The sequence below is a fragment of the Chryseosolibacter indicum genome, from assembly GCF_018598585.1.
Lineage (GTDB): Bacteria > Bacteroidota > Bacteroidia > Cytophagales > Cyclobacteriaceae > Chryseosolibacter > Chryseosolibacter indicus.
This window is the reverse complement of the sequence record NZ_JAHESD010000032.1, coordinates 1-57,671: the sequence shown is the minus strand read 5'-3', so window position 1 is coordinate 57,671 and position 57,671 is coordinate 1. Positions and strand designations below refer to the sequence as shown.

Below are 57,671 nucleotides of genomic sequence, written 5' to 3'. Positions count from 1 at the left end.
CAGGGGTTATTAACAATGAAAGAGAACGGCGCTAAAACTATTGCACAGGATGAAAAGACAAGTGTGGTTTTTGGAATGCCCAAAGAAGCAATAAAACTAGGGGCCGCAGATTACATTTTATCTCTCCATGAAATGCCTCAAAAGGTGTTAGCCTTTTACTAGTATTGCCAATCTTCAAAGGAATATTGTTGTTCAACTGTAGAATTCTTCAACAACTCGATAAGGCTGTTTACATCGGTTTTTTTAGTTGAAACCCAATTCATTCAATGAAACTTTTTTAATGTATTTCTGCAGGTCTCTTTCAGTTACCGCGCTGATTCTCGTTACTTTTCGTTCTTCTATATTGTAATATTCTTCGATAAAGAAACCATCCCACGAGTATAATTTCACTTTGTAGTTAAAAAATGAAATTACTGTAACATAATCGGCATACCTTTTCAGAATAGTGCCTTTTGTTTTAAAGCTTAATTTGTCAAACACCTCCATAATCTTCCCTGTTTTGTGAAAGCAATTAATATTATTATGCCAGGCTTTTTGCGGAAGCATCCATAAGAAGATTTGCCGGTGGCATTATTTTTAAATATTAAAAGAAAAAGAAATAGGATGAATATAGTAGGGCCGATAATATTAGTAGATGATGACCATGACGATCACGAGATTATTAAATCAATTTGTGAGAACTTGGGCGTATGCCAATATTTAAAGTTTTTTGACAATGGGTTTGATCTGGTTAGTTATTTGAAAACTTCAGGTGAAACACCTTTTTTAATACTATGTGACATTAATATGCCACATATAAATGGCATGGCCCTACGTAAATTAATTAGCGAAGATGCATTTCTTAAAAGGAAAAGTATTCCGTTTATTTTCTTTTCTACTGCGGCCACTCCTGATCAAGTAAAGGAAGCATATGAAGATTTAACAGTGCAAGGTTTTTTTATTAAAGGAAATACTTTTCAGGATACAGAAAGAAGATTTAAAAATATACTCCAATACTGGAGTGATTGTAAGCATCCCAATTCGATTCAAAATTAGATCACGTAAATACCAGCCTCTCTTTCGAAAGAGAAAGATTATTATTTGAAAGAATTCTCTTCAGGATATTCTGAAGATCTTCAAATCGGTGGGGCTTACGTATAAACCCATATGCTCCCAACTCAAATGAACGGTTTATATCTTTCTCATAATTGGAGGTAGTGTAGATTATAACGGGAATGGTTCTTAATACCGATACCTTTTTAATCTCTTCAAGGAATTGAAATCCGGTCATTCCTGGCATGTTCAAATCCAGAAAAATGTAATCTGGAAAGAATAGGAGATTATTGTTAATCAGCTCAAGGGCATCTGCTCCGTCTTTTGCAGTTTCGTACTCAACGGGAATATCAAGTGAGTCAAGGGCCGATGTAAAGACCATTTTGTCATCTTCATCGTCATCTACTACAACAATATTCATGTAATGCGATAATTGTTTTAAATTCTCTTATTTTAATTAATTTATTCCAATCCGCCCTCCTGAACAAATTGTAATTCTATCAAATTGAAATAAGCTCACGTTTTCTTTTACTATCCTTGATCAGAGAATATCATAACATAAAAGTTACCTTCATAAAAACTCATACCAACAGTTCGCATTGGAGGTTAAGTTAGGGATGTGGAATGCAATTTTTTGCCGTAAGGTTCGAAATCAAAGCAAACCTTCCTGTTATGATCTTATATGCTTCACCGAAGACTAGGAAAAACAACAATGTAAACTATCTTGCAGCCCATATCTGTAAACAAGCGGTTTAAGATCTAAATATGCACGGTATTTCACCTTCGTATAGTACCAGTCCCGAGGAAAGGATTGAAAGGCTTAACTATGCCCTCAACGCAGCTGAAATAGGAACATGGAATTTTTATCCCATTGAAAACCTGGTAGAGTGGGATGAACGTTGCAGGGAATTGTACGGCTTCCCGCCAGAAAAGCAAATCAGTTATGAACAGGTTATTGAATACATCCATGCCGATGACCGGGAAAAAGTACGCATAGCAGTAGTGAAAGCCCTTGAGGTAAGCTCAGGAGGTTTATATGATGTTCAGTTTAGAACAACCGGAGCGAAGGATAAAAGGCTAAGATGGCTCCATTGCAAGGGTAAAGCATATTTTAATAACGAAGGGGTACCTTACCGACTTTCTGGAATTGCCCAGGATATTACCTCAACTGTTATCGAAAAGGAAAGAAGTGCCCTTTCCGAAAAGATTGCACAGGTAGCATTGGAAAACACCAATTCCGGATATTTTCTAACTTACCTCGGCACCGATATTATAGAATTATCCCCTGCCAGTGCAAGAATATTTACAGGCACGCCACGAAGTGATCTTAAACGTACCGATCTTGTTAATCGTATTCATCCCGACGATATTCCTATACGAGCGAAGGCGTATGAAGAAGCTGAAAAAACAGGAAGGCTTCATTACGAGGCACGTGCAATTTGGGACGATGGCTCAGTTCATTGGTTCCGCGCCCTGGGGGCATATCTGAACGATGCTTCAGGGAAACCCTATTTACTCACAGGAACTTTATTTGATATTACAATTGAACACCAGCGTAGGAAAGCTCTAGAGGATGTTGAAGATTTATTGGCTATTGCTTTCAACAGTGCCTTTATAGGGATGGCTTTCTGCGACCAGGAAGGAAGCTTTTTAAAAGTTAACGCTGCCTATGCACAACTTCTCGGGTATTCAGAGCAAGAATTAAGCGGTCTCAATTTCAACGATATTACTCATCCTGATGATAGAAGCAGGAGTAATGAAGTTTTCCAGGAATTGGTATCAGGGAAACGCCAAAGCTTGAATTTAATTAAGCGGTACGTTCAGAAAGACGGAGCAATTCGTTGGGTTCAGATTAATGTTACTCCTATTAAATCTGAAGCGTATACCGAACTTCGGCTTCTTGCTATAGTTAACGATATAAGCGCTGAAATGCAAAATGAACGGGCTTTGGCAGAAAGTCAGGCTATGTTCAAGAATGTTGCAAACAGTGCCCCAACAGGCTTATGGCTATCAGATGAAAGTGGTAGCTTGTCTTACGTTAATGAAACATTGATAGAGTGGTCTGGCGTACCATACGATTCTCTTCTTAATAAAGGCTGGCTGGATGTAATTATTGAAGAGGACCGTGAGAATAGCTACAAGGTTTTTTCTGATGCTGTGACGCGAAGAGAGCATTATGACGTCATGTTCAGAATGAGAAAAGTTAATGGCGAGGTTATCTGGTGTCGGGCTGCAGGCGATCCTTACTACAATTCAGATGGAAGTTATGCCGGGCATGCAGGTTATTGCATGGACATCAACGAGCTTATAACGGTTACTAACAAAATAAAGGCAGGCGAAGCACAATTCCGGAATATGATCGAGCAGGCCCCCATGGCTATCAGCTTGCTCACCGGAAGAGACATGATTATTGAAGTGGGTAACGACAAAATATTTGAAATCTGGGGTAAAGAGCCTTCAATTACAGGGAAGAAACTTGTCGATGCGTTGCCAGAAATAAAAGAGCAAGGTTTTATTGAGTTGCTGGAACAGGTATATGATAACGGGAAGCCAATCTTTGGCAATGGAACCCTGGCCAAACTGATGCGAAAAGGTAAGCTGGAAGAAGCTTACTTTGATTTCACCTATACCCCAATGCGCGACGGCGAAAAGGTAACAGGTGTTATGGTAATGGCAACAGAGGTAACTCAGCAGGTTAATGCACGAAAGGCGTTAGAGATAAGTGAGGCGCGTTTCAGAAGTCTTATAGAAGAGGCACCCTTTGCAACAGCCTTATATGTTGGTAGAGACTTAATCATAGAAACGGCAAATGATGAAATGATTAAGGTTTGGGGTAAAGATAGTAGTGTCATAGGAATGCGTCTTGAAGACGCATTGCCTGAACTTGAGGGCCAACCATTTCTTCAAATACTTGATAACGTCTATACCACGGGCGAAGCATATCATGCCACTGGCGAAAAGGTTGATCTGGTTGTAAACGGAAAGCTAGATACCTTTTATTTTAACTTTACTTACAAGCCCTTAAGGGATAAGCAGGGCCATGTTTACGCCATCTTAAATATGGCTGTGAATGTAACAGAACAGGTTATTTCAAGACAGAAACTTGAAGAGAGCGAACTGTTTTCACGCAGTATTATTGAAAACTCCCCTGTTGCCAAACTTGTATTGGTAGGTGAGGAAATGGTAATTACAACTGTCAATAAAAACATGTTGCAGATGTTAGGCCGCGAGGCATCTGTAATAGGGAAAAATTTCTTTGATGTTCTCCCTGAATTGGCGACTACACCATTAGCTGAACATTTAAGCAATGTATATAAGACCGGAGAAACATATGTACACCCGGAAGAGAAATTGGAGTTAATAAAATATGGTGTACCTTATACGGGTTATTACAACTACATATATAAGGCGTTGTATAATACTTCAAAGAAAATATATGGTATAATCATTACAGCTACTGAAGTTACAGACCAGGTTCTTGCAAGAGAAAGAATTGTTGAGGCAGAAGCAATACTAAGAGGTGCGCTCGAGCTTGCAGAACTTGCAACCTGGAGTATTGATATTCAAAAAAGCACCATGATGTTGTCAGAACGCTTCCAACAATGGATGGGTTATAATAATACTACCGTAACCATAGAGGAAGGATTGTCACCTGTACCTGATGATTACAGGCAACAGGTAAGTGACGCCATAAACGAGGCAGTTAAACCAGGATCGAAAGGAATATACCAGATAGAGCATCCGATAGTTAATAAACTAAACGGTCAGGTAAGAATAATTACTGTTCAAGGGCAGGTGTTTTACGATGAATCGGGTAAACCTCTTGTCCTTCGCGGTACTGCCCAGGATATAACAAAGCAAAGAAGGCTACAGCACGAACTCGAACGTTTGGTACAACTTCGCACGGAAGAACTGGCAGCAAGTAATGAAGAACTGCAGTCTACCAACGAGGAACTGGCTACTACAAACGAAGAGTTAGCGGAAGCGAATGAGAACCTGATCCATTCAAATCAGGAATTAGAGCAGTATGCTTATGTAGCCAGTCATGACTTGCAAGAACCTCTCAGGAAAATCAGAACATTTTCCGATTTGCTTGTAAAGCAGGAACTTCCTGATAGAAGCAGAAAGTGGATTGATAAGATTAATCAGTCAGCCGAACGTATGTCTTTGCTGATTCAGAGTTTGCTCGAGTTCTCCAGACTGCTCAAGTCTGATAAGCTCATGAATACAGTTGATCTGAATACTGTATTGCTAAACGTTATCAATGATTTTGAATTGGTTATTGAAGAGAAACACGCTGTAGTTAATGTAAAAGAACTTCCTGTTATATATGGAATAGAATTGCAAATGAATCAACTATTCCAGAACCTGTTAAGCAATGCGTTAAAATTCTCTGACAAAGAGGTGTCGCCTGTTATTACGGTAGCTTGTGCGTCCATTACTTATGAAGAAGCCAGGAAACATTTGGGAAGGGCAGCAAGTTATTCCAGCTATTATCATATCACTTTTGCTGATAACGGGATTGGGTTTGAAGAGAAATATGCAGAACATGTCTTTGAAATCTTCAAACGACTTCATTCAAGAGATGTCTATCCTGGTTCGGGTATAGGCCTCGCGCTTTGTAAACGTATTGTTACAAACCACAATGGCAACATATTCGTTGAGTCAGTGGTAGGAAAGGGTACAACCTTTCACATCATTCTACCCGACAATTTAGAGCAGTACTAACTATGACAGAGCTACTGATAGGAAAATACATCAGTTCAAATGCTTTGTCATATTCCAGTATGTGAGAATAATTTTTAAAGTCTCATTCAATTGACGTAATGAATTTCCCTTTTCAAAGAATCCCTGGATGCTAAGATCACAAACCTGTGCTATAAACGGAGAAGGAGAGGTGGAGATAAAGACAAATGGAATGCATTTCTTTTTTAAAATCTCACATTGGTCAATTTTCCTTTTAAAGGTTATTCCATCCATTTTCGGCATGTTAATGTCAGACAGAATAAGAAAGGGATCGGTTGCTGTTTGGTAAAGAAAGTCCAGAGCCTCTTCACCATTTTTAAAAACTTTAATGTCGTTCTGGATTCCCAATTCTTTCAGGGTTAAAAGAATTAACTCCTGATCGTCCGCGTCATCTTCAACCAGCACTAGTGGGCCTTCCTTTCGCATATTGTTTACGTAGTTCACTGCTAGTACGAACTGTTTGTGGTACCTTGAAGTTCCTTGATAAAATGAAATAAGTTATATTTTATTGCATCCGATTGTTTCAGTAAGCGCATCAAGCGATCTATTCTATTGTTCAAGCGCATGGTTGCCTCACACTAACCAACAGGAAGGTAGATATCAAATTTTGCTCCTTCACCTGGCATCCCATGAGCAACAATAGCACCTTCATGGTTTTCCATTATCTTTTTACAGATTGCCAGGCCTATACCTGTTCCTGCATACTCATCCTTATGATGTAAGCGGTAGAAGATGTCAAACAGGCGCTGGCTGTAAGCAGGGTCAAAACCAATTCCATTGTCTTGTAGTGATATTTTAAAATAGTCAACGTTATGAATAAGCGCGACGTCTTTTTCATCACTACCTCTAAGGGTGGTAAAGCTAACGGAGACTACCGGCAATACATTTGGCTTGGTAAACTTCAGTGAGTTTGCAATCAGATTTGTAAACAATTGATTCATCTGGTGAGGGATGGCTCGAACGTTACCGGGCAATGAAATAAGTTGTAATCTTGCTTTTTTATCACTGAACTCTTCGTGTAAATTCTCCAGCACCTCATTCAGCGTCGCCTGCAAGTCTACGATCTGAAAGTAACCCTCCTTGTTTTCCATGAGAGAATAAGTAAGGATGTCATCTACAAGGTTCTGCATCCGCTCCGCAGATTTTTGAATCCGTTCAATCGAGTTTCTTAATTGATTAGATAATGAATCAATTTCTTCATTCATTATCTTGTCAGTAAACAACCTGATCTTTCTCAAAGGCTCTTTTAAGTCATGAGACGTAATCCAGTTGATATTAGAAAGCTCCTGATTTGCTTTCTGAAGTCTTTCATTTAATAACCGGTGTCTTTGTTCCTCCTGGCGTACGTGAATGAGATGAAAGTAGTTTTGAAGTGTTGTAGCAAAACGCGATGCTGCATTTACTTCAGAAGGCCTCCATTCATGACTCTGATACCGAACCTTCTCCTTCCATAAAGCAAACGACGAACGCGGTGCCAGTTCATTTGTTGCTTTTCGCAGAACAGCCTCATTGGGGTTACCGGCCCAGTTAACCGTTCGTTCTACTTCTTCCCTAAACCAGATAATACAGCTTTCCTTTACTTTTCCTAACGCGTGAAAGAGAATGCCACTGGCGTAACGACTAATACTTTTGGCATCCGGATAACGTGTATGAAGAGCAGAAGTAGCGAATTGTACGCTACTTATGTTCTTATCTATCCATTCAATTAATGCAAGTGTTTTCTCAGAAGGTGGAACTATGCCTTGCTCAAACAGTTTACCATTATATAGAATCACAGCTCCTGAAGCATTAGCAACAGCAAGAAGGGAATTGAACTGCTCAAATTTCAATGCAAATTCTTCATCTATATTGATCTTATTAAGCAATTGCTGAAGGTGTGCTTCAACAACAATGTTAACATTATATTCTTCAGCAACCTGTCTTACTTTTATTTGTGAAGCAAGAAATTTACTTTGTAATAAGGCGGAGACACGTTTTTCATAAGGGAGCTTTTTGGGTGAGTAGTGATGGCAGGCAATTAATCCCCATAGTCTTTCATCCTGTAATAGAGATATTGTTAAAGTTGCATGAACACCCATATTTTTAAGATACTGGATATGGATAGGCGAAACACTTCGCAAACCAACATCGCTTAAATCAACATCAGAAGCTGAGCTGTTATTAAAAGTAACAATAGGTACAGGGTTGTAATTCACATCCGGTATCATACGAACGAGGTTGCGAACGTAAAGGACTCTTGCCTGTGCTGGAATATCTGTATGCGGATAGTGAAGTCCGAGAAACGGTTCAAGGTCATCGCGCTTACTTTCGGCATAGACTTCACCATTATATTCTCTGTCAAAGCGATAGATCATAACCCTGTCATATCCTGTCAGCTGCTGTATATGGTATGCTACCCGTTGGCAGAGATCTCTCAGATTTGTAGCCCGTTCTGCTGCGGTCATGAAGTTAAAAGAACGTTCAAACAACTGATGTCTCTCTTCATCGGCATCAACACTAGGCTCAATTTCCAGCAAGACAAGGTTATCTATATAACGGTAAATAATGTCATATTTCTTCTCATGTATCAAAAATGAACACGGATAAGATTGCAAGGGGTTGTTGTTAAAACAGGTTAATAAAGTTTGCCATTCGTGGCCTAACACACTTTCCAGTGATTTATTTAACATCTTCTCTGGTGTAAGCCGAAAAATATCAGCAGTGTTAGCGCTACAATACCTTATTATATAATCATTAGTATCGGCAACCAGCAATACACCATGAGGCTGAATGCTTCCTGGGATGTGGATAGGCTCGCTTTCACAAGTTGTTATATGGGTTACGTCTTTGTTTACAATATCTTTTAGAGTCATGTGCTACTGCGGATGATGCCCGTTCAACGGGGACGTGCATTTTATTAATTTATTTCCAACATTTATTATGGATTGTACCAAAAATTCTTTGCTGCCTGCATGTGATATATATAACAGCATTTTAAACAGTTTGTTTATTTTTTGTTGCAAAACCAATGCTTGGAAAATGCAGTAATTGAAAGTATTAACCGGCAATTAAGCGACTTTTTTCCTTGGTTTTAATGGCAATCTTCTGTCGATACCAATTTGCATCCTACACCATTCCCATCTTCAGCTATCCGTCATACTAAAACACTGTTGCTGTTAGCTTATTTTTTATAACTTACTAGCATTACCAAAACTATATGGATAGATACATTAAATATTTTCTCATCTTACTGATTGCGTTTCTGGCAGCCAATTGTAGTATTCATCAACCTGAAGAAGAGCCTAAAAAGCGTTATACCATAGGCCAGTTTATGGATATTGTTCAGATAAACGGAGGCGCATTCTCTCCGGATGAATCGAAGATACTGATAAGCTCGAAAGAGACAGGCATTTTTAATGCTTTTGAAATCGACCTTAAGTCGGGAGAAAAAAAACAACTTACCACCTCGAAGGATAATGCGATCTTCGGGCAATCGTATTTTCCCGGAGATGATAGAATAGTTTATACCAGTGATAAGGGAGGAAACGAGATCACGCATATCTATGTGAGAAATAACAACGGCTCTACCGTTGACCTTGTCCAGGATTCTACAGCTAAAGCGCAATTCTATGGTTGGAGTTACGACAAGAAAAATATGTATTACACTTCCAACAGCCGGGATAAACGTTATTTCGATTTGTTGAAGGTTCAGGTCGAGGGGGCTCCCAAAGAAGGAAACCTTTATCCTGCCACTACCATGTATCAGAATACTGAAGGACTTGATCCGGCAGCAATCTCAAATGACGGACGTTATATAGCACTTACCAAGTCCATCACAACAAATAATTCGGATATGTACCTGCTCGATACCCAGAGCAAGCAGACAAAGCACTTGTCAAAGCACCAGGGTAATGCACAGTACGCCCCGCAGTACTTTAGTCTTGATGGAAAAAAATTATTCTACCTTACTGACGAGGGAAGTGAGTTCATGTATCTCTCAAGCTATGATGTAACAACAGGTGAGAAGAAGAAAGTTGAAGAAGCGCCGTGGGATATTATGTATGCTTACCTCTCCCGCAATGGAAAATACAGGGTTGTTGCAATAAATAATGATGCACGTACTGAAATTAAAATTTACGATGAATCCGATGGAGGTAAACAAGTTAAGGTAGAAGGGTTACCAGAAGGAGACATCACAGGTGTTAACATATCTGACAGCGAAAAGCTGATGTCATTTTATGTTTCAAGTTCCAAATCACCTGCTAATCTTTTTGTTTACAACTTCGATACTAAAGACGTAAGGCAACTGACCAATACCATGTCATCAGAAATAGATGAGAATGACCTGGTAGCTGGTGAGGTTATCAGATACAAGTCGTTCGATGGAATGGAGATTCCTGCTTTGCTCTATAAGCCAAAGGGGCTGAAAGATGGAGAAAAAGTTCCTGCTATGTTATATATACACGGTGGCCCTGGCGGACAAACAAGGTTAAACTATTCACCTGTCATTCAGCACCTGGTAAATCATGACTATGTAATACTGGCTGTTAACAACCGTGGCAGCTCAGGTTATGGTAAAACATTCTTTGCTGCAGACGATCGCAAGCATGGCGATGCAGACCTGAAGGACTGTATTGAATCGAAAAAGTTTCTTTCAAACCTGGGTTATGTTGATGCCGAAAAGATCGGAATTATGGGGGGAAGCTATGGTGGATACATGGTAATGGCCGCATTGGCTTTTGCGCCCGATGAGTTTAATGTAGGTGTTAATATATTTGGTGTTACCAATTGGCTGCGCACTTTAAAGAGCATTCCACCATGGTGGGCTTCTTTCCGCGAGGCATTGTATACAGAGCTTGGCGACCCTGTAAAGGATTCTGTTGCACTTTATAATAAGTCTCCGCTGTTCCATGCAAAAAAGATTACCAAACCTTTTATCGTATTACAGGGAAGTAACGATCCGCGCGTGCTGCAGGTGGAGTCTGATGAAATTGTGGCTGCGGCAAAAGCAAATGGAGTACCTGTAGAATATGTGGTGTTTCCAGATGAGGGCCACGGCTTCCTGAAGAAGGAAAATAACATTAAGACTTCTCAGACAATTCTCAAGTTTCTCGACATGCATTTGAAAGGTTTACCAGAAGATAAGGCAGGGGAGAAACCTGTAGCTATAAAATAATTTATACTTCTGTAATACTATCAATTAAAATGAAAGTCCCTCTTCGTTACGGAGAGGGACTTTTTATTTCAAGTACTTTGTGTGATCAGAGCGTGGCTATGTCTATGACAAAACGGTAACGAACGTCTCCTTTATTCATGCGCTCATAAGCCTTGTGAATATCTTTCATGTTGATCATCTCAATATCAGAAACAATGTCATGGGCCGCGCAGAAGTCCAGCATCTCCTGTGTCTCCGGCAAGCCTCCAATCATAGAGCCTACAATGCTTTTGCGCCCTGGGATAAGACTAAATGCTGCGAGTTGATAAGGGGTAGGAGGAGCACCAACACAAATATGAACACCATCAGTTTTGAGTAGTGCAATATACATGTTTATGTCATGAGGTGCAGATACAGTGTCAATGATAAAGTCAAAGTATCCATATACAGACTTTAGCTGTTTCTCATCTTTCGTAACCACAAACTTATGTGCACCTAATTTTTTAGCATCGTTCTCTTTAGTAGCAGATGTGCTCAGTACGGTAACCTCGGCCCCAAATGCTACACCAAACTTAACTGCCATGTGTCCTAAACCTCCCAGACCCAACACTGCCAGTTTATGTCCTTTGCCTACTTTCCAATGTCTTAACGGGGAGTAGGTTGTAATGCCAGCACACAGCAAAGGTGCGGTGGCAGCGAGATCAAGTTTGTCAGGAATGCGCAATACAAAATCTTCATGCACCACAATTTTATCTGAGTACCCACCATACGTCGGTGTTTTTTTGTCTTGCTCTATGCCATTGTAAGTTTGAGAATGTCCATTGAGGCAATATTGCTCAAGGCCTTGTTTGCAGTTTTCGCATGTACGGCAGGAATCTACAAGGCAGCCGGTACCTACCAGGTCACCCACTTTAAAGCGCGTTACTTGCGATCCCACCTGGCTCACCTTTCCGATAATTTCATGACCAGGTACCATGGGGAAAATGCCAGGGCCCCAATCGTCATTGATTTGGTGTAAATCAGAATGACATACGCCGCAATACAAAATGTCAAACTTTACGTCTTTATGGCCAACCTCGCGCCTTTCAAAATTCCAGGGGACCAGCTGCGTTTTAGGCTGCAAGGCCGCATATGCTTTTGCTTTTATCATTGGTTCTATAAATTAGGTTTACAGTATATTTATTTCTTTCGCGCTAAACTTATTAATTGTATTGAAAGAGACAAGGGAGTATTGTTAGTTTATCTTAAAGGAGGGGGCAACTAATTAGCGAGGTATTGTACCACCAAATCATTAAGAATAAGGTTCGCGCTGCTTTCAAAAATATAGGTAAAGGATTAGATCACTTTTTGCCCCGATTTAGATCACTATAGTTTCGGGTGTTAAACCTCGTTATAAAAATTCCTTATTCTGTGCTGATCAAGGCTTTTTTAATCAGTAAAATGTCTCTTATTCGTCCAGTACCTATACAGTTAGAAGGAGGTCATTTGCAATGGTGAGACGGAGATAAGTAGGACAATTATTTCTTACTGATCTTACAGGTTATGCTATTACGACTTAGGTATAGAAGAAAAATTGACAGCTAAACATAAGGCACCTGCTTGCACGAATCAAACTTCTGGTGAGGTGCTTTGCGATTCCATAAACTTATTTAATGATATAGCTTTATTTACTGGAGTAAATAATAAGGCATTACTATTCAACAACTACAGGTATTCATTGAACATGTAGAGTAAGTATACTCATGTAAGTAGAAGTACGCTCCTGGCTCTGAAGTACACGCAACGCCTCTCGTCACTTAAAATATTTTTTATATTTTTTTATAATGCATTATAGCATTTTCATTTTCTTCATTTTATAATTGCAGCGCAGGACAAAGTTTTTTAGAGAGGGTCTTTTCTTTTCCTGCGTTAAACCCCGATAGTTGTTCGGGGTTTTTCTTTTACCCATTTTCAATTCTTCAAGAGAGGAAAATTTACTGATGAAAACATTTTAATATGAAATTAATCCCGTTTTAATTTCATACTTATCTTCTAAAAGTTAGTTCTCTATCATCTGTCTCATCTTTTCCTCAATAATTATAACATAGTTTCAAAAATTTCTACAAACCGGTTTAGTTCCCACTCTGCTATACTTCAATGTTTCTATCAATAACAGGAAGGGTACACGTAACATCCAGACAAGCATGGGAGCAATGTGTTTTATTGACACGTATGCCGTTCTCAAACTTCCCGCTGGGTTATCAGGAAAATTAAACTCAGGTTTTATACAGTCGTTCTTATAAGCGTCCCTTTAATCAGTCAATAAATGCATCGAGTATCTTTAACAGAAGAATAAAAGACATTACCTGAGTTCACTTTGTTTGATTAAAGCACCACTTCTTGCATACGATAGGGAGTTTATGGTAACAGCGATCTTATTGTTGTTAGAAACTTTTCATTGCCCATCTGCTGCGTGAGTACGTGTAATAGGAGGAAAATGTGGGATGTTATGGATATTAGTCGACTACGTGGGTAGTTTGAAATCTGGAAATGAAGCAGAAAGTATTAAATGAAAAAAGCAGTGGATCCATCTGACGCCACTGCTTTTAATAAGTACGGATAAAGACCCTCTCTAAAAAACCGTACTTATGAAGTGCTAAAGATAAGCACTCGTATCTGTTATACTACAATTTGATGCCAAGATTTCGATTACTACACCGTTTTGGTTGCTGAACGGTAGTCTACGCCTTACAAACTGACATTACGATCGAACAGTGAAGTGGCTTAAACAACAGGATATGAAATACTTCTACTGCTTTTGTAGAATTTTTAAGAGTTCATATAGCACGATCCTCACTCTTAAATCTCAACGTTATTTCTTTCCCGTAATGGGATTTCGAATTTCAAAAATAGAACACCTTTCTTCTTGAGACCCTGAAATAGTAGTCCTAAAAGACATTCAAAAGGTAGTAGAAAACCTGTTATGCCGCCGTTTAGGGGGTGATTTAGGCATAAATAAGCCTCATTTCAGCCGGATGTGAGTCCGATACTAGCCGAAGTTTATCTGAACTTAAAATGTATATAACCCGTAGATAATCCGTCTCTTTAAGGTACGGGTTATATACGGGTTATCTACGGATTATATACGGGTTATCTACGGGTTATCTCGGGCTTAAATCCGGTTTAAATAGGGCTTTTACCGGGCTGAAAGAACCTTCGTAATTCGGATTATTCCGGGGTATAGTTACATCGCAAGGGGAAGGAGATTTACCGGTATTGGCAGATGTAATAGCGCACTGCAAGCAGGAGAATGTGCGTATGGATAAAGCTGAGTAGATTACTGGCTTGCAGTCAATAAAAATAACGCACACCAAAGCCTGAGGACTGATCCGGAAGTCCTTTTCAGGAGATGTTATTTCACTTGCTTATGCAACCCGCAGGCAAGATATACCGGGCTGAAAAGGCTCTTCAGACCGATTTCAAAGCCAGCTCCGCTTTAAAGTATGAAACCGAAAACACCCGTTTTACCAGTTAGGGTTAAGAGAAATAATCAAAAGTGAATAAGAAATTTGAGGAGCTGTGATTGAAGTAATAGGTACTAAAAGCTGTTTTGGATAGGTTTATCAACAAAAGCAATTATCACGGGTAGGGGCTTGTAAGTGGGGGCAATGGGTGTAAAACACTGATGCAAGACGATAAGAAGGCATAAGGGTGGACTCGGGTGGTTGACCCTTTTATTGAAATGAGAGGCAGAAACAAAGACCGTTATCGCCTGTGGGCCAACTCTAAGACTACTGCTTATCGTTTTGGTTCAGGCTCGGGTATCGGCTATACTTTACTTGATAAATTCTACTTAGTGGGCAATGTAACTTATGCAAAGCTGCAGTGCAGGGCCAAGCAGGATGGTCTTGAAGAGTGATTTAATACACCAGCATGGGTTGTTAACACTGCGGTAAGTAACGAACGTGTTTACACGAACATTGGTTTTACGATCTCTTATCGTTGACGAAGCAATTACTAATGGCGATCCTTTTTCGTAAATGGCGAATGTTCCTGCTTTCCAGGTCGTAGATGCGCATATACTATGGAAAGGAAAAAAGGTACCAGTGAAGACAGGGGGTAGTAATATTCAATCATTACTACAGATTCTTTTCTCGGGGCGCCTTCTATAGGCGGATTTTACTACTGCACAGTTTCCAATAATCTAAATAATTTATAAACGACAAGGCGATTATTCAACAAGCTGCCACTGTGTGCTTTCATTTACTGGGATGTTTGAAAACGCTGCGCGGGGCGGAAGATCAAGAAAAGGATAGGTGACTTTAGATAAGAACAATCCCTGTGGGTAAGCAGGCTCATTCATCTTCGGTGGTTCTTTGCTTATAAGAAATTGCTCGAACTCGTCTACGGTAAGTTTGTGGGTGCCTACGTGTAAGAGCCTTTGAACGATAATACGAATCATACCACTGAGAAACCGGTTAGCGGAAATATTAAACCTTAGTCTATCGCCTAAGGAATCAACGTATAGGCTAGCTGATGATATTTTGCAAATAGTAGTTCTGTGGTTGGTAAAATTTCTGCAGAAGGCGCGGTAGTCGTCATATTGGGTGAGCAGAGAAACCGCTTCTTTCATTTTAAAGATGTTCAGATTCTTTTCTTGATATGGCGCACTTACGTTATTTAGAAATGGGTCTTTGTATGTGTGGATGAAGTAATCATAGGTTCTTTTAATCGCGTCAAATCGTGCATGTTGAAGACCATCCATAGCTATCACATCAAACACTGCTATGTCTGGTGGGAGGTTCTTGTTAATCCTGAACAGCATGTCAAACTCCCAGGGCATCTCAATGTCAACATGAAAGAAGAATTGTGTTGCATGTACTTTGGCATCTGTTCTCCCGCATCCAACAATGGTAATGTTCTTTTTAAGGAGCTTACTCAGTGTGGTTTCAATAATCTGTTGAATACTATTTGCCTGCGGAAGCTTTTGCCAACCGTTATAAGCAATGCCATTATAACCTATATGAAAAAAATATCGCAATATGGTTCAGTTAAAGAATTTCCTGCAAGTTAATATATCTGCGCTTACCCTCGTGAATAGATTAATAAATGAGCATTGGGTTTACAATAAAGGATAAAACGATACGTCACTAACGATGCAAACATGCAAAGAGGATTACGCTTATCTACAACGTTTTCGGTCCGTATGAGTGTTAGGTTAATATCCTTCATGTAAAATTAATTTTATTTAAAGCTTTGGAGATAGCAACTATTATTCTTGCTTTGCGTTCATTTTTAACAAAATTGTTAAACATAAAAGATAAGTGAGCAAAGAGAAGGAGTTAGAGACTGAGGCGTTGATAAAAGATAAGGCGAAGGTACTCTTCTTTCAGAAGGGGTTATTGGATGCAACAACGCAGGAGATTGCGGATGAGGCGGGCGTTAATCGCGCACTTATTCATTACTATTTCCGATCACGTGAGCAGTTGATGGAAACATTACTGGAAGAGGTAATGCTTGAGAAACAGGAAACGATACGGGAAATTCTTAAAACTGAACATCCCTTCAAGATAAAAATTGCAAAGTTTATCGGGGCTCTCATTGATCATGGATTAAAGTATCCTTACCTGGAGAACTTTGTGATTTCAGAGACTGCAAGAAACCCAGACAGAATTAAACTATTCAGGCAAAAAGAAAAAAACAGATCTCATGAACTGGTGCGCCAGCAACTGGAGGAAGAGATCAGCAAAGGAAATATAGACCCTATTACTGCACAAAACTTTATGATCAATTTAATCTCCCTATGTAATTATCCGTTGTTAGCAAAAACCGTTATTCAATGTTTTCACGGCATGAATGACACCGAGTACCGCAAATTTCTTGTTCAAAGAAAGCAGGTAATTTATAAAGCCATATTCAATGAAGAGATGCCTGATGTTGAATGAATTTAAATGAATTAAACCATCTTATGTTAAAAGTTTTAAGAATAAGTATAGTCATACTAATCTTTACCGTATCCATTACATTTTCAGGTAATGTTGTAGCACAGGAGAACACTTCCGATAGTGTTTTACATGAAGCTACGCTTGAAAATGTTGTTAAATATGCATTGGAGCATCAGCCTGCAGTACAACAGGCGTTGCTTGATCAGCGAATTACAGAAAAAAATATCCAAGGCCGTCTGGCAGACTGGTACCCTCAGGTGAATTTCGTCTATAATTACCAGAGAAACATCCAGCTTCAAAGCAGTATTATAGGCGGAGAGGTTGTACGGTTCGGCGTTAACAACACCTCGGCTGTTCAGTTTAATGCTACACAGAATTTGTTTAACAGAGATGTTCTGCTTGCAAGTTCTACAGCCTCTAAAGTAAGGCTTCAGGCAGAACAAAATACAGTGCGGACCAAAATCGACATGACTGTTGATGTTACTAAAGCTTTCTATGATTTGCTTGCTACGCAACAACAAGTGCGCATTGGCGAAGAGGACATCATCCGGTTACAGCGTAGTTTAAAGGATGCTGAGAGCCAGTATGCTGCAGGGGTAGCAGATAAAACAGACTTTAAGCGTGCCACCATTCAGTTAGCCAATGGAAAAGCTTTATTAAAGTCGAACCAGGAACTTGTGAAATTCAAGGAGGAATATCTTAAGACCCTTATTGGCTACCCGCGCGATCAGAAGTTAAATATACTTTATGATACGCTTCAGATGGAAGAGGAGGTTTACCTGGATACACTTCAGCCGTTAAATTACAGTGAGCATATCGACTACAGAATATTGTATACACAACGCGAGTTGCAGAAGGCCAACGTAAAATATAATTACTGGAGCTTTATACCTACGCTCAGTGCATTTGGATCTTATATTCTCAATTATCAGAATAATGAGTTCAGTGAGTTGTATAGCAGAGATTATCCATATTCTTATGTCGGTGCTTCTCTTAACTTTCCTCTATTTCAGGGGGGTAAACGTATCGCGAGAATTCAGGAACAGAAGTATACTTTAAAGCGTATCGATTATGACCTTGTAAATCTGAAGAACAATTTATCTACAGAATATACACGTGCCATTGCAGCATATAAGAGTAACCTTGCCAACTATGTGGCGCTTAAAGATAACGTTGCACTTGCTACGGAAGTTTATGATGTGGTAAAGTTACAGTATACAAGTGGTGTGCGTCCATTCCTGGATGTTACTATAGCAGAAACAGATTTGCAAACCATGCGTATAAACTATTTCAATGCACTGTACCAGGTGCTGGCAAGTAAAATGGATGTTTTACGAGCTCTCGGTCAAATCAAATAATTAATCAAATCACATTACGAATATATGTTAGTTAATAATTTACAAAGGTACTCAGTTGTGCTACTGTTACTTGTTGCCGTTGCCTGTGGCAAAAATGATCAGCCAGCAATGCAAGGTCCGCCACCAGTGTCGGTAGTAGCGCAAAAGGTAATACATGCAAATGCATCTTATTATGATGAATATCCTGCCATCGTAAGAGCACTTAACGAAGTTGAGTTAAGAGCACAGGTAAACGGATATATAACAGGAATACACTTTACCGAAGGACAAAGAGTTAAAAAAGGAGAGCGGTTGTATTCTATCGATCAGCAGCAATACCAGGCTGCTTATCAACAGGCATTGGCTAATCTTCAAACACAGGAAGCCAACTTGTTAAAAGCAGAAAAAGATGTAGAGCGTTACCGCGAGCTTGATAAGCGTGATGCTATTGCCAAACAACAGGTTGATTACGCTGAGGCTACCTATTCAGCCGCACAAAAACAAGTAGAAGCTGCCAAGGCTGCTGTTAACAGCGTACAAACCAACGTGCGCTATTCTACCATTGTTGCTCCTTTTGATGGAACAATTGGTATCTCTAATGTGCGTTTGGGTGCTGCGGTATCTGCAGGACAAACCTTATTAAATACTATTTCATCAGACAATCCAATTGCAGTTGATGTGACTGTTGACCAGAGAGAAATATTCCGGTTTACACAGCTTCAGAAAAATGCAACAAGTTCTTCTGATTCAACATTTCGGTTAGCTTTTGGAGCTGATGTATATCTAGCTTCTGGTAAGATCAGTGTAATTGATCGTGCTGTTGATCCTCAGACTGGCTCTATCCGCATACGCTTAACATTCCCTAATCCTGATCATTCGCTTCGTTCAGGCATGAGTGGTACGCTTCGCGTGCAGACACATACACAGAATTCAGTAGTTATTCCGTTTGAGGCTGTCACAGAGCAACTCGGAGAGTTCTTTGTGTATGTAACTGTCGAGGATGATAAGAAAGTGTCACAACGTAAAGTTCTGCTAGGAAAACAAATAGGTAAGAATATAATTGTGAGAGAAGGATTGAAAGAAGGTGAGACCATTGTAGTAAAAGGCGTTCAGAACCTGCGTGAAGGTTCGGCTATTGCATTGGCGCAACCTGAGGCAGCTAAGTAAGAATTTTAAGATTTACAGACGTAGAAAATGATAGCAGATGTTTTTATAAAAAGGCCGGTCACTGCAATTGTAATTTCAATTGTGATTGTGCTGGTGGGGATAATAGCGATGAGTACGCTACCAATATCCCAATATCCGGATATAACGCCACCTACGGTGTCTATAACAGGCTCATACATAGGTGCGGATGCACAAACGGTTGAACAAACAACAACTACCGCCATCGAAACCCAGGTTAACGGTACACCTGGCATGTCGTACATAAGCAGTAACAGTACCGGTAGCGGACAAAGCTCCATCACGGTTACTTTTGATATAGGTACCAATATTGATATTGCTACCCTTGATGTTCAGAACAGGGTGAGCGTTGCAGAGCCAACCCTGCCTGAAATTGTGAGACGTCTCGGTATTACTGTAAGAAAACGTAACCCGAGTATCTTTATGGCGCTTGCGTTGTATTCGCCTAACGGTACCCATGATGCCACTTTCCTTGGTAACTATGCAAACATATACTTAAAGGATGCTTTGCTTCGTGTGAAGGGCGTAGGTGATATATTTTCTGTAGGTGATGATTTTAGTATGCGTGTATGGCTTAATCCTGAAAAGCTTGCCAGTATGGGTATGACCCCAGCTGATGTTACCGCAGCCCTTGCAGAGCAGAATCTTCAGATTGCTGCTGGTTCTGTAGGTGGTACACCTCAGCCTTCAAACCAGGCATTTGAGTACAACATTCTTACCAATAGCAGGATCAACAGGAAGGAGGATTTCGAAAACCTTATTGTGCGCACCAATCCGCAAACTGGTAATATGGTTTACCTGCGTGATGTTGCCCGTGTTGAATTGGCTAAATTCAATTACGGTAACAATCCGTTTGTGAATGGTAAGCGCAGCCTTCATGCTGCTTTATCTTGCTCCTGGTGCCAATGCCCTCGATACAAACGAAGGTGTTATGAAGACACTGGCTGAATTGAAGAAGAGTTTTCCTAAGGATATTGACTACCTCATTCCCGTTGAAACAACTTCCGTGGTAGAGGTTTCCATCAACGAGGTTATACATACGCTTATAGAAGCCCTTGTACTTGTAATCATAGTGGTATTCTTGTTCCTTCAGAACTGGAGAGCGACACTCATTCCGATTCTGGCTATTCCGGTATCACTTATCGGTACGTTTATATTCTTCATACCATTTGGATTTACAATTAATACCCTGACGCTATTCGCGTTCGTATTGTCAATTGGTATTGTGGTTGATGACGCGATTGTGGTGGTGGAAGCGGTTCAGCATAACATGGACCATGAAAAGTTATCGCCTAAAGACGCAACCATTAAAGCGATGCGCGAGATTTCGGGCCCTGTAATCGCGATCGCGTTAATTCTTACCGCGGTATTCGTGCCTGTAGGCTTTGTGCCTGGTATTGTAGGCAAGCTCTATCAACAGTTTGCTATTACTATTGCAGTATCAGTTCTTATCTCTGCCTTCGTAGCACTTTCTTTAACACCTGCATTGTGTATGCTTATGCTGAAGCCCGCTGATAAGAATGAAAAGAAGAATTTCCTTGACCGTTTCTTCGATCGCTTTAACAACTGGTTTGGAAAAGTTACAGGCTCATATACAAACGGTGTACATACCTGGATAAAGAAGACACCGTACGTAATGGTGATGATGGTGGTTCTATTTGTAGGTCTGTTCTTGCTGTTCAAGAACAAGCCAACAGGTTTCATTCCAACAGAAGATGAGAAACGTGTTATTGTTGCCTTCGAATTGCCAGAGGGAAGTTCTACAACACGTAGTATAGACCTTATCCTTGAACTACAGAAACGTATCAAGGCCATTCCTGCAGTACACACAGCCGGAGGTTTAGCAGGGCTGAACGTACTTACGTTCTCTAACAAATCAAATACCGGTACGGTATTCATTAACCTTAAACACTGGGATGAACGCAATCCTGAAACAGAAAGTGTTCCTGCTGTTATTGCGGAAATACAGCGACGCACGGCAGACATTAAAAATGCACGTATTATAGCTATTGCGCCACCTGCCATTCCCGGTCTTGGGCAGTCTTCTGGTTTTACCTTCGAGTTGCAGCAGACAACAAGTACAGATGATATTAAACAGTTTGAGGGTGTGCTTCATAAGTTTTTAGGCGCTGTAAATCAGCGTCCTGAAATTGCTATGGCGTACTCATTCTTTACTGCGAGAACGCCCAGCTATCAGGTTGATGTAGATAAAGAGAAAGCGAAAAAATTGGGTGTATCTGTTGCAGATGCCTATAGCACGCTGTCTACATTACTCGGTAGTAGTTATGTGAATGACTTCAACGTTTATGGAAGAAACTTCCGCGTGGTAGCACAGGCTGATACTTTGTATAGAAAGAACATAGATGACATTGGGAAGTATCGTGTGCGTAACAGTGCAGGTAATATGGTTCCGCTCAGTGCTTTAATTACTACCAAAGTAATAGAAACGCCTGCTCTTGTAACTCACTATAATCTATACCGTTCTGCTGAAATAATGGGAGCTCCTAAACCGGGATATAGTAGCGGTGAAGCCATAAAAGCGTTGGAAGAAGTTGCCGCACAGGTATTGCCTGTAGGTTATAGCTACGAATTTTCTGGTATGAGCCGTGAAGAGATTAAAGCAGGTAACAGTACATTGCTTATCTTTTCGATCTCAATTGTATTCGTGTTCCTTTTCCTTGCTGCGCTATACGAGAGCTGGTCAGTTCCATTCTCGGTTATCTTTGCGGTGCCTATTGGTGCATTGGGTTCTATTCTTACATTAACGTTTATGCCTAACCTTACCAATAATATTTATGCGCAGATAGGGTTAATAACGTTGATTGGTCTGGCAGCGAAGAATGCGATTTTGATTGTTGAATTTGCCAAGGAACGTGTTGACCGCGGGATGGAGATCGTTGCTGCTACACTTGAAGCAGTACAGTTACGTCTTCGGCCAATTATTATGACGTCGCTGGCATTTATTCTTGGTGTGTTGCCTTTGGCATTCTCATCAGGCGCAGGAGCGGAAGCGCGTAAAACCATAGGATGGACAGTGGCAGGAGGGATGGTGGCGGCCAGCTCGCTCGCTATCTTCGTGGTTCCTGTACTTTATGTGTTGATTACTAAGATTGCTTATCGGAATAAAAAGAAAGAGTTACAGGGTTCTTAAAATTCAGATAAGATGTTGTGCTAAGAGGGGCTACTGTCAAGGTAGTCTCTCTTTTTTTGTGCTTGCTTGTTGCATAGCCTGATACTTCAGCACGACCCTGAACCCCTTCGGCATAATACATACTTTATGCTGAAGGGGTTTTACTTGTCAGGTTGTTTTAGAGATTATTTCAGAACAGATTCAGGCGGTGCCTTTGATTTATCTGGCTTTTACCTGACTTTATTTAATTCTTAAGAACGACTGGCTGTGGATCTAATTTGCGCAGGTGTGTATTGCGGGCTTTTATAACAAGCGTGATAATAAAACCACAGGTAGCCAATAAAGCGCCAACATACATAGGAGAAGTATATCCTAACCCCGCCGCAATTGGCAAGCCACCGAGAAAAGCACCTAATGCGTTGCCCATGTTAGCACTCGCCTGTAAAGCACTGGAAGCGATCATTTCAGATCCCTTCGCAGCATTAATCATGAGCATTTGCATGGGAGCAATTACGGCAAAAGCGATAGCTCCGGTAATGAAGGTCATGATTATAGTGAGCACTTTATATTCGGCAATTACAGACACAATAAGCAGAGAGGAGATCATGCCCAATAGCAGTAACGCCGTTGTTCTTAAAGGAGAATATTTATCAGCAAGGCGTCCGCCGATAAGATTGCCCGCGGCCATCCCTAACCCGGCAATGATCATGATAAATGTAATAGAATTGCTTTCGAAATGCGCTACTTCAGTCATCAAAGGAGCGATGTAGCTGATCCAGGCAAATAGTCCTCCGGTACCTATTGTTGACACGCCAATAATAAGCCATACTTCCAACTTTTTAAAAGCACTCAGCATAGGTTCGGAATTCTGTTCGTGATCATCTTCCAGAAGAGGCATCCATTTCTTTACAGCGAGGGCTGTTATTAAACCAAACAAGGCTACAATCATAAAAGACAATCGCCAACTGAAGTTATGACCAATGTACGTGCCGATAGGTACACCTACGATGTTGGCAATTGTAAGTCCTGCAAACATGAGCGCAACTGCTTGAGCTTTTTTCCCCGGCTCAGCAAGCCTGCTGGCTACAACGGCACCAACGCCAAAGAACGCGCCGTGTGGTAGTCCAGACAGTAATCTTGTTACAAAGAGTAATATGTAATTGGGTGATAAGGCAAAAAGAGCATTGAAAACGGCAAACATGATCATTAACCCAATGAGGATGTTTTTTGCCGCATACTTTCTTGTGAGGCCAGCCATTAAAGGAGCCCCGATAACGACACCGAGCGCATAAGCTGAGATGAGATAGCCAGCGGTTGGTATTGATATGTGCAGGGAATTAGATACATCAGGCAGAACTCCCATCATCATAAATTCTGTCATGCCCAGGCTTAGCCCGCCCAATGTTAGTGATATAAGACTACGTTTCATAAATCGTTTAAATACAAATAAATGTGAATTAACAGTAAGTAATTCGAGTGCTTTAATAACTAAAGGTTAAGTTAAAATGTTCGCAATATCAACAAGCCTCTTGCAATTCCAACGCTTTAATGTGACTACAATGACTTCTATTCATGAGTGCAAACGTTATCAAAAGGATTAGCTGTTATTTTAACAAACCGGTTTTTAATACAAGAGTTTCTCTACATTTGAGCCACACTCGTTTAAATCAAACTAAAGTTTATCATTCATTCGTATGACAAAGACGCTAACCTTATTAATCCTTTTATCACTTTCAATAAAAGGCTTAACACAAACACCAGAGGAAAAACTTAATACATTGGGTATAACGCTTCCCCAGATAGGTTCTCCGATTGCCAACTATGTTCATGGCGTACAGGTTAATAATCTGATCTTTTTATCAGGCAAAGGGCCGTTGTTAATGGATGGAAAGTATATGCAGGGAAAACTTGGCAAAGATGTAAGCATGGAAAAAGGTTATGAGGCAGCGCGACTAACAGCCATCCAGCAGATTTCCGTTTTAAAAAACATGCTAGGAGATCTTCGTAAGGTGAAGAGAATTGTAAAGGTAAATGGATTTGTTAACAGTGAAGATACTTTTTATGATCATCCAAAAGTTGTTAATGGTTTTTCTGATCTGATGGTAGAAGTTTTTGGTGAAAAAGGGAAACATGCAAGAACGGCGCTGGGTGTAAATGCGCTACCATTAAATATGATTGTAGAGGTGGAATGTATTGTTGAAGTAGAACAATAAGTACGTTCCTTCTTCAGCAGGACGTGTAGTGGGGGATAGCCTTCGGGAACGATAACAAACAATTCAAGAAGATATATTATTACTCTTAAAGAATATCTAATAGCTGCTTCAACTATTGACTACCTAAAGAATACATGCTACCTATGCAGTTTACAACCCCACTCACATACTTAGGTAGCTTTATAATTCTTCTACAGGATATTTACTCTAAATAACGTCAATATGAAAATTGGGATTGCTGCAGATCATGGGGGATTTTTCTTAAAGGAAAAACTTCGGGAAAGACTTTCGCGAATGGGTCATAATGTAAAAGATTTTGGAGCCAGTTCATTAAATGATGCAGATGATTATCCTGATCTTGTTACGCCACTTGCCAATGCTGTAAGCTTAGGCGTAGTCGAACGGGGCATAGCGATCTGCGGAAGTGGCGTGGGCGCCTCAATCGCCGCCAATAAAATAAAAGGCGTAAGGGCAGCACTTGTGCATGATACATTTTCGGCACACCAGGGTGTTGAAGATGACAATATGAACCTGATATGCCTGGGAGGAAGGGTAATAGGAGAGAAGCTGGCGGAAGAGATTATTGATACCTTTCTTAAAGCGGAGTTTACAAATGCAGAAAGACATTTACGCAGGTTAAAAAAAATCTCTGATCTTGAGGAGCATTAATCAAACTTTTAAATTTTATTTACCTGAGCAAATAAAAACTAATGAAAAACGATTCTAGTGTTTTTGGAATAATAGGTATGGGAACAATGGGCCGTAACCTGTTATTAAATATGGCAGACCATGGTTTTAACGTATCCGGTCTGGATAAAGATGAAAGTAAAATTACATTGTTGAGAAAGGAAGCAGGATCACTTCCGGTTAAAGGTTTTAGTGCTGTACAGGATTTTATAAACAGTTTACAAACGCCTCGTGCAATTATGATGCTTGTTCCTGCTGGTAAGATTGTTGATGAAGTAATACAAGAGTTGACACCACTTTTAAGCAAAGGCGACTTGATAATAGATGGTGGTAACTCTCATTTCTCTGACACAAACAGAAGGGTAGAAGAATTAAAGGACAAAGGATTGCACTTCTTTGGAATGGGCATATCGGGAGGTGAAGAAGGTGCACGCCGTGGCCCGAGTATGATGCCAGGCGGGGATCAAAAAGCCTACGAAGTAGTAAGGCCGATTTTTGAAGCAGTTGCAGCAAAAGTTAAAGGCGATCCATGTGTGACTTATGTAGGTCCTGGGGCATCTGGTCACTTTGTGAAGATGGTGCATAATGGCATCGAATATGGTATTATGCAGTTGATAGCAGAGGCATATGAGTTTATGAAGAGAGGCTTGAAGCTTTCTGATGAAAAGATTCATGCTACATTTAAAAAGTGGAATGAAGGTAGACTACAATCATTTCTTATTGAGATAACACGCGATATTTTCACCTTCAAAGAACCTGGGGTTGATCATCTTCTCGTTAATGACATTAAAGATGAAGCACGTTCTAAAGGTACAGGCAAGTGGACTTCCCAAATAGCAATGGATCTACAGGCACCACTTACGGTAATAGATACCGCAGTGTCTATGCGTGACCTTTCAAAATATAAGGCGTTGAGAACGAAAGCTGCGGAATTATATAAGAAAAATACAACTGAAATAACGTCGCAGGAATCGCTTGTAGATGCCTTGGAATCTGCGCTTTATTTTTCAACAATAATATCCTATGCACAGGGTATGCATCTTCTTTCACTAGCATCTAAAGAATTTAAATATGACCTGAAGATGGACAGCATTGCCCAAATATGGAGAGGCGGCTGTATCATTAGATCCAGTTTCCTGCAGGATATCTTCGACGCATACCAAAACGATCCATCACTACCTCACTTACTGATAGACAACTCAATTCAGACAAAAGTAAGTAGCCTGATTCCTGCGACGCGCGAAGTAGTTTCTCTTGCCATTAAATCTGGTATTGCTATACCGGGATTTACAGCAGCGATCAGCTACTTTGATAGCTTTACAAGTGAACGTATGCCTTCAAACCTTATCCAGGCACAGCGTGATTACTTTGGTGCTCATACCTACGAAAGAATTGGTAAGGAAGGTGTGTTTCATACTCAATGGATTGTTAAATAATTATTGATCCTCGTGATGGACAAATCTAAAACACGAATCCAGCTACCTGGGACAATCTTTTTTATCTTTGGTGCGTCTGGTGATCTTACTTCCCGCAAGCTTGTTCCTGCCCTATACAACCTCTTCCTTGATGGTTGGATGCCTCTTAATTTTGCTATTATTGGTATGGGCCGTTCGGCGTATACGGATGAGAAATATCGAGATCTATTATTGGAAGACATCAATAGTTACTCAAGAAACGGCAAAGCAGATGAACGCTGGACCAGCTTTTCAAAACATCTTTACTACCAGATCTCTGATATAGGAAACGATGATAGTTACCAGGAACAAGTTAGAAGGATAAATAATTTTAAAGAAACCTGGGGCGAAGAGCCAAGCGTAATTTATTATCTGGCCGTGGCGCCAAGGTTCTTTGGTACTATAGCAGAGAAGCTTGCAAAACATCAGCTTACAGCGAATACAGAAAAGACGCGAGTGGTTATCGAAAAACCATTTGGCCATGATTTTGAATCGGCAAAAGCGTTAAATCAACTTTTGAGTACCGTATTTACTGAACAGCAGATATATCGTATAGATCACTATCTCGGTAAAGAAACTGTACAAAACATTCTCGCATTCCGTTTTGCAAATTCCATTCTGGAGCCTATTTGGAACAGGAACTACATAGACCATGTTGAAATTTCTGTAACGGAACAATTGGGTGTAGAGGGGCGCGGTGGATATTACGAAGAGGCTGGTGCCTTACGGGATATGGTACAAAATCATATTTTCCAGTTGCTTTGTTTGGTAGCCATGGAGCCTCCGGTTAGTTTTCAGGCTGATGAAGTAAGAAACCGAAAGGTAGATGTACTGCACGCGATGAGAAAGTTTAAGCCTGAAGATGTGGCAAAGAACGCTGTAAGAGGCCAATATGGAAGTGGTTGGATTGAAGGAAAGCAGGTTAAGGGATATAGAGAGGAAGAGAATGTAAACCCCGAGTCAAATACTGAGACGTTTGCTGCATTAAAATTATTTATTGACAACTGGCGTTGGCATGGTGTTCCCTTTTATTTACGCACGGGCAAAAGAATGCATCAGACAGCCTCTACGATAACAATACAATTTAAGGATGTACCCCATATGATCTTTCCTACTGAAACCATTGAAGGATGGCAGCAGAACAGACTCATCATAAGTATACAACCTGAAATGAGTATCCGACTTCAAATGCAGGCAAAACGCCCTGGGTTGAGTATGACATTAAACCCTATAGATCTCATTTTTGACTATAGAGGGGCATATGAAGGACAATCTCCAGAAGCCTATGAGACCCTTTTGCTTGATACGATGATTGGAGATCAGACATTGTTTATGAGAGCTGATCAGGTTGAAGCAGCATGGGACTTGCTTATGCCCGTTCTGAATTCCTGGAGCGCGAAAAAGAGCTTGAACTTCCCAAATTACTCGGCTGACTCCTGGGGACCAGAACTTGCTGAAGCACTTATCGCAAAAGATGGATTTCATTGGTTTACCCTTCCATTAAAAAACAAGAAATAAAGATGCTTCATATAACAGATAGCCTTGAATCATTGCTTGCGGATACTGCTGATTTCTTTGTCAGACAAGCTAACGATGCAATTCAAAACTCGGGGAAGTTTACAGTTGCATTATCTGGCGGCAGTTCACCTAAGCTATTGTATACATTGCTAGCCTCAGATCGTTATAGCGACAAAGTTAAATGGGAGCACGTATATTTCTTTTTTGGTGATGAGCGCTTTGTTCCGTCAAACGATCCTCAGAGTAATTACAGAATGGCAAGAGAAACATTGTTTGATCCCCTGTTGATTACAAATGATAAAGTGTTTCCTGTTAATACAACGGTATCTCCGGCAGAGTCTGCGCTGTTGTATGAACAAGCTATAAAAAATCATTTGGGCGTAGCTGGTAAATTTGACTTAATACTATTGGGGTTGGGAGACAACTCACACACCGCTTCTCTCTTTCCGCATACCGCTGTTCTGCATGAAAAGCAATCACTAGTAAAGGAGGTTTTCGTACAGGAAGTTAACCAATACAGAATCACATTAACAGCACCATTAATTAATGATGCAAAGACAATTGCTTTCCTGGTTTATGGCAAAGGAAAGGCCGATGCAGTTCATCATATTTTAAAGGATCCTTTTAATCCTGAAGAATATCCTGCCCAACTTATTCAACCTATTTCTGGCAGCGTGCATTGGTTTCTTGATAAGGATGCAGCATCACGAGTAGCTTAAGTAATAATTTGTACCTCTATATGGATGGAGGTACAAATTACTTTAACTGACTATCAGGAGTTACAACGCACAATTTCAACAAGCTTACGAGCACCGTTTCAGTTCCTTCCTTGCCTCGCCTGATTCTTTAAACATTAAAGGGGAAAAATCCCCCTTTTCATGTCATAGGCGAGAAATACCTTTGAATAATTAATAGTCTATGTAACAAGCCTTGTTTAGGGTTTACCTTTTTATCTGCAGGGTTTTATCGATAGATTAGACGTACAATTAAAAGCTAAACCAAATGAACCAAAAGAAAGTCATCCAACTATTTACCTTGCTTACGTTTACATTCATTGCAGGGTGCGAACGCGATAATGTTTCTACAGAAAAACCTAAAGAGACAATTTCCTTAGAAAGAGCACATGAAATGTATGTGGCTTATCAAAGAAAGTTTAATGCCCTAACGGAGCTAAGAGGTGGAAATGAAGACGCAAGTTCAGGGTGGCATTCGATAGAGTTTTACAAAAATTATATCGCTTACCTTGAGGAGGCTTCTAAAAAAGTTAAGATGGAGGTGTCTGGCCTTCGTCTCTATTATGTTGCCTATCCTGATGACGAGAAGTCAGGAGAGTACAGAGATTATCAAACGTATATACTTGTCCCAACCTATTTTGACAAGAAGACGAACAGTCATGTTGCATTCGACCCACTACATATCGATGAACGAGGTAACCCTTTGCCTATTCATGAGGTTATAACCAAAGGCATGTCAAATCGTAATACACCTATGAATTTAAAAAGTAGAGAACTTCAATCAGCAGAGACTGCCAGTTCAATTGCTAATATGGCAATGATGTGCAGGCCCAACTGCCCATCTTCGTTATGATAAATCTTTTTACGGTAATACAGATCTTCGAACTGCTAACAGCTATTATAGCTTCTATACATTATAAAAAATACTCAGGTACATTCCTGAAGTATTTTTTATATATGTTATGGTTGGTAGTTATAATAGAAGCTTTTATTTGGTTATTTATGATCAATGGCGTTATCGTTCAAAATAACTTTATCTATAATATTTTTACTTCCTTGCAATACGTGTTTTATTACGTGCTGTTCTATAACACACTGGTAAATGACACCTACAAAAAATGGATAAGAGCTTTTATTATACTATTCATTTTATTAGTGATAATCAACTTCGTCTGGATTCAAAAGCTAACTGTAACTGTAACATTTCATTCATATACTTTTACAGTTGGAGCCATACTTCTTATAATAACAATAGGATTGTTTTTTATTGAAATATTGAATAATGAGAAGGTCTTATACTTTACCCGTTATCTTATGTTTTGGATAAGTATAGGATTGTTGGTATTTTATACAGGAATAATTCCTTATATAATAAGTCTTAACCTCTTGCCGGAAATGTTAAGCAACGATAGTTTGACAATAATTTTCATTGTATTGAATGTTGTGATGTATAGTTGCTTTATTTTCGGATTTGTATTTAGCAAAAAGTATTACTGATATGCCCCTGATGATGAACATCATTCTATGGAGAGAGAGGTAGTTTTTGTTGCTACTGTTACCCTCGTAGTATTGGTAGCTATGATTATTATTCTTTTTGTAATATTTCAAAGCAAGAAGAATAAGTATATCATAAAGCAACTCGAGGCTGAACAGAAGATGGAGCAGGAGATTGCAAAATCACAAATGGAAATTCAGGAGCAAAGTCTCAAGAATATAGGGTGGGAGCTACATGATAATATTGGGCAGTTACTTGCTGTTGCTAAAATGCAACTCAGTATTCTCAGTCCTAAATTGCCAGATCAATATCGTAATAACGTAAAAGAAATAAACACTTTAATTGCTGATAGCCTTCAGGAGATCCGTTTGCTTTCTAAAACTCTTAACCCAGAAGTGATACTTAACTTGGGGCTGGTAAAATCAATTGAATGTGAGCTGGAACGTTTTAATAAACTTAATTTTCTTAAAGCGCAACTTACCGTTTCCGGAGAGGAGGTAAAGCTTGCGCAGAAGGATGAGATTATTCTCTTTCGAATTCTGCAAGAATTCTTCTCCAATTCTATAAAGCACTCCAGGGCTGGCGAATTGAATGTTCTCTTGGAGTATCATGATGATTATTTAATGATTAAAGCAAAAGATAATGGCGTTGGTTTTAATGATGAAGGAACTATGGAAAAGGGGGGATCAGGATTGATCAATATGAGAAGCCGTGCTCAATTGATTGGTGCAATTTTTACAATTAATTCCGCGGTAAATGAAGGCGTATGTTTGTCTTTATGTTATACCTATAGATATCAGGATGTATGAGGCCGGTAGTTACCATAGTCGTAGTAGATGATCATTCTCTTTTTGCACAAGCATTGGAGAATCTTATTAATTCATTTGGCGAATTCAAAGTGCTGTACCATGTAAAGAATGGACAAGAGTTCGTTAAGAAATTAGCACATATAGAAAATGTACCGGATCTTGCTGTAATAGACATCAACATGCCTGTAATGGATGGAGTTGAAACGACCCGATGGCTAAAGAAAAATTATCCCACTGTAAATGTAATTGCACTTTCTATGGATGATGATGAACCTACGATTATAAGAATGCTGAGGGCAGGAGCGCGGGGATACCTGCTTAAAGATATTAGTCCAACAATTCTTCATGATGCGTTTAAAGATGTTATTGATAAAGGTTTTTATTATTCGAATTGTATCACTAATCACGTCCTTACATCGCTACACCGTGGTAAGGAGGCTGACCACGAATTGAAGGACCGCGAGGTTGAATTTTTAAAACTTGCTTGTACGGAAATGACTTATAAAGAAATTGCCGGAGCTATGTGTTTAAGCCCTAAAACTATTGACGGGTACAGGGAGTCATTATTTGAAAAATTACAGATTAAAAGTCGCGTAGGACTGGTTATCTATGCGATCAAGAACAAAATATACAAACCTGAATAAACTTGTCGGTTTAGGGCCTACCTGTGCTCTTTTTAACCGGCTTTTATAATTTTATACGTATAAAAATTTCGTCTATTATCTAACCCCGTAATTTTTATACTCTTATGTGTATAATTACTACAACTTTCTTCCCAACCACCATAGAAAGTAAGAGGTTAAACTTGCTTTAGGAGCGTTTATAAAGGATATTTTGTGATAAACCCCTCAGAAAACGTTTTCAATGTAAAATCTTAACCTACACTTATTGTAGCGCTAATTTAATTTTTATTTTTTTTAAGAATTTATTAAACCAGCGTTAAAACTTCTTTTACTTTTGGACTAAAATACGATATTGGTCTAAAACACTGGCTAATCGTTTGATGGATGATAGACTAAAAACACGGGTTTATCCGACTAGCAATAAGTATCTTCGATTAGACCCTCCATATATGCCCCTAAATAGCGTATTTATGGAACGTAAAAGATATGATATAACAAACATATGAAGAAACCCTTACAGGCTAGAATTGCAAGTTTCTCTGCTGCCAAGGAGGCAAGACAAAAGGGAATATATCCTTATTTCAGGCCCATAGAATCCGCACAGGACACAGAGGTGATTATTAATGGGAAAAAGGTTTTAATGTTTGGTTCGAATTCCTATCTGGGATTAACTAATCACCCTTACATAAAAGAATCAGCTCAAAAGGCTTTGAAAAAATACGGTTCAGGATGTGCAGGTTCCAGATTCCTTAATGGTACTTTGGATCTTCATCTTGAGTTGGAGAATAAGATTGCTGTCTTTACCGGTAAAGAGGCTGCTTTAATATTCAGCACAGGGTTTCAAGTAAATCTGGGAGTTATGTCAAGTTTAACATCCAGGAATGATTATCTCATTCTGGATGAATATGACCATGCTTCTATTTATGATGGTACTCGCCTTTCTTTTTCCCGTATAATTAAATATGCACATAATGATATGGCAGATCTTCAGCGGAGATTAAACTCACTGCCTGAAGAATCAGTAAAGATCATTGCAGTAGACGGAATTTTTAGCATGGAGGGCGATATTGCTAAACTTCCTGAAATAGTTACAATAGCCGAGAAATTTGGAGCTACTATCATGGTGGATGATGCCCATAGTCTTGGTGTGATAGGAACGATGGGAGCAGGTACTGCTTCTCATTTTAACCTGGTGAATCAGGTGGATATTATCACTGGAACATTCAGCAAATCCCTGGCTTCTCTAGGGGGCTTTGTTGCAAGTGATAGTGAAACAATCGATTATCTTAAGCATCACGCACGATCATTGATTTTTAGTGCCAGCATGACGCCTGCATCAACAGCCAGTGCACTTGCTGCCCTTGAAATTATGGAAACAGAACCTGAGCACATGCAGCAATTATGGAGTAATACCAGATATGCTATGCACCTTCTTAAAGAAGAAGGTTTTGATACAGGGCACACTGAAAGTCCAATTATCCCGATATATGTTCGCGATAATGAAAAGACCTTCATTATTACGAGTTTGCTACAACAGGAAGGAGTTTTTGTGAACCCGGTAGTATCTCCGGCAGTTCCTTCAGACTCTTCGCTGTTACGTTTTTCATTAATGGCAACTCATACATTTAGTCAAATAGAAGAAGCTGTAACCAAACTTTCGAAAGTATTCAAGCAAGTTGGTATAGTGGAAGCAAAAGAGCCCATTAAATGAAGCAAATTGTAGCTGTCTCAAGCAAAAAAGAAATTAAGTCTTTTATTGATTTTCCTCACGATCTATACAAAAATGACCCTTGCTATGTGCCCGAGTTATTTATTGCACAAGAGGATTTACTAACGCCAGGCAAACATCCTTTTCATGAGCACTCACGTGTTCAACTTTTTCTTGCTTACAATAATGGAAAAGTAGAAGGGAGGATTGCTGCGATCTTAAATAACAACTACAATAAATTTAATAACACAAATGAGGGATTCTTTGGATTTTACGATTGTGTTAATGATGAAGAAACAAGCAACATGCTTTTTAAGCATGCTTCAGATTGGTTGAAGGCGCAGGGTGTTTTAGCGGTAATTGGTCCTACTAATTTTTCAACGAACGAAACTTGTGGATTGCTGGTTGAAGGATATGATACGCCACCATTTGCTATGATGACTTACAACAAGCCCTATTATCAATCTCTCATTGAGAATAATGGCTTTAGTAAAAAAGTAGACTTGATAGCGTACAAGTTCGGTGATAGCGGATACAATGATAAGAGCGTGAAAGTAAAGGAGGTTCTACTTCGACGCTTGCAAAGTAAGGGAGTAACCATTCGCCCGGTTGATAAGAAAAATTACGAGCGAGAGGTAGAAAGAATCAGAGAAGTATACAACGCGGCGTGGGATAAAAACCTTGGGTTTGTTCCGATGACGAAAGAGGAGTTCGACTATCTGGCTAAAGATTTAAAACTTATACTAGATACTGATTTTTGTATGGTAGCTGAGAAAGATGGTAAGGCAATTGCTTTTGCATTGGCAGTACCGGATATCAATCAGGTATTGATTAAAGTTAAGCGTGGCAGACTATTTCCGTTTGGGATATTTAAACTACTGCTTGGTCTTAAAAAAATCGATGGTTTGCGAATTATCGCCCTTGGGGTAATGGAGGGTTATCGTAAGCTTGGTATAGAAGCTTGTTTTTACGGAAACATCATTGAGGCTTATAGGAAGAAGAACTTTAAGCATGCTGAAGCTTCATGGATACTGGAGGATAACGAATTAATGAACAGAGCTATTCAAAATATTAACGGCTTTCCATATAAGCGTTATCGGATTTTTGAAAGGGCACTATGAAGGAAAAAGTTTTAATTACTGGAGCAAGTGGCTTTGTGGGGTATCATCTCATTCAGGCTGCATTAAAAAACGGACTGGAAGTTTTTGCTTCGGTTCGTGCATCCAGTAAAATAGAACACCTGAAAGGTTTACCTATTCACTTCAACTACACAAACCTCTTTGATGAAAAGGCAATTGAACGGGATTTGCAGGAGAAGCGATACGACTATATCATACACGCTGCAGGCGTAACCAAAGCGAAGAATCAAAACGAATATGATTACGCTAATGCTGAACTTACGCGTAAGCTTGGTTTAGCCGTGGTAAATTCAGGATTGCAACTAAAGAAGTTTGTATTTATAAGTAGCCTTGCTGCTATGGGGCCCTCGAATGACAATGAGCTTATTAACGAACAACGAGAAGCACGGCCTGTAACACAGTATGGAAAAAGTAAGCTGTTGGCAGAACAATATTTAGCTGAAATAATTTCATTACCATTAATCGTACTACGCCCTACTGCAGTATATGGACCACGTGAGCGTGACATATTTATAGTTTTGAAACTAATCGCTCAAGGTGTTGAAGCCTATATTGGTAGAATCGATCAGAAGTTGAGTTTTATACATGTAACAGACCTTGCTAATATTACTTTAAATGCCTTACAAAGTAATGTTACAGGAAAAACTTATAATGTTTCGGATGGCAAATATTATGATCGGTATGCATTAGCAGACTTTGCCAAATCTTTTCTTAAAAAGAAAACGTTGAAGTTTCATATTCCTAAGAGCGTAGTTCAGTTAATCGCGTTAATACAAGAGTTTGTTGGCAATGTAAGCGGAACCACACCCGCGTTGAATAGAAACAAGTTAGCAGAGCTAACGGCATCAAACTGGGCTTGTAGTATCGAATCTCTTCGGAAAGATTTAAGCTTTAATCCTGTATATGATCTTGAAAAAGGATTGGCAGAAACATTGACATGGTATAGTGAAAACAAATGGCTTAAGTAATAAATAAAATGGGTTTATAATTTTAATCATATACATATGAAAGAACAAATCGAACTAGCTAACGGAAAACTGGGTATTCTAATTCCGGGTCTTGGTGCAGTAGCTACCACGATGATTGCCGGAGTTGAAGCAGTAAAAAAAGGGCTTGCACATCCTGTAGGTTCGTTAACCCAAACGGGTAATATCCGTTTAGGTAAACGTACTGAAAACCGGTTTCCTAAAATTAAAGACTTCGTACCTCTCGCTGATCTGAACGATATCGTATTTGGGGGCTGGGATGTATATGAGGACAATGTTTATGAAGCTGCTGTTAATGCAAAGGTTCTTGAACTAGGACTATTGCAACCGATAAAGGGTGAATTAGAAAAGATTAAGCCTATGAAGGCTGTCTTCGACAAGGCATATATCAAAAATCTTGATGGCAAAAATATCAAAAGTGAAACTAATAAGTATGACCTGGCACTTGCTGTAATGAAAGACATTGAGAATTTCCAGAAAGTAAATGGATGTTCTCGCATGGTAATGGTATGGTGTGGATCTACTGAAAAATATATCGAAGAAACTGATGTACATAAAGACATCTACAGTTTCGAGGCAGGTTTGAGAGACAATGATCCAATGATTTCACCAAGTATGATCTATGCTTATGCTGCGATTAAGAAAGGTGTACCATTTGCCAATGGCGCTCCGAACCTTACTTGTGATATTCCTGCCTTGGTTTCTCTTTCTAAAGAAATGGGTGTTCCAATTGGTGGAAAAGATTTTAAAACGGGCCAGACATTAATGAAGACTATTCTTGCTCCTGGTTTGCATGCACGTGCGCTAGGTATCCGAGGATGGTTCTCAACCAATATTCTTGGAAACCGTGACGGTTGGGTTTTGGATGACCCGGATAACTTTAGAACAAAGGAAGTATCAAAACTTGGTGTTCTTGAAGATATTCTTCGTCCTGATGCTAACCCTGAACTGTATGGTGAATTGTATCATAAAATCAGAATTAATTACTATCCTCCGCATGGCGATAACAAAGAAAGCTGGGATAACATTGATATTTTCGGTTGGTTAGGTTATCCAATGCAGATTAAAATAAACTTCCTGTGTCGTGATTCAATTCTTGCAGCTCCAATTGTATTAGACCTTGCTTTGTTCTTTGACCTTGCAAAACGCGCCAATATGAGTGGTATTCAAGAATGGCTTTCATTCTATTTTAAATCACCACAAACGGCAGAAGGATTACGTCCAGAGCACGACATCTTTAAGCAATTGATCAAATTACAAAATACGTTGCGCCATATGATGGGTGAAGATTTGATCACGCATCTTGGGCTTGATTATTACCAGGATCTGGTTGAGGCTTTATAATTCAATGGATAAGATTATCGCCACCGGTTTGGGTATTGGATATATGGGAAGAGGCAGTGGTACAATTGCAGCTGCTCTCAGTGCTGGTGTCTGGTATACTATCGGTGGTGGTAATTCTTCGATTCAATTAGTAGTTACAATTGTTATAGTATTGATAGGTATTTGGTCTGCAACTTCTGTTGAGAGAATATGGGGAGTAGACAGTAACAAAGTTGTGGTAGACGAAATAGCTGGTATGTGTATAAGCTTACTTTTTCTTCCGGCTACGCTAATTATTACCTGTAGTGGCCTAGTGTTATTTAGATTCTTTGACATTCTTAAACCGTTTTATATAAGAAAGGCAGAGAACTTACCGGCTGGATGGGGTGTTATGGCGGATGATATCTTGGCAGGAATCTATACAAATATCCTGCTGCAGATAGCAGTTCAATTACACTGGTTTTAGTATGACATTTCTTAAATCACAAGCAGCTTCTTTGATTGCATCAATTATAGACTTGCTTGTAATGATTTTGCTGGTGGAAGTTTTCGGAGTATGGTATGGTGTTGCAAGTGTAATTGGCAATATAAGTGGCGCCACAACTAATTTCGTAATTGGCAGAGTTTGGGTTTTTGAAGCTACGGATAAGTCATCTGTACAACAGGCGTGGAAATACGCTCTGGTATGGTTCGGCTATGTTGTAATTAGTTTTCTTTTACTGATTCTCGTAAAAGATATTTTTAATGTGAACTATAAATATGCAAAAGTACTTGTAGCAGTAGTAGTGGGTATAACCTACAATTATATGTTGCAAAGGAAATTTGTCTTCAGATAAGACCCTACATATGAAGTACTTATACAAAGTTATGGTAATTGCTTTTATGCTAATAGCAATTTCAGTAAAAGCTCAAACGACCATAATAACAGGAACAGTAATAGATAGTGAAACAAAAGAACCTCTTCCTTTTGTCAACGTATACCTGAAAGGATCAACGATTGGTAACGTTACTGATATTAATGGCAATTATTCAATACATACTTCATCCACAGCATATACAGAAATTCAATTTTCTTTTCTTGGTTATAAAACCATTACAAGAAATATTATCGTTGGACAAACACAAAAAATTGACGTTAAGCTGTTTTCAGACGCAACAGTACTCAAAGAAGTAGAAGTTGTAGCAGGAAAAGGTAGGGAGCGTTACCGTAATAAAAATAACCCTGCGGTTGATCTCGTACGGGAGATGATTGAACATAAAAAGCAGAATCGAATGGAACATTATGATTTTGCGGAGTATGAGCAATACGAAAAACTTCAAATGTCTTTAAGTAATCTTAAGGATAAATTTAAACAGCGAAAACTCTTTAGAAAATATAAGTGGCTATTTGAGAACGTAGATACGACCTCCATTCCTGGTAAAACTTTACTACCAATTTACTTGCAGGAAAACCTGACTGACGAATACTATCAAAGATCGCCAAAAAACAAGAAGTCGGTTGTTAAAGCTCATCAAAAGGTAAGCTTTGACGACTACGTCGATAATGAAGGTTTAAGTACCTACCTTAATTACCTATATAATGATATCGATATCTATGATAATAACATTACCATCCTTACAAATCAATTTTTAAGTCCAATAGCGGATGGAGCACCTACATTTTACAAATTCTATATCACAGATACATTAAAAAACGAAAATCCGGTTCTTGTAGAACTATCGTTTGCCCCCAGAAACCCTGCGGACTTCCTATTTCAGGGAAGATTGTATGTGACCCTCGATGGTAATTATGCTGTACAACGGGTTAACATGGCGGTGAATAAAAGCATAAATCTGAACTGGGTGCGTGAACTCAATGTTGAGCAAAATTTTGAAAGATCACCTGACGGGAAGTATCATGTTATAAAGAGCAGGATGAGAGCCGACTTCGGACTTTCCAAAAGTGGGGGAGGTTTATATGGAGAACGGGTAGTGTCCTATAAAAACTTCGTGATTAACTATCCTAGGTCGGAGGAGTTTTATAAGCAGGAAGAAAAATTTTCAAAAGATGATCTTAAAAATCGATCTGAGGAATACTGGAGTGCCAACAGACATGACACTTTAAGTATTGCTGAATCTAAGGTATATCAAAATATTGATAGCCTTCAAAAAATGCCATCCTTTAGGAGGACGATGGATATTGCTACCCTACTGCTTGCGGGGTATAAAAGCTTTGGATGGTGGGAGCTGGGCCCCGTTAACACATTTTACAGTTTTAACCCTGTTGAAGGTTTCCGTTTGCGCGCAGGAGGAAGAACAACACCAAAGTTTAATGAACGATTATATTTTGAGACCTATGGCGCATATGGGTTCAAGGATGAAAAATGGAAGTATTTCGTCAGTGCCAATTATTCCTTTACAGGAAGATCAATTCGTGAGTTTCCGATAAGGACATTAAAAGTAAGCTTCCAACGGGATACGAAGATTCCCGGGCAGGAACTACAATTCGTACAGGAGGATAACTTTTTACTTTCATTTAAACGCGGTGTTAATGACAAGTGGTTATACAACGACATTTGGAATGTAGATTATCTGCAGGAGTTTGAAAATCATTTCTCCTATAGAGTAGGTTTGAAATATTGGAAACAGGCACCTGCCGGTGGATTAGAATTTCTCCTTCAGGGAGAAGATTCGTTACAACCTGTGCCTCGCGTTAATACCGCTGAAGTAGCTTTAGAGTTGCGATGGGCACCTGGGGAACAATTCTACCAGGGCAAAGCATATCGTGTACCGATACCAAACAGGCATCCGATTTTTACAGCCCGTTTTAATGGAGGTATTAAAGGACTTTTTGATAGCCAGTATAATTACCAAAGTGTCGCGTTAAATGTATTTAAACGATTTTATCTTTCTCAATTCGGGTATACCGACGTGGTGGTTGAAGGTGGACACATTTTTGGAACCGTTCCGTTTCCACTTCTATCCATTCATCGAGCGAATCAAACTTACTCCTATCAATTACAGTCATACAACTTAATGAACTTCCTGGAGTTTGTAAGCGATCAGTACATAAGTGCAAATTTAGATCATTACTTTAATGGCTTTATTTTTAATAAAATTCCATTGCTAAAGAAGTTGAAATGGCGGGAAGTGGCAACTTTCAAAATACTGTATGGAAGTATAAGATCTGAGAATGATCCTCAAAAGAATAGAGAGGTATTTGCTTTTCCAGTGGATGATGCCGGCCGTGTAACAACCTTTTCGTTAAGTAAACAGCCTTATATGGAAGCAAGTGTTGGTATCGCCAATATCTTTAAGCTCTTACGTTTCGATGTTGTTAAGCGTCTTTCTTATCTCGATCACCCTGAAGTTTCGGAGTGGGGAATACGCGGAAGATTTAAATTTGATTTCTAAAAAAATGAGTACCGTAGTTAACGATACCTTGAATCACACACCACCTAAGAAAAAAGAATTGCGAGTTGTCTTACAACTTCTAATTTACAAGGTGATTGATCCCTTTGTAAAATTACTAATACGCATTGGCTTTACTCCCAACGCTGTTACAACCACTGGATTGCTTCTGAATATTGGAGTAGCAGCCATTTTTGTAGCCGGTGCTGAAGAGGGTAACCGCGGTGACTTATCTTATGTCGGCTGGGCTGGTGCTCTCATCTTATTCGCAGGGTTATTCGATATGCTGGACGGACAGGTCGCTCGTCTTGGAAATATGAGTTCAAAGTTCGGTGCTTTATATGATTCGGTACTTGACCGTTATAGCGAGCTGATTATGTTTTTAGGTATATGTTATTACCTTATTGGTCATCATTACTTCCTTAGCTCTTTATTTGCTTTTATAGCGCTTATTGGATCTATGATGGTTAGTTATATCCGTGCACGGGCAGAAGGCCTGGGAGTAGAATGTAAAGACGGATTGATGCAGCGGCCTGAACGTGTTGTTACAGTAGCAGTATCGGCTATTGCTTGCGGTATAACGTCTTATTATATCGGTGGAGATTTTAAAATTTATATCCCTGGCATTCCTTTTCAGGTTTTTGAAACAATATCAGTCTTTACTGTTCCGCTAACGGTCATGGCATTTTTAACCAACATGACAGCAATTCAAAGAATCCGTGACGTTAAGCGTTCTATGGAAATTAAATACGGTAAGTAGTAATGTATTTTTTGTTCTCAATTTTGCTTCTGATCTTTTCAAACCCTACAGCAGGAAGTTCGCAGCCCTGTGTATGTAAGGATCAAAATACATTTCCTATACCCCCGGTGGACGAACAGACGCTGTTTTATATGCAGCGAACTCCCAATCATAATACCATTATGTATGATTTGAATATAGAAAATGGTAAGATTGATTCGGATGAGCCTGTACATGTTTATTGGATTCGATATGGAGAGAAGGGGCAGAAAGAAGAATTGTCGTATATACAAAGACATTACGCTTATGGTCTTAAGACAAAGAAAATAAGCGATAACAAGTATGAATTGCGTTTTGTGTCATATAAGAAGTTGCCTTTTTATATAGAGAAATCTGCTCGTGACAATCGTTATCATATACAGGTGGCATTGGATGGAAAAGCAGTAGAGGTGAAACGAGTTTTCTTACAAATTGAGGGAGGAAGTTTTTGGTTACCAAATGTAGTATGTGCTGAAGTAAAAGGAGTTGATCCTGTTACTGGTAAGGAAGTTATTCAATTATTTAAACCGTAAATCTGCAGTATATGAAGAAGAATTTTGTATCGAATAGTCAGGAATCGACACGTATGTTTAAAAGCGGTTTACTAGAGAGTTTATCTAAAGTACACTTTTCCGTTCCTATTTTTATTTACGTTCCTGTTATCGCTTACTTTATTTACAGAGCTATTGCTGTACAGGAAAACAGTATAGTGGAATTGCTGTTAAGTCTGGCAGGCGGCCTGTTATTCTGGACGTTTACGGAATATGTGCTACATCGGTTTGTATTTCATTTCGAGCCCCAATCCAAATGGGGCAGGAGATTACATTTTATTTTTCATGGTGTTCATCACGACTATCCCAATGATCGGCTACGACTTGTCATGCCTCCTTCGGTAAGTATTCCTTTAGCAACGGGTTTTTACTTGCTCTTCAATGCAGTATTACCCGCAACTGTGGTTCCTGCATTTTTTGCAGCTTTTATGGCAGGCTATCTGTTCTATGATATTTCACACTATGCGCTTCATCATATAAACATGAAGAATGCTTTCTGGAGAAAGCTGAAACAACATCACATGCTTCACCACTACACGGACCCTACCAAAGGATATGGGGTTAGTTCTTCACTTTGGGATACTATTTTTAAATCTGACTTTGAAAAATAATTTGAATTATCCTGCAACTTCTTTAGCAGGATCAAGAACAACTTGGCGTGAATTTGTCGTAGCAGCTCTTATTTCAGGGGGGTACCTTCTATTATCATTTTTACTGATCGGTTTTAAAACCGATCAGCTTTTTTTAGTTACGATTTTTAGTGCTTTATATCTTGCTTCTACCGGAACCAGAAAGTTCATCATCGGATTTTCAATTTTTATTGTCTACTGGATCATCTTCGATTACATGAAGGCGTTCCCCAATTATGCTTTTAATGATGTACACATTAAGAGTTTATATGATATGGAGCTCCGTTGGTTTGGCATTATGTATGAGGGGAAGCTAGTGACTCCAAATGAATATTTTCTTGCGAACAATTCTACATGGGTCGATATCATGTGTGGCTTATTTTATCTTTGCTGGGTACCTGTACCCCTTGCATTTGCGGCCTTCCTTTATTTTAAAAACCGGAGTGAGTTTATAAAGTTCTCATTGACTTTCCTGTTTGTAAACATTTTAGGTTTTATTGTTTATTATTTATATCCTGCAGCGCCACCTTGGTATATTCAACTACATGGCGTTGACTTTTACGCTCATACACCTGGAAACACAGCTGGGCTAATTAGATTTGATGCCTTTTTTGATGTTCAAATATTCCAGGCTTTGTATGCCAAAAGTTCTAATGTTTTTGCAGCAATGCCTTCACTACATTCTTCATATCCCCTTATTGTTACCTTTTACGGAATTAAAAACAAGTTAGGCTGGGTGAATATAATTTTTATTACTGTTTCAATTGGGATTTGGTTTGCCGCTGTATACACAAGCCATCATTACATATTGGATGTGTTAGCAGGAGTGGTGATAGCGCTAGTAGGAATTTTGAGTTTTTTAACGCTCGTTAAAAGGAATGGTGAGTTCAGAAACTTTATTAGTTATTACGCAAAGTCTATTTCTTAACTTGAAGAAGAACTATTAGTGGTGAAATAGAATCGGGTATAAAAAAACTAGCGGATTATAGCTTTATACCATGACATAGTAATTTTTGTGCAAAATCGAGCCTGTCACTAATTCTCTTTATCGGACATTCTTCCAATACTCCTTTTTCAATACCACGAATAGAACTTAACATGATATAACTAAGGTGTTCTAATTCATCATTGGTAACATTTTTGAATTCTTTATTGTTGATGCCAAAAGATAAGATGTCTTTTAATAGCGAAAGCTCTTTATTCTCATAATCCTTTTTAAGAGACTTAACGAGCAAAGGGTTGTCTGATATCTCTCCGAAAACAATCCCATAAAGCGATGCTTTTTGATGGAGTGCCTGTATTTTAGTACTGCTAAAGGCGCGTAACTTTTCTTCAGCTGTATTAGCCCTTTGTACTGCGTATTTAACCAAATCAAAGACTTCCTCCATTTCCTCCCTGATCATAGCTTTAAAGATTTCCTCTTTACTTTTGAAATAATAATAAAGAGAACTCTTTCCCTTGCCTACAGCCTTCGCAATGTCTTCCATTGTGGTTTTAAACAAACCAAACTGCTGAAATTGGCTTCTGGCTGCACTTATAATTTCTTCTCTTATTACTTTGTCTTTGGTTTTACACGTAGCATTCATTTCATGAAATAGCAAAGCTTAAGTTTGTAAAACTAAGCATTAGGAAAGGAAATTATGCCCTATTCATGGATTAATCTTACCTATTGTGTTATTTACACACAAAAGATTTATTTCGGCTGCAATGGTTTGTTAAGATTAATATGTTCAACGTTTTCCTGCTGCGGTAAGATTATATGTAGCTCTTGTGCAACATCAACTTCTATTCGGCCCTCAACTATACTGCAATCAAGTATGTGGCCACCTGTTTTTTTGTCTTTATCAATGAAATGAAAATGGTAATTCGGACTGTTTAATACTTCTGCCGATTTAGGTGTGTAGAAGCCTACTACCGTTCCTTCTATGTCTGCGCGTTTAAATTTGATTTCCTGAACTTCATCTACAGGTTTATACGGTTTTTCTTGCTTAACAAAGCTTCTGAAATCAACTGTTTTAAACTTTGCATGAATTTGAATGGCGGAAAAGGAATTTGTGTGAATAATCCTGCTAAGCAAAGCATGAAGACTCTTGATATCAGTGATATTAGTAATCTTTAAGGTAGTATCAGGTTTAAATTTTTTAACTGAAGCAAAAGTAAGTTTATCATTGCTTTTCATCTTTCTGGCGTTACTATCAGAAGGAATACTGTAGAACTCGTTGTTAAGAATTATTAATTCCCCGGCGAGTTTTTCTTCACTTCCCAACCCAAAATCTCCCAAAGTTTTAAGCTTGTTAACAGTAATCACCCCGTCAAATTGCCCCTCATGAATCGCATGGTTCAAAGATGCGTAATATATAATGTCATTGTTTTGACTTTGAATAAAAGCAGTAATTAACGCTGCAAGAATTAAAAGTATAAATGCTCTTCTAATCATCTTTCCTGTTTCGCATAAGAAATATGCTTATTTAAAAAAAAAGAGGCTGCTCCAGCAACCTCTCCATAATTTAAAGCCGTTATGAATCCTTATCTTTTTTCTTTTTTTCTTTAATCTTCTTTCCTTCCGAGTCGAACTTCACCATTTTAGTTTCGCCGCCTTGTGAAAGTTCAACTGCATAAAAAGTTTGACCATCTTTTTCTTTACGATAAGCGTTGTTCACTGTCCATCCGCTATAATCCTGGCTCCCAAGTTGCTCCAAAACAGAAGAAGGGAGTTCGGTGGTTGATATTGCTTCTTTTTCGTCGTACTTGTCGCCTTTCTTCATGTCTCTTTTACTATCATCCTGGCTCTTGTATTGTGAACTAGGCTGATCTTGAGTAGATGTCTCTTGTGCCTGAACTGCAACAGCAGTACCAAACATTAAACAAAATGCAAACATTAGTTTTTTCATAATTGTCGCTTTTGGTTGAACATTTTATTTGATGTTTTAAATAACTATGCCCGCGAGTTGGCTTCTGTTGTTGCTGGGTTTTTAAAATATCATCGAAGCTTAAACCGGATATACTTATGAGAACTGAACGAAATAAAAAAGCTGCATGAATAGGCGTATAAGCTACTGCTTGGTAGGCATGCTTATCTTGCTACGATCTTGTCCTGATGATTAAGCCTTGAATTTTTCTTTTCTACGTTCGATGACGTACTGAGGGTCGTCGAAAGGAATATTAAAACGAATCACACGTTCAATGTTGCTTAGGTGCAGCGGATTTTGCTCAACAGGATAGCCATGAAGATCCTGCTTCATAAGGGTAATAACATGATCACCTGTTGGGGATTCTTCAATATCTACGACAGCAGTAGTAATAAGATCGCCTGAGTCTTTGATAAAGATTCCGATTGCAGTTCTTTTCTGAAGGCTCAAATTAAGTTCTCCCAGAATTTCTTCTCTGGTATCTTTAATTTGTTTTTTTACAGCATCAAAGAGCATACGATCTTAAATTTTATCAGGAGCGAAGATAGATCTTCCTGTACATTAAAGCTACAAAATCATTAATAGTTGCGGCAATTTGCTAGTCGAAATGTATAACTTTCTAACGATAATGAGGTAGGTTCATATCTGTTGTATGCCTGCTAAACAGGTCCAATCGATTGCAGCAGTTTTGTAAAAATGTTCAATAAAAAATGAGTAACTTCAATCAGGTCTCTTTTGTTTAGAGGTCCTATATTTCCTCTGAGAAGGTTTTTTATTGTTTTTCTTAGTTGGATTTGGCCGCGCTTTGTCACTTGCTTCAAGTTCTATATGTCTCGCAATTCCTACTGCGAGAGTTCCAACGATATCTCGTCTTGTTCCTGGCAAGTTGTAAATGGCATTATAAGTTTTTGCTACGTTACGATAACTGCTGGACCTATTATCTAGTGCACCATAATTAGCAGTAACGTCTATGGAGAGTTTCCATTTAGAAGAAAAATACCAATCAGAATGTAACCCTAACAATCCGAAAAATTGCAGTGAGTTAAAATCTGATTTTTCAGCAATTATATAGTTGTTTTGCTGAGGCGCTAATACACCGTTACTTTGAACTATGTAGTCGGGAGGTAAAATACTATATACTATAGGAGGAAAATAAAGACTGGTTTCTCTATGGGTAATAGTTTCTTTTCCTTTTACTAAATAAGCTGGACTTATTCCTATTATGAAGCTCGTTGTTAAAGCAGAAAGATCAATGAGATGAAATTTAAAAACAATTGGAAGGTGAGCATATAAAAGGTTTATTTTTCTTAGTCCTGCCTGGCTTCCAGAAGAGCTAAAAACATTAAAGTTTTGTCCCGTATTTAATAGGCCTGTACTTAACATGAATCCGTATTTCCTAAAATCCAGGCTGTAGGTTAAACCTATAGGCGATGTTTTTATATCATAGCGGGTATTATACCTCGGGTCCGCGTTAATGCCCTCATCCCATGTATAGGTAGATGTAATACCTGAATAGATACCAAAGGAAGCAATCTTAGTCTGGGCGCAAGCATTATGCAGCAAATGAAAAGTAATAGCAAGGAGTAGCGTACGTATCAATAGACCCTTAAACATCAAAATATTTAAAGCAAAATAACAAATTAAACCGGATTCATTATAGTATTGTTACAACGTGCGAAATTGCATGAATTTCAACATGCTTATGTTATATTAATTTTATTATTTCGCCTTGTGAAATTTACTTTTGATTGGAAGCTTGGTGGTAATATTTACTGGGCTTTATTTCTTCGGTTGCTTCTGGCTATGCTCCTTTTTAGCTTGTGTCGCATGGGATTTTACCTGTACAATACAAGTTTCTTTCCGGATATGAGCATGTTGACTCTTGTAAAACTGATGCTTGCCGGATTACGTTTTGACTTAGTATCTGTACTTTACGTGAACATGCTTTTCATTGTATTGATGGTGCTGCCGTTTAAATTTAGATTCAATTATGGATACCAGGAATTTTTGAAATACACATTTTTTATTACCAATGGTTTTGCCCTTGCATTAAATGTATCAGACTTTATTTATTACAAATTTACGTTGAGACGCACAACGGCTGATGTTGTTAAACAGTTTGAAAACGAGCAAAATTTAGAAGGTCTCTTCTTTCAGTTTCTTGTTGATTATTGGTACGCGCTTCTATTTTGGTTATTGCTGATAGTAGTTATGGTTGTGTTATATAACCGCGTCAGAATATGGGGACCTCAAACTAAAAATTCAATTGTCTTCTATATCTCTAGTGTGTTATTATTAGCAGTCATAGCATTTCTTACCGTAGGAGGAATAAGGGGTGGTTTTAGACATAGTACCCGACCCATTACATTAAGTAATGCAGGAGAGTATGTCAGTGATCCTAGGGATATAAGCATTGTATTAAATACACCTTTTACAATTATTCGTACTATAGGAAGAACTAAAGTTCAACCTGTCAACTTCTTTTCATCAGAGGAAGTCGAAAAGATATATTCTCCAGTACATTACCCTAAAGATTCATTAGCATTTGAAAAGAAGAATGTAGTTGTTCTTATTCTTGAGAGTTTCTCAAAAGAGTTTTTTGGCACTTTCAACAAAGAGAAGGACAACGGTACCTACAAAGGCTACACACCTTTTCTTGACTCGTTAATAGAACATAGTCTTACCTATGAATATTCATTTGCTAATGGAAGAAAATCAATAGACGGGCTTCCCTCAGTTATAAGTAGTATTCCTTCTCTTGGTGTTCCATATTTTTTGTCACCTTACTCCGGCAACAAGATCAACAGCTTAGCTTCTTTACTAAAAACTAAAGGATATCACACTTCCTTTTTTCATGGAGCACCAAATGGTTCCATGGGCTTTAAAGCTTTTATGAATCTGGCTGGCGTGGATTCTTACTACGGAATGACAGAGTACGATAACGATGACGACTTTGATGGGTTATGGGGAATCTGGGATGATAAGTTTCTTGATTTTTACGCTTCTAAACTGAACGAATTTCCACAGCCATTCATGTCTTCATTTTTTTCCGTGTCATCCCATCATCCTTTTAAAATACCCGATGTTTATAAAGATAAATTTAAGGAAGGCCGTGTTCCCATATCAAAGTGTATTGAATATACTGATTATTCATTAAAACAATTCTTTGCAAAAGCATCGAAGATGCCATGGTATCAAAATACACTATTTGTAATCACAGCAGACCATACGTCCAGCAACGCAATTTTTGACGACCACCGGACTGCCTGGGGGTTCTTTTCTGTACCTGTCATTTTCTTTACTCCCGATCAGTCTTTATCGGGCAGGAAGCAAGAGATTATCCAACAAATCGATATTATGCCTTCTGTTCTAGGTCATCTTCATTACGATAAGCCTTATTTTGCATATGGTCGTAACGTTTTTAACGAGGAGGTAGAACCTTTTGCTTTCAATTACAAAGACAATATTTATCAATTATTTGAAAGGGATTTCTTATTGATTTTCGACGGGAAGCAATCCCTGGGGCTGTATAATTTTAAGCAGGACAAAATGATAACAAATAACCTTCTCAAACAATATCCTGATGTAGTTCAACGTATGGAAGTAAAAATGAAGGCTTTTATACAACAATACAATAACAGGATGATCGAAGACAAATTAACTGTTACCAAATGATAGCAGCTGGCCCGATTTTTATCCTCTTTTAAGCGTCTGTTTGAAAGTTTGCTTTAACTTGTTTACGTCCTCATGGAGAAAAGGGTATATTTTAAAAATCTAAATGCACTTCGTTTTTTTGCGGCAACCGCGGTAATTATCCATCACGTCGAGCAGTATAAAAACTGGGCTAACCTTCCCAATATTTGGGGAAATACTACCATAGATGCAATAGGTCATAAAGCAGTTTCATTCTTTTTTGTCTTAAGCGGTTTTTTAATTACCTATCTTTTACTAGCAGAAAAAGCGAAGACAGACGAGATTAACATTAGAAATTTCTATATCAGACGTATTTTAAGAATCTGGCCTTTGTACTACCTGATTGTGGCATTATGTCTCTTTGTCGTTCCGTTGATTTCTAGTCATTCGATGTTTGGCCCTTCTGTTGTAGAAACTAATTTTACGCTTATCACAGTTCTTTTACTATTCGTTCTTCCTAATGTAGTTCGAACTTTTGCACCTTCGATAGTTGGAGGCAATCAGCTATGGTCAATAGGTGTAGAGGAGCAATTCTATTTGGTTTGGCCTCTATTTGTGCGGTGGTTTATTAACCACATGGTGGTTTTTCTCATTGCGTTTATCATGCTGAAGCTAGGCTTAACGGTACTCCTGCAGAGCCTAATTACGCCAGAAAGTAATGCCTACTATCACAAATTTTTCCGTTTATGGGTTCTGCTTCAGGTAGAACAAATGGCAATTGGTGCATTAGGTGCCTATATCCTTTTTAAGAAGAAAAAGATAATTCTAAACTTAATCTATCACCCCATTACTTTAGTTTTTAGCACAGGTCTATTTATTATCCTGTTTATTATTCCTACGGAAAGTTGGCTAATTAATTATTATGAGGCATTAGTATTTATCATTCTTATTCTAAATATCTCAACTAATCCTGCTATCAGTTTGTCATTGGAAAATAAGGCCTTTAGTGTTTTGGGTAATATATCCTATGGCATCTACATGTATCATACCTTATGTATTGCCTTTTGTATGTACGTACTACGTTTATTTAAACTGGGACAGTCTAATCATATTCTCTTTAATGTCCTTCTTTATAGCTTTTCCGTGATAGTTACGATTGCTGTAGCATATCTTTCTTATGAACTCTTTGAGAAGAAGTTTTTAGAGTTGAAGGAAAGATTTATGATTGTTAAGAGTGGTGAAAAGGCAGACACCACTACTTTTGAGAGTAGCAGACCGGTAGTTTCTACAAACGGACAATCGGTGTAAACCCAGATGTTAGTTTATAAGTTAAGGGAAATCAGGCAAGGTTATGGTAAACTTGCTGAACATCATCGTCGCCCTCTAATGTTTCTACTAACTTAAGAACTTCGTCCTGTTGTTCTTCACTTAACTCTTTTGTTGTAGTAGGGATATATTGAATCTCCGAGCTTTTTGCATCAAGGTTTTTAGATTCCAAAAACTTCTGCATGTGGCCGAATTCAGTGAATTTTGTATAGACTACAATTTCTTCTTCATTTCGCTCAATATCTTCCGCTCCGGCATCTATGAGATCCAGTTCCAACTCATCCAAATCGAGTTTTGAAGAATCAAATTTGAAAACACCTCTTCGCTCGAAAAGAAAGGCAACCGAGCCCGAGTTCCCCATGCTACCACCGTTCTTGGAAAAATGTAGTCGTACATTCGCTACGGTTCTTGTAGGATTATCAGTGGCACACTCAACAATAATGGGCACACCATGGGGCCCATATCCTTCGTATGTAACCTCCTGGTAATCTTTTTCTTCTTTGGATGATGCTCTTTTAATGGCTGCCTCAACACGGTCTTTCGGCATATTAGCCCCTTTGGCATTTTGAATAGCCAATCTAAGCTTTGGATTATTCTCGGGAAGAGGACCACCTTGTTTTACCGCAATGGCAATGTCCTTTCCTATACGAGTAAAGGCTTTGGCCATACGGTCAAAGCGCGCAAACATTTTATGTTTCCTTTTTTCAAAAATACGTCCCATAATCCTTGCTTTAAGCTTGGCAAAATTATAGGACTTATGGAAATGACCAAATAATGGCGGATCATTTCTATTACGCACTTACGGCTGCGCGTCGGGACTTTTCCCAGACTACAGACTGTTTTCCCTTTAAAAAGCGTACAAAACCAGCGTAAACAGAGAAATTCATAACGCAGAAATAATAAGGAACAAAGAATCCTTTAATAGACACTTTTTTATTGCTTACAAAATAACCGATAAAGGCAAGGGCGTAAAAAGCTATTTGTCCAAGGGATGCAGTTATATAAAATGGATTGTATTGCATTGCGAGCCAAAGGTTGCTGATGAAGATGAACGGCAGTGCTAACGGCGCAAGGGTCCATCGCAATACCCTGTGAGATATGTATTGAAATGAAAGCATACCATATTTAAATGGGTTTAATAAATAGCCAAGTTTAACCATTGCCTGAAAGGCTCCGGCACATATTCTCACTTTTCTCTTCCATTCTTCTTTAACTGAGGCTGAGGCGGTTTCTGTGGCGTAGGCATTGGGCTCATAAATAAAGCGGTAACCTTTTGAGCAGATAGACAAAGACATATAAAAGTCTTCAATAATAATATTCTCCCCTGGCTCTTCGTAAAGTGCTGTTCTCACAGAAAACAGCTCGCCAGCAGCTCCTACAACAGAATATACTTCAGAGTCTTTACGTTTAAGAAAAGATTCATATTTCCAATATAAACCTTCTCCTGCTCCTGAGGCGTTGTCTTCTGTTTTCTTAAATATTCTTTTTTCTCCGGCAACACCACCAACCTTTTCATCCTGATAATGTCTTACAATATTTTTTAATGCTTCTTTATTCAGAAAAGTATTGGCATCCGAGAAAATAACGATTGGTGTTGTAATAAAGCGCATTACGCGATTTACTGCGTGGATTTTTCCCTTCCGCTGTGGCTCATGATAAAGCGTAACGTTAGGATATTGTCTTATTATTTCAGGCGTTGAGTCTGAAGATCCATCGGTTACAAAAACAACGGAAAGCTTTTCTGAAGGGTAATCAAGTGATAGCGTATTTTCGATCTTGTCGACTATATAATCTTGTTCATTATAAGCAGCGATTAACACAGTAATTTCAGGAAGGTCTTTATCACTTAGCACTTCATAATGTTTTCTTTTTACAAACTTTGCTATAAGTGATATTATAAATCCATAGCCTAGGTATGTGTAGAAAATTATCAATACACCTAGCCAGAAAATTGAGAATGCTAATTCAGTCATGAGATTAATTAAAGTACTGTGAATTGCCAGTTTAGTTTATAATATAGTTTTAAAACGCGTGCAAGCTTAACCCCTCTCTTCTTTCTGTATTCTTTTGCCGGTACTTCAAACAATTTTATGCCACCTGCCGCATGGAATGAAATTTTTAGCGGCAGCATTGCATCATCTTTTAATTGCAAAACAATTAAAAATTTGAGTTTTATAATTAGGATTTAGATTTCCTCTCCGAAAAATAATCTTAGAGACTATTGAAGAAGGTTTACTTTATTAAAATGAAAAGCTTTTTACTCGCAGCTTTACTATTTGTTAATGTTCATTTGTTCGGGCAGTACTTGCCAAACAATTCACAGGTGTTTCAATTTTCTTCTGTGTTAAATCCCGCATTTAGCGGAATTGAGAATTTTAACGACTTAAAATTAAGCTATCGATATCAGTGGACAGGTTTTGGAAGCCAGGCTCCAAAATTTGTTAACCTCGCTTATAACACAAGACTCAAGCAACCACTTGAACTCGGATACAATTCACTACGCCTCAGTAATCCGGCAATGGTAAGAATACCAAGAAAGAGAAGGATGATACAAGGCTTTTCTTTAAATGTATTTCAATCATCCGTAGGAGTGATTAAGTCATTAGGAGCGGGTGCTTCTTTTTCTGTTAATTATCCTATTGTTCGACAGTGGCGGGTATCAGCGGGTGCAGGTGCTTTTATTGAAAACAGAAAGCTTGATATTGCATCAGTAGACGTAGGGGATGATAACGATCCTTTTTATAATCACTTGCTAAACAGTTCTACCTCCCAAACAGATTTGAATCTACGCGCTGGCGTTTTGTTTTACACTCCTGAATTCTACTTCGGGTTTTCTTATTTGCCAATTGTTTACAAACCTATTCAAGCATCGGAGCTTGCAATGGAGGAAGCGTTTTATAAAGCTACAATCCAACTAGGATACGCCTTTAATGTTAATCCGGATTTAAGTATTAAGCCAAGTATTTTGGGGCTTTTGCAGATTGACAATTCAATGTCTTATGATTTTAATGTAAAGGCTTATATACAAAATAAAGTATGGGCAGGGCTTTCTTATAGAAGCACGAAGAATGGAATTGGTATGGTAGGTTTTAATTTAAATGAAAAGCTATCAGCATCATATTCTTATGAGCTTTCTCTTAGTGATTTCCAGCAGTTTGGCGGGGGAAGTCATGAACTTGTACTGGGCGTAAGGTTTAACAATGTTAGAAAATATAACCAATATACATGGTAAGTAGAGTGTTTATTTTGCTATTGCTTATTACTTGTTTCAAGCAAGTAAGTGGCCAGGCTTTTGAATTTTACAATCTTAAAAAAATTGGTGGTACAGTTAACAGCAAAGCCGAGGAAAGCATGCCTTTACTGTCACCCGACCAATCTAAGCTTTATTTTGTCCGTTCTTTTTATGATGGAAACTTGGGTGGTCGTTATGCTGGTACTGATATTTGGGTGAGTGATAGAATTGGTTCTCAATGGAAAAATCCTACTAATAAAATTGCACTCAATAGCAGAGACAATAACATTGCAATAGGAATACATGCAAACGGAAAAACCATTTATACGCTGAACACATCTCGTACCGCTAAAGTTGATGGTATTTACTTTTCAAAGTTATTAAATAACAACAGTTGGTCTGAACCTGAATTTATTCCTCTTCCTGGAATAGATAACCAGGACTTTGTGGGAATGTATGTCTCTCCAGATTACGATGCGATCTTTATCTCAATGAGAGGTTCAGATACAAGGGGAGAAGAGGACATCTATATAAGCGTAAAGAATTCATCTGGAGTTTGGAGTAGGCCAAGAAACATGGGCCCCACTATTAACACGAGCGGGTTTGAGATATCACCATTTCTTTCCGCGGATAAAAAGAGATTGTATTTTTCAAGTAACGGACATGGAGGAGTTGGTGATGCTGATATATTTTACTGCGAGCGTCTATACAATTCGTGGGAGACCTGGTCTGCTCCTATAAACCTTGGTAGCGTGGTGAACTCAAAGAAGTTTGATGCATACTTTTCTATCTATAACGATACAGTGGCCTACTTCACAAGTAACAGAGACCAGGAGCTTGCCGATATATACAAGGTTAGTGTATCATCAAGAAATCCTCTGCTTGCAAGTGGCCAGCGTTATCTTACTGATGAAGAGTGGTCTAGAATGGTGGGTAAGAATGTGATGCGTAAAGTGATTTTTAAAAACAATGCTAAAACGCTTACATCTGCCCAAAGAGAGCTTCTATACTACATGGGTAACAAGATTTACGATCAGAGGGATATTGGAATTCATCTAGTGGTAACGGAAGAAGATGATCCGGAGTTAACGCAAGCGCGTATTCGTGAAATATATGGTGAATTAAGACAAGCAGGAATAGAAGGAAATCGGATTAAGGATGTTATTAAAAAAGATGTTATACGTTCTTCGACTGACGGCGTTATTGAGGTAATGCTATACAGATCAGAGTTTCAGAATTAACCAGTCCCGCTATCAATCTACTGCTATTCGTGGATATGCTTTGATCATGATGTTCAGTTATAGCGGTGGTAATCAGTAATGAAAAAGGCTAAGCATTTTAAATGTTTAGCCTTTTTACGATTAATATTTGTTATAAGTAGTAAGTATTACCTTCAATCTCGGAATGGTTTATAGAATTGCTTATGTGCTAATGCAAGCATTTCCTTATCTCCTGACGTATCGCCATAGGCTATTACTTCATTATATTCAGTAAGGGTGAATCTTTCTTTTATTCTGCAAACTTTCTCAGCACCATAGCAATTCTTGCCTGTTAAGTTTCCGGTGATCTTGTTGTTCTTTACTTCCAGTTTTGTCCCGAGGCATATGAGGCCGTGTTTGTCACACCAGGGCTTTACCCAATTTTCCGCTGAAGCAGACACCACAGCTACGGTAGCACCTTCTGATTTATACCTCTTAATAGCTTCAAGCGCTTGCGGACGAATTAAAGAGTCAATTTTCTTCATGGTGAACTCCATGCACTTCTCATTGAATCTAATGATGTCTTCCCCTTTAAGATACCACTTCAGGAAATACTCTTTCGCTTTCCAATTGGGAATCGTCTTAGTGACGTACATTGCCAACACAGGTGATAACAAAGCTAAACCACTCAAATACTTTAGCTTTCCATGATAGTATATCATGAACTCTGCTAACGTATCATGGGTAGTAATTGTGCCGTCGAAGTCAAAGAGTACAAGCTTTTTGGATGCAATGTTTACATCATTAAAAGCAACGTTCAACTCCGCTGCAGCAGATGATGATGTCATATAAGATTAAGTATGGATTAGCTTTTTATGTAGTGTATATAATGATGTAAAAGCTTACGATCCAACTGATAATGGTAAAGAGGATAAATTTGTCTTTAAACAAGATCGTAGTTGGTGATCCGCTTTTCTTTTCAACAAATGTTATTTGTAGATAGCGCATAATGCCTGCTATTACGAAGATTGTAGTAATGAACAGGTAATCACTTTGAAAACGTTCTGTAACTTCCGGTGACACTGTATACATAATATACGCTACAACTGTTACAGCAGATATAATTGACAAACATGAATTGACAAACTGAAGGTTATAAGCCTGTGATGACTTACGAACTACTTCACCAGTTTTTTTAGTGATAATCATATCATCTCTTCTCTTTGCAATGATAATGAAAAGAGAAAGCAGCAGGATCATTAATGAAAGCCAATGTGTGACATGTATGCCAGAAAGGATACCGCCGCCGTAAACGCGAAGTAAGAAACCGGCCGAAACAATGAACAAGTCAACAATAGGAATATTCTTTAAACCAAAGGAATAACCTAGGTTCAAAGCAAAATAAATTATTAAAAGGTAGAAGAAGGACATGCTTAGCGCTCCTGCAATTGCAAGCCCGGAAAGTGAAAAAATGATGACAAGAATCCACGCTGCTACCCCATTAATTTCGCCTGAAGCAATCGGGCGGAATCTCTTTTTTGGATGAAGCCGGTCAAGATGTCTATCCTGATAATCGTTTACAATGTAAATACTCGAAGCAACGAAGCTAAAAGCTAAAGCGCCTATTGCAAGTTGTTGTAGTTGACCGAAATCGAATAAACTGCCTGCAAAGAAGCTTGGAATGAAGACAAACAGGTTTTTTACCCATTGTTTTACTCTTATTAATTTGATAACAGCAGCGATAGATGCTTTACCAGATATTCTCGAGGTCTTCTTTTCTATACTTGTGGTTGCGGGTGTTGAATAGTGAAGCGGCATTTTTTCTCTTTAAGTTTAGTGAGTCTTTTGAAAATCTTCTTGAAAACCATGCCATGGGCATCAGAAAGAAAAAGAAGATAATGCTGAGGAGAATGCGGGAGTTAACCCAACCCAGGCCTATTGCTATTCTAAACCACAACCATTCAATAAATTTTGCTGCCGGTGTAATTAAAATTGCCAGAAGACCAACAACAAGAGCAGCAATATTAAATGCTCCTACATCGAATATCTGTGATAGCACTAGCAATCCAGTAACAATAACCAGTATAGTCTTGTATCTATCCTGCTCCTGCACGGTAATCAAGTTTTACTTAAAACAAAGTATAAATGAAAGGCGCTACAGCTGAGCCACCACCGATAACAATAAGAACACCAATAAAGATGAGGACAAGAATAACAGGTGTTAACCACCATTTTTTTCTTTCCATCATAAACAAATAAAGATCTTTCATGAAATCCATAAGCACACTTAATTTTATTACTTAAATACTTGATTAATCCAGCGTAAATTCTTCTTTCCAATTATCTTTTTCATGCCAGTAGGGCTGCTCTTTTTTGGCGAACACATAATTTCCAACTACGAGGTAATCCATTTCTGTTCTCATAAAACAACGATAGGCATCTTCCGGAGTACATATAATTGGTTCACCACGCACATTAAAGCTGGTATTAACTATTACGCCGTAACCAGTTAGTTTTTTAAATTCTTCTATGAGCTCGTAGTACCTCGGATTAGTCTCCTTATGTACAGTTTGTATACGGGCAGAAAAATCGATATGTGTAATAGCGGGCATATCAGACCTCACATGGTAGAGTTTCTCTTTAATAGGGAAGGTATGATAACCCGGAGGTAATTCGCTCCTGCGGTTTTCTACCACAGGTTGTACCAGTAGCATATAGGGAGACACTGAATCATGCTGAAAATAGTTTTTACATTCTTCAGCAAGAACTGACGGCGCAAAGGGCCTGAACGACTCTCTGAATTTTATTTTTACATTGAGCTTCTTCTGCATCTCTTCATTTCTAGGA

General features: G+C 38.7%; 51 protein-coding genes and 1 pseudogene (1 of these 52 running past the window's edge). 33 read left to right on the top strand and 19 right to left on the bottom strand.

Annotated features, from left to right (window positions below; genetic code table 11):
• A protein-coding gene (locus KK060_RS14495; RefSeq protein WP_254154474.1) for a protein-glutamate methylesterase/protein-glutamine glutaminase crosses the window boundary here: on the top strand, window positions 1–162 show its final stretch. Its footprint begins 888 nt before the window's first position; the window shows 162 of its 1,050 coding nt (coding positions 889–1,050); its start codon lies beyond the left edge, outside the window; its stop codon occupies window positions 160–162.
• 81 nt (window positions 163–243) lie between these two features.
• Here the strand turns inward: KK060_RS14495 and KK060_RS14490 are convergent, their stop codons facing one another.
• The gene (locus KK060_RS14490) at window positions 244–486 is read right to left on the bottom strand and encodes a hypothetical protein (RefSeq protein WP_254154473.1); all 243 of its coding nucleotides are present in this window, start codon (window positions 484–486) and stop codon (window positions 244–246) included.
• Between the two features lie 78 nt (window positions 487–564).
• Here KK060_RS14490 and KK060_RS14485 point away from each other — a divergent pair, with 78 nt between their 5' ends.
• Complete coding sequence (locus tag KK060_RS14485; RefSeq protein WP_254154472.1) at window positions 565–1,035, top strand: response regulator; 471 nt, start codon at window positions 565–567, stop codon at window positions 1,033–1,035.
• A gap of 1 nt (window position 1,036) precedes the next feature.
• Here the strand turns inward: KK060_RS14485 and KK060_RS14480 are convergent, their stop codons facing one another.
• Entirely contained in the window at window positions 1,037–1,453 is a 417-nt protein-coding gene (locus KK060_RS14480; protein ID WP_254154471.1) for a response regulator, read from the bottom strand.
• A 344-nt stretch (window positions 1,454–1,797) separates the two neighbouring features.
• Between KK060_RS14480 and KK060_RS14475 the strand changes: the two genes are divergently transcribed.
• The gene (locus tag KK060_RS14475; RefSeq protein WP_254154470.1) at window positions 1,798–5,760 is read left to right on the top strand and encodes a PAS domain-containing sensor histidine kinase; all 3,963 of its coding nucleotides are present in this window, start codon (window positions 1,798–1,800) and stop codon (window positions 5,758–5,760) included.
• A gap of 30 nt (window positions 5,761–5,790) precedes the next feature.
• Here KK060_RS14475 and KK060_RS14470 read toward each other — a convergent pair whose 3' ends face one another.
• Window positions 5,791–6,204 (bottom strand): response regulator, encoded by a 414-nt coding sequence (locus KK060_RS14470; protein ID WP_254154469.1) that lies wholly within the window; start codon window positions 6,202–6,204, stop codon window positions 5,791–5,793.
• A 152-nt stretch (window positions 6,205–6,356) separates the two neighbouring features.
• On the bottom strand, window positions 6,357–8,630 hold the full coding sequence (locus KK060_RS14465) for an ATP-binding protein (protein ID WP_254154468.1): 2,274 nt from the start codon (window positions 8,628–8,630) through the stop codon (window positions 6,357–6,359).
• A gap of 344 nt (window positions 8,631–8,974) precedes the next feature.
• Between KK060_RS14465 and KK060_RS14460 the strand changes: the two genes are divergently transcribed.
• Window positions 8,975–10,933, top strand: a complete 1,959-nt coding sequence (locus tag KK060_RS14460) for a S9 family peptidase (protein ID WP_254154467.1) — start codon at window positions 8,975–8,977, stop codon at window positions 10,931–10,933.
• A gap of 85 nt (window positions 10,934–11,018) precedes the next feature.
• On the opposite strand, the gene KK060_RS14455 is transcribed toward KK060_RS14460, so the two are convergent.
• Window positions 11,019–12,062, bottom strand: coding sequence for an NAD(P)-dependent alcohol dehydrogenase (locus KK060_RS14455; RefSeq protein WP_254154466.1), 1,044 nt, complete (start codon window positions 12,060–12,062; stop codon window positions 11,019–11,021).
• Between the two features lie 2,571 nt (window positions 12,063–14,633).
• Between KK060_RS14455 and KK060_RS14450 the strand changes: the two genes are divergently transcribed.
• The gene (locus KK060_RS14450) at window positions 14,634–14,810 is read left to right on the top strand and encodes a hypothetical protein (protein WP_254154465.1); all 177 of its coding nucleotides are present in this window, start codon (window positions 14,634–14,636) and stop codon (window positions 14,808–14,810) included.
• Between the two features lie 312 nt (window positions 14,811–15,122).
• On the opposite strand, the gene KK060_RS14445 is transcribed toward KK060_RS14450, so the two are convergent.
• Window positions 15,123–15,932: a tRNA pseudouridine synthase A gene (locus KK060_RS14445; RefSeq protein WP_254154464.1), complete on the bottom strand. Its 810-nt coding sequence runs from the start codon at window positions 15,930–15,932 to the stop codon at window positions 15,123–15,125.
• 283 nt (window positions 15,933–16,215) lie between these two features.
• Between KK060_RS14445 and KK060_RS14440 the strand changes: the two genes are divergently transcribed.
• The 4 genes and pseudogenes from KK060_RS14440 (at window position 16,216) to KK060_RS14425 (ending at window position 22,509) form a co-directional block, all read left to right on the top strand.
• Window positions 16,216–16,836 carry a TetR/AcrR family transcriptional regulator gene (locus KK060_RS14440; RefSeq protein ID WP_254154463.1) on the top strand — a complete coding sequence of 207 codons (621 nt, stop codon included), beginning with the start codon at window positions 16,216–16,218 and terminating at the stop codon, window positions 16,834–16,836.
• A gap of 23 nt (window positions 16,837–16,859) precedes the next feature.
• Window positions 16,860–18,194, top strand: coding sequence for a TolC family protein (locus KK060_RS14435; protein ID WP_254154462.1), 1,335 nt, complete (start codon window positions 16,860–16,862; stop codon window positions 18,192–18,194).
• A 57-nt stretch (window positions 18,195–18,251) separates the two neighbouring features.
• On the top strand, window positions 18,252–19,340 hold the full coding sequence (locus KK060_RS14430; RefSeq protein ID WP_254154461.1) for an efflux RND transporter periplasmic adaptor subunit: 1,089 nt from the start codon (window positions 18,252–18,254) through the stop codon (window positions 19,338–19,340).
• Between the two features lie 27 nt (window positions 19,341–19,367).
• Window positions 19,368–22,509, top strand: a pseudogene (locus KK060_RS14425) (efflux RND transporter permease subunit).
• Window positions 22,510–22,732: 223 nt separating this feature from the next.
• On the opposite strand, the gene KK060_RS14420 reads toward KK060_RS14425, so the two are convergent.
• A complete protein-coding gene (locus tag KK060_RS14420) occupies window positions 22,733–23,917 on the bottom strand; it encodes an MFS transporter (protein ID WP_254154460.1) in 1,185 nt (394 codons plus the stop codon).
• A gap of 265 nt (window positions 23,918–24,182) precedes the next feature.
• Here KK060_RS14420 and KK060_RS14415 point away from each other — a divergent pair, with 265 nt between their 5' ends.
• The 20 genes from KK060_RS14415 to KK060_RS14320 all read left to right on the top strand — a co-directional run bounded on the left by KK060_RS14415 (window position 24,183) and on the right by KK060_RS14320 (window position 43,453).
• Entirely contained in the window at window positions 24,183–24,701 is a 519-nt protein-coding gene (locus KK060_RS14415) for a RidA family protein (RefSeq protein WP_254154459.1), read from the top strand.
• 222 nt (window positions 24,702–24,923) lie between these two features.
• Window positions 24,924–25,370, top strand: a complete 447-nt coding sequence (locus KK060_RS14410) for an RpiB/LacA/LacB family sugar-phosphate isomerase (protein ID WP_254154458.1) — start codon at window positions 24,924–24,926, stop codon at window positions 25,368–25,370.
• A 41-nt stretch (window positions 25,371–25,411) separates the two neighbouring features.
• A complete protein-coding gene (gnd, locus tag KK060_RS14405) occupies window positions 25,412–26,824 on the top strand; it encodes an NADP-dependent phosphogluconate dehydrogenase (RefSeq protein ID WP_254154457.1) in 1,413 nt (470 codons plus the stop codon).
• A 15-nt stretch (window positions 26,825–26,839) separates the two neighbouring features.
• Window positions 26,840–28,360: a glucose-6-phosphate dehydrogenase gene (zwf, locus tag KK060_RS14400; protein WP_254154456.1), complete on the top strand. Its 1,521-nt coding sequence runs from the start codon at window positions 26,840–26,842 to the stop codon at window positions 28,358–28,360.
• 2 nt (window positions 28,361–28,362) lie between these two features.
• Window positions 28,363–29,079: a 6-phosphogluconolactonase gene (gene pgl, locus KK060_RS14395; protein ID WP_254154455.1), complete on the top strand. Its 717-nt coding sequence runs from the start codon at window positions 28,363–28,365 to the stop codon at window positions 29,077–29,079.
• A gap of 283 nt (window positions 29,080–29,362) precedes the next feature.
• Window positions 29,363–29,947 (top strand): hypothetical protein, encoded by a 585-nt coding sequence (locus tag KK060_RS14390; RefSeq protein WP_254154454.1) that lies wholly within the window; start codon window positions 29,363–29,365, stop codon window positions 29,945–29,947.
• Window positions 29,944–30,591 (top strand): hypothetical protein, encoded by a 648-nt coding sequence (locus tag KK060_RS14385; RefSeq protein ID WP_254154453.1) that lies wholly within the window; start codon window positions 29,944–29,946, stop codon window positions 30,589–30,591. Before KK060_RS14390 ends, KK060_RS14385 begins: the two co-directional genes overlap by 4 nt.
• Before the next feature lie 27 nt (window positions 30,592–30,618).
• Entirely contained in the window at window positions 30,619–31,398 is a 780-nt protein-coding gene (locus KK060_RS14380) for a sensor histidine kinase (protein WP_254154452.1), read from the top strand.
• Window positions 31,395–32,042: a response regulator transcription factor gene (locus KK060_RS14375; protein ID WP_254154451.1), complete on the top strand. Its 648-nt coding sequence runs from the start codon at window positions 31,395–31,397 to the stop codon at window positions 32,040–32,042. Before KK060_RS14380 ends, KK060_RS14375 begins: the two co-directional genes overlap by 4 nt.
• A gap of 481 nt (window positions 32,043–32,523) precedes the next feature.
• Window positions 32,524–33,732 (top strand): serine palmitoyltransferase, encoded by a 1,209-nt coding sequence (gene spt / locus KK060_RS14370; RefSeq protein ID WP_254154450.1) that lies wholly within the window; start codon window positions 32,524–32,526, stop codon window positions 33,730–33,732.
• Complete coding sequence (locus tag KK060_RS14365) at window positions 33,729–34,850, top strand: hypothetical protein (protein ID WP_254154449.1); 1,122 nt, start codon at window positions 33,729–33,731, stop codon at window positions 34,848–34,850. Before spt ends, KK060_RS14365 begins: the two co-directional genes overlap by 4 nt.
• On the top strand, window positions 34,847–35,836 hold the full coding sequence (locus KK060_RS14360; protein ID WP_254154448.1) for an NAD-dependent epimerase/dehydratase family protein: 990 nt from the start codon (window positions 34,847–34,849) through the stop codon (window positions 35,834–35,836). The genes KK060_RS14365 and KK060_RS14360 overlap by 4 nt, the downstream gene beginning before the upstream one ends.
• 36 nt (window positions 35,837–35,872) lie before the next feature.
• Entirely contained in the window at window positions 35,873–37,198 is a 1,326-nt protein-coding gene (locus KK060_RS14355; protein ID WP_254154447.1) for an inositol-3-phosphate synthase, read from the top strand.
• Between the two features lie 4 nt (window positions 37,199–37,202).
• The gene (locus KK060_RS14350) at window positions 37,203–37,643 is read left to right on the top strand and encodes a phosphatidylglycerophosphatase A family protein (protein WP_254154446.1); all 441 of its coding nucleotides are present in this window, start codon (window positions 37,203–37,205) and stop codon (window positions 37,641–37,643) included.
• Between the two features lies 1 nt (window position 37,644).
• Window positions 37,645–38,013 carry a GtrA family protein gene (locus tag KK060_RS14345; RefSeq protein WP_254154445.1) on the top strand — a complete coding sequence of 123 codons (369 nt, stop codon included), beginning with the start codon at window positions 37,645–37,647 and terminating at the stop codon, window positions 38,011–38,013.
• A 10-nt stretch (window positions 38,014–38,023) separates the two neighbouring features.
• Entirely contained in the window at window positions 38,024–40,570 is a 2,547-nt protein-coding gene (locus tag KK060_RS14340) for a DUF5686 and carboxypeptidase-like regulatory domain-containing protein (RefSeq protein WP_254154444.1), read from the top strand.
• Between the two features lie 4 nt (window positions 40,571–40,574).
• On the top strand, window positions 40,575–41,327 hold the full coding sequence (locus KK060_RS14335) for a CDP-alcohol phosphatidyltransferase family protein (protein WP_254154443.1): 753 nt from the start codon (window positions 40,575–40,577) through the stop codon (window positions 41,325–41,327).
• A gap of 107 nt (window positions 41,328–41,434) precedes the next feature.
• Window positions 41,435–41,878 (top strand): DUF4833 domain-containing protein, encoded by a 444-nt coding sequence (locus KK060_RS14330; RefSeq protein WP_254154442.1) that lies wholly within the window; start codon window positions 41,435–41,437, stop codon window positions 41,876–41,878.
• 11 nt (window positions 41,879–41,889) lie between these two features.
• On the top strand, window positions 41,890–42,507 hold the full coding sequence (locus tag KK060_RS14325; RefSeq protein WP_254154441.1) for a sterol desaturase family protein: 618 nt from the start codon (window positions 41,890–41,892) through the stop codon (window positions 42,505–42,507).
• Window positions 42,497–43,453, top strand: coding sequence for a phosphatase PAP2 family protein (locus KK060_RS14320; protein ID WP_254154440.1), 957 nt, complete (start codon window positions 42,497–42,499; stop codon window positions 43,451–43,453). The genes KK060_RS14325 and KK060_RS14320 overlap by 11 nt, the downstream gene beginning before the upstream one ends.
• A 55-nt stretch (window positions 43,454–43,508) precedes the next feature.
• Here the strand turns inward: KK060_RS14320 and KK060_RS14315 are convergent, their stop codons facing one another.
• The 5 genes from KK060_RS14315 to KK060_RS14295 all read right to left on the bottom strand — a co-directional run bounded on the left by KK060_RS14315 (window position 43,509) and on the right by KK060_RS14295 (window position 47,048).
• Window positions 43,509–44,111: a TetR/AcrR family transcriptional regulator gene (locus KK060_RS14315; protein ID WP_254154439.1), complete on the bottom strand. Its 603-nt coding sequence runs from the start codon at window positions 44,109–44,111 to the stop codon at window positions 43,509–43,511.
• A gap of 107 nt (window positions 44,112–44,218) precedes the next feature.
• The gene (gene budA, locus KK060_RS14310; protein ID WP_254154438.1) at window positions 44,219–44,962 is read right to left on the bottom strand and encodes an acetolactate decarboxylase; all 744 of its coding nucleotides are present in this window, start codon (window positions 44,960–44,962) and stop codon (window positions 44,219–44,221) included.
• Window positions 44,963–45,041: 79 nt separating this feature from the next.
• Window positions 45,042–45,416: a hypothetical protein gene (locus KK060_RS14305; RefSeq protein ID WP_254154437.1), complete on the bottom strand. Its 375-nt coding sequence runs from the start codon at window positions 45,414–45,416 to the stop codon at window positions 45,042–45,044.
• A gap of 210 nt (window positions 45,417–45,626) precedes the next feature.
• Window positions 45,627–45,950, bottom strand: coding sequence for a hypothetical protein (locus tag KK060_RS14300; RefSeq protein ID WP_254154436.1), 324 nt, complete (start codon window positions 45,948–45,950; stop codon window positions 45,627–45,629).
• Between the two features lie 204 nt (window positions 45,951–46,154).
• Entirely contained in the window at window positions 46,155–47,048 is an 894-nt protein-coding gene (locus KK060_RS14295; protein WP_254154435.1) for an outer membrane beta-barrel protein, read from the bottom strand.
• A gap of 213 nt (window positions 47,049–47,261) precedes the next feature.
• On the opposite strand from KK060_RS14295, the gene KK060_RS14290 reads away from it, so the two are divergent.
• Both KK060_RS14290 and KK060_RS14285 read left to right on the top strand, forming a co-directional pair.
• Complete coding sequence (locus tag KK060_RS14290; protein ID WP_254154434.1) at window positions 47,262–49,109, top strand: LTA synthase family protein; 1,848 nt, start codon at window positions 47,262–47,264, stop codon at window positions 49,107–49,109.
• 72 nt (window positions 49,110–49,181) lie between these two features.
• Window positions 49,182–50,375 carry an acyltransferase family protein gene (locus tag KK060_RS14285; RefSeq protein WP_254154433.1) on the top strand — a complete coding sequence of 398 codons (1,194 nt, stop codon included), beginning with the start codon at window positions 49,182–49,184 and terminating at the stop codon, window positions 50,373–50,375.
• Window positions 50,376–50,406: 31 nt separating this feature from the next.
• Here the strand turns inward: KK060_RS14285 and KK060_RS14280 are convergent, their stop codons facing one another.
• The gene (locus KK060_RS14280) at window positions 50,407–51,114 is read right to left on the bottom strand and encodes a YebC/PmpR family DNA-binding transcriptional regulator (protein ID WP_254154432.1); all 708 of its coding nucleotides are present in this window, start codon (window positions 51,112–51,114) and stop codon (window positions 50,407–50,409) included.
• 70 nt (window positions 51,115–51,184) lie between these two features.
• On the bottom strand, window positions 51,185–52,366 hold the full coding sequence (locus KK060_RS14275; protein WP_254154431.1) for a glycosyltransferase family 2 protein: 1,182 nt from the start codon (window positions 52,364–52,366) through the stop codon (window positions 51,185–51,187).
• 272 nt (window positions 52,367–52,638) lie between these two features.
• Here KK060_RS14275 and KK060_RS14270 point away from each other — a divergent pair, with 272 nt between their 5' ends.
• Window positions 52,639–53,625, top strand: a complete 987-nt coding sequence (locus KK060_RS14270; protein WP_254154430.1) for a PorP/SprF family type IX secretion system membrane protein — start codon at window positions 52,639–52,641, stop codon at window positions 53,623–53,625.
• The gene (locus KK060_RS14265) at window positions 53,619–54,866 is read left to right on the top strand and encodes a hypothetical protein (RefSeq protein WP_254154429.1); all 1,248 of its coding nucleotides are present in this window, start codon (window positions 53,619–53,621) and stop codon (window positions 54,864–54,866) included. The genes KK060_RS14270 and KK060_RS14265 overlap by 7 nt, the downstream gene beginning before the upstream one ends.
• 152 nt (window positions 54,867–55,018) lie before the next feature.
• Here the strand turns inward: KK060_RS14265 and KK060_RS14260 are convergent, their stop codons facing one another.
• The 5 genes from KK060_RS14260 to KK060_RS14240 all read right to left on the bottom strand — a co-directional run.
• Window positions 55,019–55,672, bottom strand: coding sequence for an HAD-IB family hydrolase (locus KK060_RS14260; RefSeq protein ID WP_254154428.1), 654 nt, complete (start codon window positions 55,670–55,672; stop codon window positions 55,019–55,021).
• A gap of 25 nt (window positions 55,673–55,697) precedes the next feature.
• Complete coding sequence (locus KK060_RS14255) at window positions 55,698–56,642, bottom strand: decaprenyl-phosphate phosphoribosyltransferase (RefSeq protein ID WP_254154427.1); 945 nt, start codon at window positions 56,640–56,642, stop codon at window positions 55,698–55,700.
• On the bottom strand, window positions 56,575–56,937 hold the full coding sequence (locus tag KK060_RS14250; protein ID WP_254154426.1) for an SxtJ family membrane protein: 363 nt from the start codon (window positions 56,935–56,937) through the stop codon (window positions 56,575–56,577). Before KK060_RS14250 ends, KK060_RS14255 begins: the two co-directional genes overlap by 68 nt.
• Window positions 56,938–56,953: 16 nt before the next feature.
• Window positions 56,954–57,103, bottom strand: a complete 150-nt coding sequence (locus KK060_RS14245) for a DUF5989 family protein (RefSeq protein WP_254154425.1) — start codon at window positions 57,101–57,103, stop codon at window positions 56,954–56,956.
• 33 nt (window positions 57,104–57,136) lie between these two features.
• Window positions 57,137–57,671, bottom strand: a 535-nt coding sequence (locus KK060_RS14240) for a carbamoyltransferase C-terminal domain-containing protein (RefSeq protein ID WP_302180086.1), incomplete at its 5' end; no start/stop codon positions are given.

Excerpts from the sequence above, each read along its gene's own strand:
- KK060_RS14490 (WP_254154473.1), bottom strand. The coding sequence starts at position 486 with ATGGAGGTGTTTGACAAATTAAGCTTTAAAACAAAAGGCACTATTCTG.
- KK060_RS14480 (WP_254154471.1), bottom strand. The coding sequence starts at position 1,453 with ATGAATATTGTTGTAGTAGATGACGATGAAGATGACAAAATGGTCTTT.
- KK060_RS14475 (WP_254154470.1), top strand. The coding sequence starts at position 1,798 with ATGCACGGTATTTCACCTTCGTATAGTACCAGTCCCGAGGAAAGGATT.
- KK060_RS14470 (WP_254154469.1), bottom strand. The coding sequence starts at position 6,204 with ATGCGAAAGGAAGGCCCACTAGTGCTGGTTGAAGATGACGCGGACGAT.
- KK060_RS14465 (WP_254154468.1), bottom strand. The coding sequence starts at position 8,630 with ATGACTCTAAAAGATATTGTAAACAAAGACGTAACCCATATAACAACT.
- KK060_RS14460 (WP_254154467.1), top strand. The coding sequence starts at position 8,975 with ATGGATAGATACATTAAATATTTTCTCATCTTACTGATTGCGTTTCTG.
- KK060_RS14455 (WP_254154466.1), bottom strand. The coding sequence starts at position 12,062 with ATGATAAAAGCAAAAGCATATGCGGCCTTGCAGCCTAAAACGCAGCTG.
- KK060_RS14450 (WP_254154465.1), top strand. The coding sequence starts at position 14,634 with ATGAGAGGCAGAAACAAAGACCGTTATCGCCTGTGGGCCAACTCTAAG.
- KK060_RS14435 (WP_254154462.1), top strand. The coding sequence starts at position 16,860 with ATGTTAAAAGTTTTAAGAATAAGTATAGTCATACTAATCTTTACCGTA.
- KK060_RS14420 (WP_254154460.1), bottom strand. The coding sequence starts at position 23,917 with ATGAAACGTAGTCTTATATCACTAACATTGGGCGGGCTAAGCCTGGGC.
- KK060_RS14415 (WP_254154459.1), top strand. The coding sequence starts at position 24,183 with ATGACAAAGACGCTAACCTTATTAATCCTTTTATCACTTTCAATAAAA.
- KK060_RS14410 (WP_254154458.1), top strand. The coding sequence starts at position 24,924 with ATGAAAATTGGGATTGCTGCAGATCATGGGGGATTTTTCTTAAAGGAA.
- gnd (WP_254154457.1), top strand. The coding sequence starts at position 25,412 with ATGAAAAACGATTCTAGTGTTTTTGGAATAATAGGTATGGGAACAATG.
- zwf (WP_254154456.1), top strand. The coding sequence starts at position 26,840 with ATGGACAAATCTAAAACACGAATCCAGCTACCTGGGACAATCTTTTTT.
- pgl (WP_254154455.1), top strand. The coding sequence starts at position 28,363 with ATGCTTCATATAACAGATAGCCTTGAATCATTGCTTGCGGATACTGCT.
- KK060_RS14390 (WP_254154454.1), top strand. The coding sequence starts at position 29,363 with ATGAACCAAAAGAAAGTCATCCAACTATTTACCTTGCTTACGTTTACA.
- KK060_RS14385 (WP_254154453.1), top strand. The coding sequence starts at position 29,944 with ATGATAAATCTTTTTACGGTAATACAGATCTTCGAACTGCTAACAGCT.
- KK060_RS14380 (WP_254154452.1), top strand. The coding sequence starts at position 30,619 with ATGGAGAGAGAGGTAGTTTTTGTTGCTACTGTTACCCTCGTAGTATTG.
- KK060_RS14375 (WP_254154451.1), top strand. The coding sequence starts at position 31,395 with ATGAGGCCGGTAGTTACCATAGTCGTAGTAGATGATCATTCTCTTTTT.
- spt (WP_254154450.1), top strand. The coding sequence starts at position 32,524 with ATGAAGAAACCCTTACAGGCTAGAATTGCAAGTTTCTCTGCTGCCAAG.
- KK060_RS14365 (WP_254154449.1), top strand. The coding sequence starts at position 33,729 with ATGAAGCAAATTGTAGCTGTCTCAAGCAAAAAAGAAATTAAGTCTTTT.
- KK060_RS14360 (WP_254154448.1), top strand. The coding sequence starts at position 34,847 with ATGAAGGAAAAAGTTTTAATTACTGGAGCAAGTGGCTTTGTGGGGTAT.
- KK060_RS14355 (WP_254154447.1), top strand. The coding sequence starts at position 35,873 with ATGAAAGAACAAATCGAACTAGCTAACGGAAAACTGGGTATTCTAATT.
- KK060_RS14350 (WP_254154446.1), top strand. The coding sequence starts at position 37,203 with ATGGATAAGATTATCGCCACCGGTTTGGGTATTGGATATATGGGAAGA.
- KK060_RS14345 (WP_254154445.1), top strand. The coding sequence starts at position 37,645 with ATGACATTTCTTAAATCACAAGCAGCTTCTTTGATTGCATCAATTATA.
- KK060_RS14340 (WP_254154444.1), top strand. The coding sequence starts at position 38,024 with ATGAAGTACTTATACAAAGTTATGGTAATTGCTTTTATGCTAATAGCA.
- KK060_RS14335 (WP_254154443.1), top strand. The coding sequence starts at position 40,575 with ATGAGTACCGTAGTTAACGATACCTTGAATCACACACCACCTAAGAAA.
- KK060_RS14325 (WP_254154441.1), top strand. The coding sequence starts at position 41,890 with ATGAAGAAGAATTTTGTATCGAATAGTCAGGAATCGACACGTATGTTT.
- KK060_RS14315 (WP_254154439.1), bottom strand. The coding sequence starts at position 44,111 with ATGAATGCTACGTGTAAAACCAAAGACAAAGTAATAAGAGAAGAAATT.
- budA (WP_254154438.1), bottom strand. The coding sequence starts at position 44,962 with ATGATTAGAAGAGCATTTATACTTTTAATTCTTGCAGCGTTAATTACT.
- KK060_RS14305 (WP_254154437.1), bottom strand. The coding sequence starts at position 45,416 with ATGAAAAAACTAATGTTTGCATTTTGTTTAATGTTTGGTACTGCTGTT.
- KK060_RS14300 (WP_254154436.1), bottom strand. The coding sequence starts at position 45,950 with ATGCTCTTTGATGCTGTAAAAAAACAAATTAAAGATACCAGAGAAGAA.
- KK060_RS14295 (WP_254154435.1), bottom strand. The coding sequence starts at position 47,048 with ATGTTTAAGGGTCTATTGATACGTACGCTACTCCTTGCTATTACTTTT.
- KK060_RS14290 (WP_254154434.1), top strand. The coding sequence starts at position 47,262 with ATGGGATTTTACCTGTACAATACAAGTTTCTTTCCGGATATGAGCATG.
- KK060_RS14285 (WP_254154433.1), top strand. The coding sequence starts at position 49,182 with ATGGAGAAAAGGGTATATTTTAAAAATCTAAATGCACTTCGTTTTTTT.
- KK060_RS14280 (WP_254154432.1), bottom strand. The coding sequence starts at position 51,114 with ATGGGACGTATTTTTGAAAAAAGGAAACATAAAATGTTTGCGCGCTTT.
- KK060_RS14275 (WP_254154431.1), bottom strand. The coding sequence starts at position 52,366 with ATGACTGAATTAGCATTCTCAATTTTCTGGCTAGGTGTATTGATAATT.
- KK060_RS14270 (WP_254154430.1), top strand. The coding sequence starts at position 52,639 with ATGAAAAGCTTTTTACTCGCAGCTTTACTATTTGTTAATGTTCATTTG.
- KK060_RS14265 (WP_254154429.1), top strand. The coding sequence starts at position 53,619 with ATGGTAAGTAGAGTGTTTATTTTGCTATTGCTTATTACTTGTTTCAAG.
- KK060_RS14260 (WP_254154428.1), bottom strand. The coding sequence starts at position 55,672 with ATGACATCATCATCTGCTGCAGCGGAGTTGAACGTTGCTTTTAATGAT.
- KK060_RS14255 (WP_254154427.1), bottom strand. The coding sequence starts at position 56,642 with ATGCCGCTTCACTATTCAACACCCGCAACCACAAGTATAGAAAAGAAG.
- KK060_RS14245 (WP_254154425.1), bottom strand. The coding sequence starts at position 57,103 with ATGGATTTCATGAAAGATCTTTATTTGTTTATGATGGAAAGAAAAAAA.